The following is a 57,081-nucleotide window of genomic DNA, read 5'->3' as shown; positions in this document are numbered from 1 at the left end:
TAGCAATAGACCCGTTGGCGTTCCGTAGCGTGTCGAAACGATCCATGATCTTGTCGCAGGATGCTTCGCTCGGGGTCGGAACGGCTTCTTTCGGATCAACGACTTCACCTGCCTTGATCGCAGCCGCACGGCCGAACACCACAAGGTCGATAAGCGAGTTGGACCCAAGCCGGTTGGCGCCGTGAACCGATGCGCAGCCTGCTTCTCCCACAGCCATGAGACCTTGCTGAATACGGTTCGGATTGTCGCCATCCGCGTTCAGAACTTCACCCCAATAATTGGTCGGGATGCCACCCATGTTGTAGTGAACGGTTGGCAAGACCGGGATCGGGTCCTTGGTGACATCGACACCGGCAAAGATGCGCGCGGATTCCGAAATGCCCGGCAAACGTTCAGCCAGCAACGCCGGATCCAGATGATCCAGATGCAGGAAGATGTGATCGTTGTCCTTGCCAACACCGCGGCCTTCACGGATCTCCATCGTCATGCAGCGTGAAACAACGTCGCGCGACGCCAAGTCCTTGGCCGAAGGCGCATATCGCTCCATGAAGCGCTCACCTTCGGAGTTTACGAGATAACCGCCTTCACCGCGGGCGCCTTCCGTGATCAGGCAACCGGACCCGTAGATCCCTGTCGGGTGGAACTGCACAAATTCCATATCCTGAAGCGGCAGTCCCGCGCGTGCCACCATGCCGCCGCCGTCGCCGGTGCATGTATGGGCAGACGTTGCTGAGAAATAAGCGCGTCCGTAGCCGCCGGTCGCTAGCACGACCATCTTGGCTGAGAAGCGGTGCATGGTGCCGTCGTCGAGGTTCCATGCGATCACACCCTGGCAAACACCGTCCTCGGACATGATTAGGTCAAGCGCGAAATACTCGATGTAGAACTCGGCGTTGTTGCGCAGAGACTGGCCGTAAAGCGTGTGCAGGATGGCATGGCCGGTCCGGTCGGCAGCCGCACAGGTGCGCTGCACGGGAGGGCCTTCACCGTAATTCTGCATGTGCCCGCCAAACGGGCGCTGGTAGATACGCCCATCTTCGGTTCGCGAGAATGGCACGCCGTAGTGCTCAAGTTCATAGACCGCCTTGGGCGCTTCACGGGCAAGGTACTCCATGGCATCGGTGTCCCCGAGCCAGTCCGAACCCTTGACCGTGTCATACATATGCCATTCCCAGCAGTCCGGCGTCATGTTTGTCAATGACGCGGCGATGCCGCCCTGTGCGGCAACGGTATGCGAGCGTGTTGGGAAAACCTTGGTGATACAGGCGGTGCGAAGTCCCTGTTCAGCCATGCCGAGAGTTGCGCGCAGGCCTGCGCCACCGGCACCAACAACGACCACATCATATTTGTGGTCGATAAATTCATACGTGTTGGCCATTCGGGTCAGCCTCCAAAGCCAATTTTAAGAACTGCAAAAATGCAGCCGAAGCCGATAAAGGCGCAAAAGAAGATGTTTGCCATAAGCGCCAGGAACTTGACGCCTTCGCCATGCACATAGTCCTCGATGATGACCTGCATACCGAGTTTCATGTGATAGACGCCGGATAGGATCACCAGGAGGAGGATAATGGATACAAGCGGGTTCTTGAGCGTTTCGATCACATCGCCGTGGCTTGCACCCTGCATCGAAATCACCAGGATCACAAAGAATGAAATCAGAAACACGTTGGCGACAGCTGTCAGGCGCTGCTTCCAGAAATGGTCTGTGCCTTCCTTTGCCGATCCGAGTCCGCGAACCTTGTTCAAGGGTGTGCGCATATCTGTCATGACGCTCTCCTTTATCGAACGATGTAGCCGATGATCCAAAGGATCAGCGTGAGCGAGACAGAGCCAACTATGGTCGCCTTGGCGAGCCATTCACGGGCGTCCTTGCCAAAGCCAGCGCCCATATCCCACACAAAGTGCCGAAGGCCACCGAGCATGTGATGAACCAGCGCCCAGGTGAAACCGAACAGGATCAGGCGGCCAAGGATTGAGCCGTAAATCTCGTTGACGAAATCGAAATAGGTCGGCCCGGCTGCTGCAGCAATGAGCCACCATGCCAGAAGGATGGTGCCGAAATAGAGTGCTGCACCGGTGATACGATGCAGTATGGACATGACCATCGTCAGAATAGGCTTATAAATCTGAAGATGGGGCGATAGCGGGCGGTTGCCCCGCAGATCGGCGTTCGACATGGAATTCCTCTCCCGTACGACGCAAGAGCGACATGAGCTAAGAATGCGTCATCGGCCTTTTGGATACGCATCGCATTGGCAACTGAGCGACGCAGGCAAACGTGACATCCTTAGCTCATTTCACTCAAGTTTACGTTTACGCAAACGTAAGCAAATCAAAGCGTTGTCTAGAGGGGTTCTAGCGCCAACGCCTTCAAACGTCAAAATATCCTAAAGGCCAAAACGAGCCGAGACTACTTCTGAATCGTTTTAATTCACACGGTGACAAAAAGTGACCGACGAAAGAGATCAGGCGGGAACCGGATCTTTTGTGCGATGTCGGTTTGTGTCGTTTAAATGCGTCACCGCAATCAGGTGGAATACTCAGCCCGGATGGGGCACTCCGAAAACGGACCAACCCGTGCTGTGCGCAAAGGATTCCATGGCTTCCGTACCCAGTTTGGAATTGCCATAGCGGTTCAGCCCGGGTGACCAAACGGCAATTGCTGCACGCCCTGGAGAAATGACCAGAATGCCGCCTCCGACACCACTCTTGCCGGGCATTCCAACTCGAAAGGCAAAGTCGCCGGAGCCGTCATAGTGGCCGCAAGTCATCATGAGTGCATTGATTCGCCGGCGACGTTCGAAAGAGACAAGTGTCGGCATGGCGGGAGAATCGACCAGGAAACGTCCAGCGAGCGCCAGTTGGCGGCAGCTCATTTCCACCGCGCATTGATGGCAATAGGTGCCGAGAACCTTGTCGACGGGATTGCGCATGTTGCCATGGGACGCAAGATAGTGGGCCAGCGAAAAGTTTCGATGCCCTGTCGCAATTTCCGATTTGGCGACATCCTCATTGATGTGGATGCTGTCGTCGTCGGCAGCTGCGCGCATAAATCTCAAGAGTGCGGCCAGTGCTTCGCGTGGTGACGATCCGGACAGGTAGGTGTCTGTCGTCACCAGGGCTCCGGCATTGATAAACGGATTGCGCGGAATTCCGTCCTCCCGCTCGAGCAGCAAGATTGAATCGAACGACAGGCCGGAGGGTTCGCGGCCAACCCGGTTCCACAACTGATCGCCGACGTGCCCAAGCGCAAGGGCCAGTGCAAAAACCTTGGACACGGACTGAATCGAAAAGGGCGTGTCAGCATCGCCTGCACAGAACACGTCCCCGTTTGCCAGCGCGACGCTAATTCCAAATTGCTTGGGATCGATGTCCGCAAGTTCGGGAATATAGGTTGCCACGCTGCCCTTGTCGGGGTTGGAAGCTGCTGCTGTCGCGATGTCTGTCAAAAGATTTTGCATATCTGCCTTCCGCTTGAAGAGGCAGTTCTTCAGATTGGCGAGCCGGATGCAAGCGTTTGCGGAGAGGAACCGTCAAAATTGCCGGAAACTCAGACAAGGAGAGGTTCGCGGCCGGATGAACAGAAATTCCGTGAGCAAAAAGCCTGACAAAAAAGCACGCCAGAAATCGCAGGCCCATCAGTATTGAGGCAGCGTAACCATTCGGAAAGAGCAGTTAGTTCGTTTGATCGATACTGGAGTAACCTGGTTGCTTTGCTGCGAGCATCTTGAAGAGATGCAGCATGAAAATCGTGGCAAAAATCGGCGTCACCAGGTTTAGGATCGGCACCGCCAACAATCCGGCAATGACCAGACCACCAAGGAACACGGTTCCGCTCCGCGCTTTCCTGAATGCTTTTGCTTCGGCTGGAGGCATGAAGCGCATTGCTGCAAATTCGAAGAATTCCCGTCCCAGCAGATAGCCGTTCACCAGGAAAAACGCGATCAGATTGATGCCGGGAACCAGCAGCAGAAGCAGTGCAAATATGTTCCCCAGAATGACCACGCCAGTGAATTTGATGGTCTGGCCGATTGATTGTGCAAATGGCAGTGCACGGCCCGGACGGTCACCAGGGTAATCGTGCGCCTCGACAATGTCGGCAATGTCATCTTGAAAGAGGCCCGCAAAGAGTGCCGAGATCGGCGCAATCAGAAAGCCAAGCGCGAAGATTGCGCCAATGCCGGTCAGGATCGAAAGCGCTGTGTCCATCCATCCGTAGGGCAACTCGACAAAGTTGACGACCAGACCCTGGAGTGTGATCCAGACAACCAGCAGGACCCCAAGTGTAAACCCGAGCATTTTCCAGAAAATTGAGCGAAACGGAGGTTCAAAAACCTGAGACATTGCTCTGGAAGCGGCTTGGAACATGGGACCTGCAAAATCTTGTGAACGACTGCTTCGACATAAGTGCGGCGAAGATCCGGCGCAAGTGCATCTGAAGGGCCCTACCGAACCTGTTGCGTGTGGTTTTGAGTATCACAGGAGCCGATCGGACTTTGTGGAACGCTGCACGCTTTCTGCAAAATCAATGCGAAAAACCTCATTGAATGCGTCCAACCTTTCCCCGGATTGGATGGAAACCTGTTTGCGTTGATAAGGCATCCGATCTGGTCGGGCGCCGCCTTGCAGAGGGTTTCCGATAGTATGAATAGTTCAGACACAACCAATTCAGAACCTGCGAATAGTCCCAGGCCGCATTCAAACGGCGGTCTTGGCAAATCCAAATCATTTCTAAACTCACCTGCCGTCAAATTTGTTTTGATTGGCTTCGTAACGATGGTGCTTTTGGTACCCAGTGTCTTTGTCTGGGTACTCGTTGAAGAGCGCGCCGATCGGGCGCAAGAGGTCGCGCGTGATATTGCAAAATCCTGGGGTGGTACGCAGGAAGTGAACGGCCCTTATCTGGTTGTTCCCTACACCGAGACTTACCAGCAAGAGATTGACGACAAGAGCGTAACCAAGGTTGTGCAGCGCGCGGCTGTCCTGTTTCCAGAAGTATTGGAGATTGGCGGTGACATTGGAGTCGAGGACCGCAAAAAGTCGATCTATTCACTGCCGGTTTATCATGGGAGTTTGCAGTTGCGTGGTCGCTTTGCAGCGCGTCCCACCAATATGTTCCGCGCCATGCATGGGGGGACAATAAACGTTGCCTACAACCAGGCCGTTCTAACCATCGGTATCGGCGATGTCCGGGCGCTGAAAAGCGAAGTCAGCCTGAAGCTGAATGGAGTGCAGTCTTTGCCATTCGAGCCGGGCCTGGGCTCGCTCGCGATGAACCCGCAATACCGGGCGGGCCGTGCTCAAAACCCGTCAGGCATCAATGTTGCCATTCCGCACGCTACTTGGCGAGACGGGTTTACCTTCGACATTCCGTTGCAATTGAATGGCTCCAGGGCAATTTATGTTGCGCCTGCCGGGCAAACCACCAAGGTAGCTCTCAAGTCAGACTGGCCCCATCCTGGGTTCACGGGGGCATTCCTGCCCGAAACACGTGAGATCTCTGAAAATGGATTTGATGCAAATTGGACCATCCCCTATCTGGCTCGCGGCATTCCGAAAGTTCTGACTACCAATTCGGTGCCCCTTCAGGACAAGATGCTGGGTGTGAAATTCGTTGAACCTGTTGATTTTTATCAGACGATTTCCAGATCGCTCAAATATGCCATCGGTTTCATCAGCTTGACTTTTCTGGCGGTATTTGTGCTCGAGATGCGGTCCGGATGGCACTTCCATTGGATCCAGTATGGCCTGGTCGGACTGGCTTTGATCATCTTCTATGTGATGCTGCTCGCCTTCGCGGAACATGTCGGCTACGCGCTGGCCTATCTGATAGCGGCACTGGCGGCGACTTTCTTGAATGCTGCCTATGTTGGCACATCACTGCGCAGCAAGGTTGCCGGCATGGTAATGTTCCTGGTTTTGGCGAGCATTTTCGCTGTCTTGTACGCACTCATGCGCGAGCAGGACTACGCTTTGCTGATCGGATCCGTCATCGCGTTCGTTGCACTGGCAGTGACGATGTTCGTGACGCAACGTATCGATTGGTCGGGACAGCAAACATAGACCTGGTTGAAACGCCGTTGCCCTCGATAGAAAAGGGTATTTCAAAGGCACCCCGGGCGGGCCATATGGCTCGCCCGTTTGCTATTGCGGCCCTTTTGTCGATCGCGTTGGCAACACGGCGACCTGAACACCATTGATACCCATCCGACTTCGTCACGTGGCACTCACGGTCTTGTGCTGGGCGGGTCATGTGAGTTGAGTTGCCTCTCTCCTGCGTTACGTTACCTCTTTGTGGTAACCGATGGAGGATTACTGATGAAGCGCAAGCTGCCCCTTATTCTTGCCGCCTTGATGCTCGGCACCGCACACTATGCGCCTGCACAGGCTGGAACAGCCGTTTTCGCAGGTGGGTGTTTTTGGTGCGTTGAATCTGATCTTGAAAAGTTGCCTGGTGTACGAGACGTGGTGTCCGGTTATGCCGGTGGCAAGACACAGAACCCGACTTACAAGAATTATGAACGTGGTGGTCATCGCGAGGTCGTGAAAGTCGATTTTGACGAAAGCAAAATCAGCTACGCGGACCTTGTCGCGATCTTTTTGCGCACAGTCGATGTGACAGATGCTGGCGGTCAGTTCTGCGATCGGGGCTTTGGGTATTCAACGGCCATACACCCGCTGGACGATGCTCAGGCGAAACAAGCTAAACAGGAACTCGATAAAGCCAACAAGATCCTTGGCGGCAAGGTCGTGACGCCGATCGAAGGCGCCGCCGTCTTCTGGCCCGCAGAAGATTACCATCAGGCCTATTACAAGAGTGACGTTCGCACCCTGACGAGGTTTGGCTATGTCACGCGCGCGCAGGCCTACAAAGGCTATCGCAAGGCTTGTGGCCGCGATGCGCGAGTAAAGGCCGTGTGGGGGGATGAAGCCTTCAAAGGTATACCGAAAGCAGGGTCTTAAACGAACGGGCATCCCCAGCGCCCGAAATGTGTTGCGCATCACTGATTGAATGAAAATTCAACCTTAGGCTTTGTCTTGTTTGCCGTAGGGTAACTTTGCGCTACAATTTATTATGTGGGCTCACCCTTGGGAGGGCGCTGGTATGCTAAGTTTGTTTGGAAGTCGAACTGCAGCGGAGCCGGAATTCATTTCCGAACTGAGGGCCGTAGAAACGGAAGATCGCCTGCGTGCCGGCCTTGCCGGCTTGTTGGAAGAAACCGATCTGGAAATCAGAGACACCAACACTCCGACCGAGTTTACGGCCGAGGCGACCGTGGTCATCATGAAGGTCGTGCTGGCTGTTGTCGGGCGCGACTTCAACCAACTTTCTTTCGAAAACAGGTTCGTGACCGGTCTTTTCGGATTTCTGGTCGCACATAATCTCTGCCGTCGCACTCACGCCGATCTCGGTGTGGTTCTTGGCATCGCCGGTCTCGATCTGTTCACGCGTGAAGAAATCGACCAGATCTACAAGCTTGGCTCCTCTTACAGGCGTCTGCGACAGCATCGGCAGATGCACCTTGCCTTGCGGGAGATCATCGACGAATTTCTGACGCATCCGAACGACGAAACACTGGGCAACCTGACAGGTGTCTATCAGCTTTGTTTGCGTCCGGAAGCGTGATCAGGCAGCGGTTGTCGGTTGATCAGAAGCGGTAACCAACCCCGAGCTGGAAAATGTCGGCGTTACCTTCAGCCGTGAAACTCTGTGTCCCCGGGACGGTGTAACGCTGGTCGCTGAATTCGTAGTGTTTGTAATCGGCTCTCGCAAAGAGACCTTCGGTGATGCGCGCCTCAAGTCCCCCACCGAGAACATACCCGACCTGAGTGTTCTCGTCGCTGGCACCATCGCTCTTGCGCTCAATTTCGTAGTTGCCGAAGCCGATGCCGCCGGAAAGGTACGGCATGAATCGGCCGGCATCGTAGCCAATTCTAACGGTCGCACTTGAGAGCCAATTGGATTTCTGCCTGAAATTGCCCGAGCTCGAGTTGCCGCGAAAATTCGTGAACGCACCCTCGACGCCTGCACCAAACACGATGTTGTTGAACTGGTGATCGTATCCAAGTGATCCTCCGAAAAGCGCTGACCTGAAGAAGGCGTCCAATCCAAGACTATCGCTTCCCTGAAGAAAACCACCGCCGGCAAACAGAACGGCATTGAAACCGGTCCAGCCTGCGGGTTTCAGGCGTAGATTTTCCGGCGATCCGAATTGTGCAACAGGAAGAACCTCTGTCGGCATGTCTGCTGCTTGGGAAACCGAAACCCCGAATGACATGGCAATGACAGCAAGAGATGTGAAACGCATGGATAGACCCCTGAATACAACCTTTGAGGGTCTTATCGGGTGAAAACTATCAAGAATGCGTTAAGGTAAACGAAATCATACCCCGGCCTCGAACGCTTCCACCAGGTCAAGAAACGTATCGCCGTATTTTTCAATCTTGGATTGTCCGACACCGGAAACTGCGAGCAGAGCGTCTTTTGTCACCGGCCGCGCCGCAGCGATGCCTGCGAGCGTCGCGTCTGGAAAAACCACATAGGGGGGAACACTCTGATCACGCGCAATCTGGGTTCGGAGCCTGCGCAACCGCTCAAACAAGAGTTTGTCTTCGTGATCCAGCTCGTCTGCGATTGAAGCAGTTCGTGATGTGCGTGTTCTTTTCAAGCCAGCAGCGTTGCGGTCCTTACGCAAGGCCAGCGTTTCTTCGCCGCGCAAGACGTTGCGCGCCTTTTCGGTCAGGATCAGAGCGCCGAAATGGGCGTGGTCGACATCCACATAACCGGCTGCGACCAACTGACGGGCGATCGATTGCCAGGTCTTTTGCGGGACATCCTGACCGATTCCGAAAACGGTCAGAGAGTCGTGTCCGAAACGATTGGTCTTCTCGTTCGATTTTCCCATCAGAACATCGATCACATGACCAGTGCCGAAGCGTTGGCCGGTGCGGTAGATCGCAGACATGAGCTTTTGTGCAGCCTCGGTCCCATCCCAGGTTTCAACCGGCGACAGGCACGTGTCGCAGTTTCCGCAAGGATTTGGATAGGTCTCTCCGAAATGGGCCAGAAGCGCTTGCCGCCTGCAGCCAGCCGTTTCGCAAATGCCAAGCAGCGCATTCAGCTTGGCGTTCTCCGCCCTTTTCACCTCGTCTGGGGCATCTCCTTCGGCAATCATGCGTCGACGCTGCACAAGGTCCGCCATGCCATAGGCCATGAAGGCTTCAGAGGGCGCGCCATCGCGACCGGCACGCCCTGTTTCCTGGTAATAGGCTTCAACGGAAGACGGCAGATCGAGATGTGCGACATAACGAACATCGGGTTTGTCGATCCCCATGCCAAAGGCCACCGTTGCCACCAGGCAAAGTCCTTCTTCAAGAAGGAAAGCATCCTGATTTGCTGCGCGTTGCTCTGTCGGCAGACCCGCGTGGTAGGGAAGTGCTCTGATTCCCTTTGTGCTTAACCAGTCGGCAATGTCCTCAACCTTGGCCCGTGACAGACAATAGACGATGCCGCTTTCACCTGCATGTTTTTTCAGAAAATCCAGCAACTGTTGTCGCTGGTTGGTCCGTTCCACGATTTCGTAGCGGATGTTGGGCCTGTCAAAACTGGAAGAGAACACCTCGGCGTCCTCAAGCTGAAGCCGGGCCAGAATATCCTTTTGGGTGTGTGGGTCTGCGGTCGCGGTCAGGGCAACTCTTGGCACACCTGGGTAACGCTCACGGAGGCACGAAAGCGACAGGTATTCCGGCCGGAAATCGTGGCCCCATTGACTGACACAATGCGCTTCGTCGATTGCAAAGAGGGCAATTTCAAGCGTGTCGAGAAAACGGCGGAAACTCTCATTCCCAAGACGTTCGGGCGTTACATAAAGGAGATCTATGTTCCCGTGTCGGAGCTCCTCTCGCAACGCTTCCTGCTCGTCCGGTGAAAGTGTCGAATTGAGCGCCGCAGCCTTTACGCCAGCGGCCTGAAGCGCGCCGACCTGGTCTTTCATCAGCGCAATCAGCGGCGAAACGACGATGCCGACACCGCGACGGCAAAGTGCCGGGATCTGAAAGCAAAGAGACTTCCCGGCACCAGTCGGAAACAGCACGACAGCGTCGTTGCCGTCGCTCAGTGTTTCAATGACAGCCTGTTGTTTGCCACGGAAGCTGCTGTAGCCGAATACCTGCTGCAGCACCGCAAGCGGCTTTGGTTCGGGAAGAACCGGCGGCGCGACGGCGGGCTGAACGGGCAGGGCATCCTGCGCGGCGATCGCGGGCGAAACTGGCATGAGCGAGAAGGTTCCCTTTCTTCATCCGCACCATGTCTTATTCGCACAGTCAGGGCAATGAAGGGGAAATCGCACCTGTGGATGACCAGCTTTCCCGATCAGCCGGACACCCGAAAATCAGAATTCTGCGTTCGGATCTGTTGCAAGTGTTTCGGCACAGTGAACACGCATCTGCTCGGCGAGGTCGCTGAGATCGCCAGCCAGTCGTTCCGGCCGGATAGGTTTGCCGAAATGCACGTTGAACTTGGCATTCTTCTTGTTCAGCAGCTCATTGAAGACTGTCATGTCGCGCAATTCCGTCGACACTCTGGCCAGGAAATAAAAGAGGCCTGAATTACGCCCGCCCATATGCATTGGGATGATCGGCGCCTTGTTTTTTCGCGCCAGTGCCAACGCAGAAGTCATCCAGGGTCGTTCCGTCAACTTGCCTTGATGCCAATGGGCAAGGCGGCCGGATGGAAAGAGCACCACAACGCGTTCTTTTGCAAATGCGGATGAGGCAAGTTTCAGGGTTTCTTTAGACTTCGTCCTGCTTTTGAAATCAGCCCGCCATTCGACCGGAACAATCATGTCCGCCAGCCGTGGGTTAATGCGGATTGCGTCTCTGTTGGCGAAAATGGACAGATCGTCGCGGCAGGCCTTGATCGCATCGTAAAGAACAATGCCGTCGGCAATGCCGGTCGGATGGTTTGAAACAAGAACCACAGGTCCTTGAGCGGGAACGCGCTCCAGCCCAATAGTTGTGACATCAAGCTGAAGCAGGCCACTCAAGTGAGCAAAGCAGTCGACAGCTTCCATTTGAGCAATCTTGTCCGCCATGTCGACCGCGGATCTGTAGCGTAAAATCTTGTAGGCAAACGGTTTGATGATGGGCCACCAGGGGCTGGCCATCACAAGTTTTCCGCGTTCGGCGATAAGAGAATCAACTATATGTTGTTCTGAAAGCTGCTTTTGGAGCGCAGCCTCACGCCGAGCCGGCAAGGCGTTTGTCGTCTGGTCTGTCGTCCGCACACTGCACCTCTGCCCATCGGTAACCTGCTACGCGTCCCTGCATCGTTAGCGAAATAGAACCTATGGTGCAAACTCTCCTTGAAGAATTTACCGATCTAAATATCGCCTTGTCGCAATTCAACTCCACAAGGAGCTGGTGAATAGTCCCACGATCGTCAAGAAGGCTGCCGCCCATGCCAGCGATCGTGGTGTCGACCGATCCATCCAGTAGCAGAACACATAAATCAGTCTCAAAAGCACGAACAATACAGCCAGTCTGTCGATCCAATTAGGATCCGCGCCCTGGCTCATTGCGACAAAAACGGCAACGGCGAAAAATGGAAACGCTTCGAATCCATTCGCTTGAGCCGCCTGTGCACGTGCCCTGAATCCTTCGCGCCAATAGTCCGGATCTCGTGGCAGGGCGTTGTTGAAGTCCTTGTTCAGCTTGGCAGGAAAAGCAGACAGGATCGGCAAAATTGCGGCAATCAGGATGCACCAGAGTGCAATCGACATTTTTCGCTCCAATTCAAATTCAAGGACAAACCGTCGGCGCGACGCAGGTGATGACGATACCGATCACCGCCTAGGCACAGACGAATAGTCGAAATCGTGCATTTGTTCCAAAGATATCCTCATGAAAACGGTGGCGGACTTCTCCTGTCATAGTCTTTTCCAGAAGGAGGGATAGGAGCATGTCGCTGCTGGCGTATCATTTCTGTTGTTCTGAGAAGGGGTGACAATTTGTCGAACACCACCTTGCTTTTTCTGTGTCCGAACAATGTTTTGCGTGGCCCGCTCGCGGAAGCCTGCCTGTATTCGAGAGCAAAAGGTCTGATACGAGCCTTTTCCGCGGCCCCTGCACCATCTGGCCGACTGAGCAGACATGTCGAAACACTTCTGGCTGCCGAGGGTGTGGATGCCAAGGGTTAGACGCCAAAGCCGGTCGACATCTTTTTGCTGCCCTATGCGGTTGTTCCCGACGGGTTCATTTACCTGGCTGATCTGGCGCTGATCGATCAGCCACCACATTGGTAGGGGCTTGCAGCAAGTGCCCGATATTTCTTGAAGATCAGGACCGCAATCGACCGGTTGCTGGCACCACCCGAGATACCGTCTACGCCGACGGCACGGGACGTTGCCTGATTGCTGTCGCTGCCTTTTGTGGCAAAAGGGAACCCTGCTCTTTTGTGCATTTTTTTCGTGATTTTGGATTTTCGACAAATTGTGGGCTAAGAGATGCACCATATGGGGACGGAGATGAGGGATTGATTCGTCATGATGCGTGCGGGAAAGTTCGTTTTGATTGTTGGTCTGGTGGTTCTGACGGCCGCTTGCCAACGGTTTTCGGGCAACCGGAACTACGCGGCTCCGCTGCCGGCAACGCCGACGACGCCGGTCGGAACCGGGACACTTGATCCTCTTGATCCCAACGCACCTCCACCGGGTACAACCTTGACCGACCCGAACGCTGCTCCAACGGACCTTGCGAGCAATCCTGTTGCTGCACCGTCCGATGCGAAAGAGGTTGGCCGAACCGATCTTTTGGGCGGTTGGAAGCTGTCTTCCTCGGGTGACAGCTGCATGGCGTTTATGACGCTCACGACGTGGTCCGGCGGCTACCGGGCTAATACCAGAGGTTGTGCCACGCCAGCATTGTCCGGAATCTCGGCGTGGGATTTGAACGGCAATCAGGTGGTTTTGAAGGACGGTTCCGGGGCCATCGTCGCACAGCTTTATTCCAGCTCTCCCGGGCAGTTTAACGGTCAAACCTCCTCCGGATCAGCGATCTCATTGTTCCGTTAAAACACCTCCGTGTTTTTACTTTACAGTACGCGCTATGAGTGTATATTTGCATGGCTACCGGAAAGGCTGTGCGAATGTCCAAATACGAACCATTGCGCGAACACCTGGCTCGACTAGACGATGTTGTCTGGGCAGCCAAGCTGTATGAAGTCGAAGAAATCATCGGTTCATCATTGCCGAAAAGTGCCCGGGAACACAGAACGTGGTGGGCCAATTCGGGCGGCAGTCTTGTGCATCAAAATGCCTGGCTGGATGCCGGTTGGCGTGTAGAACGCACTGACCTCATGCGGGATGTCATTGTCTTTCGCCGTCTGCGCATCGGCGGAACTATTCTTGCCGGCAAGCCGGCACGCGCTGAAAGGCCGGGGCGCGACCCCCAACGTGCCGCCGAGAAGCGTCTGGCAAAGGAAATGGGTGCCCTCCGGCAACCGGCAACCGTCACGCTTCGTTCAGAGTGGACGCCGCTGGGCGATGTGCAGAGAACACCGTGTTCCAATGCGACCATTCCAAGAGGCGGCGGGGTTATGCGGTTTGCGGCAATGGACGGCGATGACGTTGTCACCGTTATTGTCGCAGCACTTGCCGTGCAGAAGACCTATCGCGGTCTCAGAATGCAGGTGAAGGGTGTTGAGGAGGCCAGTTCCGACAAGGACGGGCTGGAGCTTATCACGAAAGCCGGGTTCGATACGGCAGATCCGATTGAGTGCGATGTGGTCAAGTCTGGAAACGCGTGGCTGTTGACCGACGGTCGTGGTCGGAAAGCGAATTTGGATGACCAATCAGAGTGTTATCTTGTTGCTCAGCTTCTTTATCTGCAAGAAATGCAAAATGGCCGCAAGACCACACTGATCTTTCGATAGCGCACAATCCAGTCGGATTTTAAAATTTATCGGGGCTGCGTCCAGTTGATCTGGACGCAGCCTATTTCGTTGACGATCTATTTCGCCGCAATCATTGAGACTTCAACCATCACCGGCGCACCGGGTTTTGAACCGGGAAGAGCGCCCACTTCGACGGCAGCTCGTGCAGGCGGAATGTCTCCTTCTGACCAATAAGTGCCGTAGACCTGGTTGAACGCGCCATAATTGTCCATGTCGGTAATAAAGACGGTCGCCCTCACAACGTCGTTGAAGGTGTAGCCGGCCTCGTTCAAAACACCGCGTAGGTTCTCCATGACAATTTTAGTCTGGGCTTTGACGTCATTCTTTGCCGCGTCGGGAATTGCTCCTTCAACATAGGGAATCTGACCGGAGACAAACAGCATCCCGTTTGAGAGCTTGATCCCCGGCGAATAAGGCGCAATTGGCTTGTTCCCGGCAACATAGACAGGCGTGCGGCTGTCTTGCGCGATGGCGGCCGCGCTAAGGGTTGTCAAAGTCAATGCAGCTAGAGCAATTGTCTTGAATTTCTGATTCATTTTGTCCTCCTTCAAATGAGCGTCACTTGGCTGCTTCGATGATGAGATTGGCGACAAACTCCGGCTGGGACACCATGATGGAATGACTTGACGCAATCTCCCTGGACACGGCACCAATCTTTTTCGCGAACTCGCGTTGAAGCGCTGTCGGTGTCATGTGGTCCTCGCCGGCGATTGCGTAAAAGCTCGGCTTGTCTTTCCAAGCCGTGGTGCTGACCGGCTCTCCCAGTGCAGAGCTGTTCAGCAATCCCTGACTTGCTGCGATGAAATCGGTCTGATCCTTTGGCAGATCCTGTGCGAAGTATTTCGCAGCCGCCTCTTTCGAAAGAAAGAAATAGCCATGGTCATCTTTTTGAAGAGCGCCGATCCCGGGAGCGGGGAATTTTTCAAGCTCGGCGGCTTCACCCAGGGACTGTCCCTCACTCGGAGCGTAAGCGGCCACGTAGACTAGTGACTGGACCTTGTCATGTCCGCCCGCCTCGGTGATGACCATGCCACCCCAGGAGTGGCCGACGAGGACCACTGGACCTTCTGCACGATCAATCGCACGGTTTGTGAACGCAACGTCGCCGGCAAGCGATTCAAGCGGGTTTTGAACAGCGATCACGTCAAGACCTGCGGCTTCCAGAAGGGGCGTTACCTTGCTCCAGCTTGAGCCATCGGCGAATGCGCCGTGAACAAGAACAACTGAGTTGGCTTTCAGATCTGAGGCGATTGCCAGACCTGACGACCAGATCATGGCGCTTGCCATTGCGGCGCTGGCGAGGAAGTTTCGAATTGAGGTCATGATAGTTTCCTTCGAGAGAGGATAGACAAATAATTAGTGCACTATTTATTTGTAAGCTATATATCAGGTATAAAGTCAAGCGTTTTTCGAGGTGTTCGAAAATTGTGCTTGATTTCAGTCGGTTAGAGATGCCGGGTCTTGAAACAAATGTCGCACTGGTCTAAAAAATTGCGCACTATCCAATAGGACTCATCATGGAAAGCTGTACGACTGACGAGAAAGGCCTACTAAAAATAGAGGACCAACTTTGTTTTGCCCTCTATTCGACATCCAGAGCGATCACCAAGGAATATGCAGTTCTGCTCGAGACGATGGGCGTTACATATCCGCAGTATCTGGCGCTAATGGTCCTGTGGCAGAACGACGGGATTCTGGTACAGGACATTGCCAAGAGCCTTGAAGTGGATCAGGCAACTGCGACCCCATTGGTGAAGCGGCTTGAAAAGCTTGGTTTCGTAACCCGTCAGAGAAGTGCGGAAGACGAGCGACGTGTTCAGGTATTCTTGACCCAAAGCGGTAAGGATCTTTACAAAACAGCGCTTTCAGTGCCCCAAGGTCTGGGCTGCGCGATCGGCGTGGATGGGCAGCGGGCCGAAATGTTGATCAAAGAACTCAATGACATCAAAGCGTTCATTGCGCAGAACAATTTGCGCTGAACCAGAGACCGGTCCTCAATATTGGGGACTGGTCATTTTCATTTCTGCGATTTCACCGCCCAACAGATGAAGCCAGCACGTCCTCGATAAACGCGGTTTTTCCTGCAGAGTAATTGAGCCAAAAAGTGCCGGTTTTGTGATCTTCAGCCAGTCGCTCCTTGAGGGCCTCGTACTGCAGTGCGAGCGTTCGGTCGCCAATTAGCTTGTCCCGAAAGGCAACCCTGTCTGCTGCTGCTGCACACCCGGCGTTGCAAAGGCAAACGCGGTGGTTCATGAGCGTTCCGGACTGATCTGGGCAAACGGAAGCAAAGCGTTTGCCCGTTTGTCGGGTCAACTGCACTTCGTCATGCCGGAACCTGTTGCCGTGATCGACATAGCCGAACGAGACCAGGCGGCTGCGCAACTTGCTGAGGTCAGCTAGCGGCTTCAAAAGAATGTCGACATGCAATTTGGGTTTTGCCTTGAGTCCCGGAATGGATGTCGAACCAACATGCTCAAAGCCCGTAGCGTCGTCCGGGAGCACCTGGCGCAGATCGCAAATGATCTTTTCCGCTTCTTCCTGCCAGTCGGGATCGTGCTCGCGCAAAACAACAGGCATGTGCTGATAACCTTTGATTTCAATCGGTTGAATGAATTTTCCGGGACATGGCAAGACGCCCTAAGACAAATTCACGACTTGCATCTGCGGCAAATTGACCGTATTTCGCCCAAAGGTTTTGTGCAATCTGCACCTTGGATACTCACCGCCCCATGAATTCTCATGGAGGGAGCAGCACCCTTGAATATGGAACTGCCGGTCAACCGCGCCATGAGCGCTCGCTACGATGCTTTGATCGCGTCCGGTGAGATCACTGAAGATCCTGTCCAAAGGGAAGCAGTTTATCAGCTTGATCTTTTGAACACACGCCTCGCCGAAACCCGTCTGGCCTCAAAGAAGAGTTCACTTGGCTGGCTGTTTGCCAACAAGAAGAACCAGCTATGGGCAAAAGTCGAGGGCCTCTACATGTGGGGCGGGGTCGGCCGTGGCAAGACGATGCTGATGGATCTCTTCTATGAGGTCACGGTGATCCGAAGAAAGCGTCGGGTTCACTTCCACGAATTCATGACCGACGTGCATGAGCGCATTCATGCGCACCGACAGGCGCATAAGCGCGGCGAGGTTAAGGGAGATGACCCGATCCCTCCGGTTGCCGAACAGATTTCCGAAGAAACCCGATTGCTGCTATTCGACGAGTTTTCGGTCACCGATATTGCAGATGCCATGATCCTGGGGCGATTGTTTACGCAGCTGTTCGAGCGCGGCGTGGTGGTGGTCGCGACGTCCAATGTGGAGCCGTCACGTCTCTACATGGATGGTTTGAACCGGCAACTGTTTTTGCCGTTTATCGAAATGCTCAAGTCGCGTGTGGAAATTCTGCATCTTGATTCACCGACCGACTATCGGTTGGAGAAACTTGCCGGAGCACCGGTTTATGTCACGCCACTCGGCAGCGATGCAGATACCCAGATGGACGAAATTTTCAGTAAGCTCACGCATGGGATGAAGCCTCATTCCGAAGAATTGGAAAACAAGGGCCGCCTCATACCGGTGCCAGCGGTTGCCTCCGGTGCTGCGAGGTTTACGTTCGACGACCTTTGCATGCAGCCGCTTGGCGCGAGTGACTATCTCCGCATCGCCAATGCCTATAGCACCATTTTCTTGGACAATGTGCCGGTCTTGTCGCGTGCTCGGCGCAATGAAGCAAAGCGGTTTATCAACTTGATCGATACGCTTTACGACAACGGCATCAAGCTGGTCATTTCGGCTGAGGCCGAGCCGCAGGATCTCTATGTTGGAGAAGATGGCACGGAAGCTTTTGAATTTGACCGCACGGCCTCGCGCTTGATCGAAATGAGGTCCGAAGCGTACCTTGCGGGAGACAATCGGGAAATACACGCATAAGTCTGCATTCCCTATAGGAGAATTACGCAGACGGGAAGAAAAGAGAAATTTTGCTTCGCCTCGCGCAATATTCTTTTGGCGAACTTGCGCAGGGGCGGCAAAGAGAGTAGTGCCATCCTCAGTCATCAGAGGATGGCATAGAGTTCCATCTTACGTAAAGGGAAACTTTCGAAATGGCGCGGAACAAGATTGCCTTGATCGGCTCTGGTCAGATCGGCGGCACGCTCGCTCATCTGGCAGGATTGAAGGAACTGGGAGACATCGTTCTCTTCGACATCGCGGAAGGAGTTCCGCAGGGCAAAGCGCTCGACCTCGCCGAGTCTTCCCCGGTCGACCGCTTCGATGCCAAACTGGCCGGTGCCAACAGCTATGAAGCCATTGAAGGCTCCGACGTTGTTATCGTCACCGCGGGTGTCCCACGTAAGCCCGGCATGAGCCGCGACGATCTGCTTGAAATCAACCTTAAGGTTATGGAGCAAGTCGGCGCAGGTATTTCCAAATATGCGCCGAATGCGTTTGTCATCTGCATCACCAACCCGCTCGATGCGATGGTCTGGGCCCTGCAAAAATTCTCCGGCCTTCCGAAGAACAAGGTTGTCGGCATGGCTGGCGTGCTGGACAGTGCCCGGTTCCGCTATTTCCTTGCCGATGAGTTCAATGTTTCCGTCGAAGACGTCACGGCATTCGTTCTGGGTGGCCATGGCGACACGATGGTGCCGTTGATCCGCTATTCCACCGTTGCAGGCATCCCGCTGCCGGATCTGGTCAAGATGGGCTGGTGCACTGCTGAGCGGCTGGAAGAAATCGTTCAGCGCACACGCGACGGCGGTGCGGAGATCGTCGGTCTCTTGAAGACGGGATCTGCTTTCTATGCGCCGGCTTCTTCTGCCATTGCGATGGCGGAAAGCTACCTGAAGGACAAAAAGCGTGTTCTGCCTTGCGCAGCTGCGCTTGATGGTCAGTACGGTTTGAAAGACACCTACGTGGGTGTGCCGGTCGTGATCGGCGCAGATGGCGTTGAGCGTGTCATAGAAATCGACATGCAGGGCGAGGAAAAAGCAAACTTCGACAAATCCGTTGCTGCGGTCGACGGTCTGGTCGACGCTTGTAAGAAAATTCAGCCGGCGCTCGGCTAAGCGAGCGCCCGCTTTTAGGACTTAGCGACCGCTCTTTCGATCACTTGAAAGAGCGGTCCTCCGAAAACGGGGGAGACACATGAATATTCATGAATACCAGGCCAAGGAAGTGCTGAAGCAGTTCGGTGCACCGGTTGCAGAAGGCGTGGCCATTTTTTCAGCCGATGAGGCGGAAGCTGCGGCAAAGAAACTTCCCGGCCCGCTCTGGGTGGTCAAGACCCAGATCCACGCTGGTGGCCGCGGCAAGGGCAAATTCAAGGAATTGCCGGAAGACGCCAAAGGCGGAGTTCGCCTTGCTTTCTCACTGGATGAAGTAACGGCCCATGCCAAGGAAATGCTTGGCAACACGCTGGTGACAAAGCAGACCGGCCCTGCGGGCAAGGTCGTGAATCGCCTCTATATTGAAGACGGCGCTGATATCGAGCGTGAACTCTATCTCTCCATCCTGGTTGATCGCACGGTTGGCCGACCTGCATTCGTGGTTTCCACAGAAGGTGGAATGGATATCGAGGCGGTTGCCGAAGAAACGCCAGAAAAAATCATCACGCTGCCGATCGACCCTGAAACAGGTGTCACCAGTGCTGATGCGGGCCAGTTGTGCGATGCGCTTGAACTGACAGGTGCAGCGCGTGACGATGGCATGACGCTGTTCCCCATCCTGCACAAGGCCTTTGTCGAAAAAGACATGAGCCTTCTGGAAGTGAACCCGCTCATCGTCATGAAAGACGGACATCTGCGTGTCCTTGACGCCAAGGTCTCCTTCGACGGCAACGCGCTGTTCCGCCACGACGATATCATGGCGCTGCGCGACGAAACGGAAGAAGACGCCAAGGAAATCGAAGCGTCCAAGCATGACCTCGCCTATGTGGCGCTCGATGGTGACATCGGCTGTATGGTCAATGGTGCCGGGCTTGCCATGGCAACCATGGACATCATCAAGCTCTACGGTGCTGAACCCGCAAACTTCCTGGATGTTGGCGGGGGTGCGTCGAAAGAAAAAGTGACGGCAGCATTCAAGATCATCACGTCCGATCCGAACGTGAAGGGCATTCTGGTCAACATCTTCGGTGGCATCATGCGCTGCGACGTGATCGCGGAAGGTGTTGTTGCGGCCGTCAAGGAAGTCGGCTTGCAGGTTCCGCTCGTTGTGCGTCTGGAAGGCACCAATGTGGAGCTCGGCAAGAAAATCATCAATGAAAGCGGCCTGAACGTGATTGCCGCTGATGATCTCGACGACGCCGCCCAGAAAATCGTGAAAGCCGTCAAGGGGGGCGCGTAAATGTCGATCCTCGTCAATAAAGACACGAAAATCATCGTTCAGGGCCTGACCGGCAAGACCGGCACGTTCCATACGGAGCAGGCGCTTGAGTACTATGGCACCAGGATGGTTGCCGGCGTTCATCCCAAAAAGGGTGGCGAAACATGGGGCAGCGTTGAAAGCGCCGCTCAGTTGCCGATCTATGCTTCGGTCGGCGAAGCCAAGGACGCAACAGGTGCTGATGCATCGGTAATCTATGTTCCACCGGCAGGTGCCGGCGCCGCGATCATCGAGGCAATCGATGCGGAAATCCCGTTCATCGTCTGCATCACCGAGGGCATTCCAGTTGCTGACATGGTCAAGGTGAAGGCGAAACTGGACAAGTCCAATTCACGCCTGCTTGGGCCGAACTGCCCGGGCATCCTGACCCCGGAAGAGTGCAAGATCGGCATCATGCCCGGTTCCATCTTCAAGAAAGGTTCCGTTGGCGTCGTCTCTCGCTCTGGCACTTTGACCTATGAAGCCGTCTATCAGACATCAGTCGCAGGTCTTGGACAGACCACGGCTGTCGGCATCGGCGGCGACCCGGTCAAAGGCACCGAGTTCATCGACGTCCTGGAGATGTTCCTGGCTGACGATGAGACTCAATCCATCATCATGATCGGCGAAATCGGCGGCTCTGCCGAGGAAGAGGCTGCTCAGTTCCTGAAGGATGAGGCCAAGAAGGGCCGTTCGAAGCCGATGGCTGGGTTCATTGCAGGCCGCACGGCACCTCCTGGCCGGACGATGGGCCATGCCGGCGCCGTGATTTCCGGTGGTAAAGGTGGTGCGGAAGACAAGATCGATGCCATGGAAGCGGCTGGTATCAAGGTGTCTCCGTCCCCTGCAAAGCTTGGTGAGACACTTCTCGAAGTCTTGAAGAGCTAAAATCGCAGAATTATTTGCGGGTAGTGCACGGAAACGGTTTACGTTTCCTGTTGCATAGTGAAAGGATGGGTTGCGGCGCAAATTGTGTGCCGTAACACTTATTCGAGGGGCTGATGATTTCATCGGTCTTTGTAGGGAACCGGCCGCGGGTCTTATTTTCGGCCCGCCTAAACAAAAAGGGCGGAGCAAACCTCCGCTAAAGGACATGGCACGGCAGGAAGCGAACAACGTATTCGCACTGACGTCGTTGCTTTACGGCGCCAACGCAGCCTATATCGAAGACCTCTACGCACAGTACAAAACGGATCCGAATTCGGTGGACGCCGATTGGCGGGAATTCTTTGCGTCTTTCCAGGACGAAAAAGAAGCCGTTTTGAAAGAGGCACGCGGGGCGACCTGGAAACGCAAGGACTGGCCGCTTGAAGCAAATGGCGATCTCGTCAACGCTTTTGACGGCAACTGGGCACCGATTGAACAGAAGATCGGCGACAAGCTCAAAAAGAAAGCTGAAGCCAAGGGCGAACCGATTTCGGATGCCCAGGTGCACCAGGCAACCCGCGATTCCGTCCGTGCCCTGATGATGATCCGCGCATATCGCATGCGTGGTCACCTGCATGCAGATCTTGATCCGCTCGGGCTGAGCGGCAAGGGCGATCATGAGGAGCTGCATCCCTCATCCTACGGTTTCACGGAAGCCGATTGGGACCGACCGATCTTCATCGACCACGTTCTCGGACTGGAACACGCCACCATCCGCGAGATGCTCGACATCCTGAAGCGGACCTACTGTTCCACGCTCGGTGTCGAGTTCATGCATATTTCCGACCCGGCATCCAAAGCCTGGTTACAGGAGCGCATTGAAGGGCCGGACAAGCAGGTTGCGTTCACCTCTGAAGGCAAAAAGGCAATCCTGAACAAGCTCGTTGAGGCGGAAGGCTTCGAAAAGTTTCTCGATGTCAAATACACCGGCACGAAACGCTTTGGTCTTGATGGCGGTGAAGCGCTGATCCCCGCGCTGGAGCAGATCATCAAGCGTGGCGGGCAGATGGGCCTGAAGGAAATCGTCTTCGGCATGGCGCACCGTGGCCGCCTGAACGTGTTGTCCCAGGTGATGCGCAAACCGCACCGCGCCATTTTCCATGAATTCAAGGGCGGCTCCTACGCACCTGATGACGTGGAAGGTTCCGGCGATGTGAAATACCACCTTGGTGCGTCGTCCGACCGGACGTTCGACGGCAACAATGTCCATTTGTCGCTGACGGCCAACCCATCTCACCTTGAGATCGTCAATCCCGTTGTTCTGGGCAAGGCCCGCGCCAAGCAGGATCAGCTCGCCGCCGACGACAACGGTAATTTCATCGAAACCACTGAAGTTGATCGCGACACGGTTTTGCCGTTGCTGCTGCATGGCGATGCGGCGTTTGCCGGCCAGGGCGTTGTTGCCGAGTGTTTTGGTCTTTCAGCGCTGCGCGGTCACCGCACCGGCGGTTCGGTTCATGTGATCATCAACAACCAGATTGGTTTCACGACCAATCCGCGCTTCTCCAGGTCCTCTCCTTATCCGTCGGACATGGCCAAGGTTATCGAAGCGCCGATTTTCCACGTCAATGCGGACGATCCTGAAGCGGTCGTCTTTGCGGCCAAGATCGCAATCGAATATCGTCAGACGTTCCATCGTCCGGTGGTTATCGACATGATTTGCTATCGCCGCTTCGGCCACAACGAAGGTGACGAACCAGCGTTCACGCAGCCGATCATGTACCGCAAGATCCGCAAGCATGCGACGACACTTCAGCTTTATTCCGAGCGTCTGATCAGCGAAGGCCTGCTTTCACAGGAAGACGTCGATCAGATGAAGGCCGAGTGGCGCAAGCATCTGGACGAGGAATTCGACACCGGTCAGGCCTTCAAGCCCAACAAGGCCGATTGGCTCGACGGCAAGTGGGCCGGCATGAAGCGCGCGGGTGACGAAGATGACCCGCGCCGCGGTCAAACCGGACTGCCGCTTGAGGAACTGAAGGACATGGGACGGGCGCTTGCCCATGTTCCGGACGGCTTCAACATCCACCGGACCATCGCCCGCTTCATGAACCATCGTGAGCGCATGATCGAGACCGGTGAAGGCATCGATTGGGCAACCGCTGAAGCGCTTGCATTCGCGTCGCTTCTGAAGGAAGGGCACCCGATCCGCCTTTCAGGTCAGGACTGCGAGCGCGGAACGTTTTCTCAGCGTCATTCTGTCCTTTATGATCAGGAAAACGAAAGTCGCTATATCCCGCTCAACCATATTTCGCCAGATCAGCAGCGCTACGAAGTCATCAACTCGATGCTCTCCGAAGAAGCTGTTCTTGGGTTTGAATATGGGTATTCGCTCACCGAGCCGCGTGCACTGACCATGTGGGAAGCGCAATTCGGCGACTTTGCCAACGGCGCCCAGGTCTTGTTCGACCAGTTCATTTCGTCAGGCGAACGCAAATGGCTTCGCATGTCGGGTCTGGTCTGCCTGCTGCCGCACGGTTATGAGGGCCAAGGGCCGGAACACTCATCAGCTCGTCTTGAGCGTTATTTGCAGCTCTGTGCGGAAGACAACATGCAGGTGGCGAACTGTTCGACACCGGCAAACTACTTCCACATTCTGCGCCGCCAGCTTCGCCGTGACATTCGTAAACCGCTGATCCTGATGACGCCGAAATCACTTCTGCGCCACAAGAAAGCCGTTTCGAAGATCGAAGAGCTCGGCCCGGATTCAACGTTCCACCGTCTGCTTTGGGACGATTGGGGTCCGAACCTCAACGCCGAAAGCAAGCTGGTCGCAGATGACAAGATCCGTCGTGTCGTGATGTGTTCCGGAAAGGTCTACTACGATCTGTTTGAAGAGCGTGAGAAGCGCGGCATCAATGATGTCTATCTCATGCGAATTGAGCAGCTGTATCCGTTCCCGAAGAAGGCGCTCATGCTCGAGTTGGCGCGCTTCCCGCAGGCCGAAATGGTCTGGTGTCAGGAAGAGCCCAAAAATATGGGCAGCTGGTTCTTTGTGGAATCCTACATTGAGTGGGTGCTCGGCCAGATCGATGCCAAACACAAGCGTCCACGCTATGCAGGCCGGGCGGCAATGGCTTCGACGGCAACCGGCCTGATGTCGGCCCATCTGGCACAGCTGCAGGCATTCCTCGAAGAGGCACTAGGAAACTAAACGTATCCCGTTCGGGAGGGCCCTCGGGCCCTCTTCTCAAGACTGGCCAGGTAATTTTAAGAGAAGGCGACCATGGCAACCGAAATTCGCGTGCCCACGCTGGGTGAATCCGTTTCTGAAGCAACAATTGCACAATGGTTCAAGAAACCGGGGGATGCCGTCAGTCAGGACGAGCCACTGGTGGAACTGGAAACCGACAAGGTCACGGTTGAGGTTCCTGCTCCCGCGGCAGGTACGCTGGAAAGCATCGTGGTCAACGAAGGTGATACGGTTGAAGTTGGAGCCCTTCTCGGCCAGATCGCCGAAGGCGCTGTTGCTGCAGCTGCGGCTCCAGCCAAGGCAGAAAGCGCTCCGGCTGCTAAATCCTCGGGCGCTGCCGAACTGGTGGACGTGGTTGCACCAAGTGCTGGCGAATCCGTGACGGAAGCCGAGGTTGGAGAGTGGAGCGTCAAGGTCGGTGACACGGTCAAGGCCGATGACACGCTCGTCGAACTTGAAACAGACAAGGCTGCTCAGGAAGTGCCGGCTCCTGTTGGAGGCACCGTTGTCAAGATTGCCGCTGAAACCGGCGCGACCATTCAGCCCGGCATACTTCTTTGCCAGATCGACCCGTCCGGCGCTGGTGCCGCTGCAGCGCCGGCAGCTGCTTCGGCTGCAGCGACTTCAGCTCCTGCAGCGGTTTCCGGAACATCCATGCCGGCAGCACCTTCTGCTCAGAAAATGATGGCGGAAAACAACCTTTCCGGTGATCAGGTTGCCGGGTCCGGCAAGCGTGGTCAGGTCCTGAAAGAGGATGTCATCAACGCGATCGCGTCCGGTGCAACGGCTGCAGCTTCGGCTCCGGCGGCGGCTGCCATCCCGCGTGGCCCAGTTGCCGCTCAGGATGAAACGCGCGAAGAGCGGGTGCGCATGACCAAGCTGCGCCAGACGATCGCGCGCCGTCTGAAGGATGCTCAAAACACTGCTGCCATGCTGACCACTTACAATGAGGTGGACATGGGGCCGGTGATGGAGCTGCGGAAGCAGTACAAGGACCTTTTCGAAAAGAAACACGGCGTCAAGCTCGGCTTCATGGGCTTCTTCACCAAGGCAGTCACGCATGCGCTGAAGGAAATCCCGGCCGTTAACGCCGAGATCGACGGCACCGACATCATTTACAAGAACTTCTGCCACATCGGTGTTGCAGTCGGCACAGACAAGGGTCTTGTGGTGCCGGTGGTGCGTGACGCCGACGAAATGTCCATTGCCGAGATCGAAAAGGAAATCGGCAATCTTGGTCGCAAGGCCCGGGACGGCAAACTCGGCATGGCAGACATGTCCGGTGGCACCTTCACCATCTCCAATGGTGGCGTGTATGGTTCGCTTATGTCGTCTCCGATCCTGAATGCTCCCCAGTCGGGCATTTTGGGCATGCACAAGATTCAGGAGCGGCCGATGGCCGTCAACGGTCAGGTGGTGATCCGCCCGATGATGTATCTGGCTTTGTCCTATGATCACCGCATCGTCGACGGCAAGGAAGCCGTGACCTTCCTGGTCCGCGTCAAGGAAAGCCTGGAAGACCCGCAGCGTCTGGTTCTGGATCTGTAATCCGGACCAGCCGACCCCATAGAAAAGGGACCGCATCATGAGTCTGGAGTTCTTGATAACCGCCCTGATCGTGGTGCTGGTTCCCGGAACAGGGGTTGTTTACACCGTGGCCGTTGGCCTCGGTAAGGGGCGGCAGGCTTCCATAGCCGCCGCTCTTGGGTGCACCTTCGGAATTGTTCCGGCCATTCTGGCGTCCGTTGTCGGCCTTGCGGCTTTGATGCACACCAGTGCGTTGGTGTTTACGGCCGTCAAATATGCAGGCGTCGCCTATCTGCTCTATCTGGCCTGGCAAACACTGAAAGATAGCGGACCAATGGATTTGAGGGCCGACAAAAGCAACGCCAAGAGCTTTGCCGCTACGGCCTGGACGGGCTTCCTGATCAACATCCTCAATCCGAAGCTGACGGTCTTCTTTCTTGCATTCCTGCCGCAATTCGTCAGTCCGGCTGCAAGCAATCCGACCCTGGAGATGCTTTTGCACGGGGCTGTCTTTATGGCGATGACATTCTTGGTTTTTGTTGTTTACGGCATGTTTGCATCGCTCATCGGCGAACGGATCTTGCGCAGCGACAGGGTGCTTGTGTGGATGCGCCGGACAGTTGCTGCAACATTTGCAGGCTTTGGTTTGCGACTGGCCTTGGCCGAACGTTAATTCTGATAAGGAGGCGACTGATGGGCATAAGGACACCGAAGGCTTCACTGCTGCCACTCATTAGAAAGCTTGCCGCCGCCTTGATTGTGGCGGTCATGGCGCTCACCTCGTTGCCGTGGCTTTCCAATCCGGCCCCCGCTGCGCCCAAGGCAGTCTTCGCGCCGCAGATTGAAGGCACCTATTCAGTTCAGGGCACCAATCCGAGCGGCGCTGCTTATCAGGGCCGGGCAACGATAACGGTGAAGGACAATACGGCCTATATCCGCTGGGAAATCGCTGGCGACACGTTCCACGGCCAGGGGCCTGTCAAAGGAAACCAGCTCGTCGTTGACTGGGGTGAGGCCGACCCCGTGATCTATCAAATCAACCCCGACGGTTCACTCTTTGGCACTTGGGCCAAAGGGCGAGCGACGGACAATTTGCGTCCGATTAAATAGCACCAGGGGTCTCAGTCGGAGACAAGATGACCGATCAAGTTCTTATCGTCACAGGCGGCAGCCGAGGCATTGGCGCCAGTGTTTGCCGCAAGGCCAGCGTTTTTGGCCACACCGTGATCGTGAATTATGCAGGCAACAAGACGGCTGCGGATGCCGTGGTTGCTGACATTGAAGCGGCTGGTGGAAAGGCCGTTGCAGTTCAGGCTGATGTGTCGCGGGAGGCTGATATTCTTGCTCTCTTCAACGCAGCGGATGAACTCGGGCAGCTGACCGGACTTGTCAACAATGCGGGTGTCGTCGATTTTTCTCAACGGGTCGATGAAATGACAGCCGAACGTCTGACCAGAATGTTCTCCATCAACGTGGTCGGCTCGTTCCTTTGTGCACGCGAAGCGATCAAGCGAATGTCGACGCGGCACGGCGGCAGCGGTGGCGGTATCGTGAACCTCGGTTCGGCGGGCTCCAAGCTCGGATCTCCGTCCCAATATGTCGACTATGCTTCCTCAAAAGGCGCGATCGACACAATGACGGTTGGCCTGGCTCTGGAAGTCGCAGATGAAGGCATCCGCGTAAACGCTGTTCGGCCTGGCATTATCGATACGGAATTGCACGCGTCTGGCGGCTTGCCGGACCGCGTTGCGCAGCTGCAGTCGAAGCTTCCGATGAAACGTGCCGGATCTGCGGACGAAGTGGCAGAAGCCATCATCTGGCTGCTTTCAGAAAGTTCCAGCTACACGACCGGCGCCATTCTCGACGTCTCCGGTGGCCGGTCGATCCTCCCATGAATTTGAAATCCAACCAGAAGTGAAAGAGGCAAAGGCGACCAAAATGTCCCAATATGATCTCGTCGTCATCGGAACTGGCCCAGGCGGCTATGTGTGCGCAATCAAGGCTGCACAGCTTGGCCTGAAGACGGCCGTCGTTGAAAAACGGGCGACCCTCGGTGGCACTTGCCTCAACATCGGCTGCATTCCGTCCAAAGCGCTGCTTTATGCATCGGAAATGTTTGATGAAGCCGGGCATGGGTTCGAAAAGATAGGCATCAAGGTGGGCAAGCCGAAACTCGACCTGCCGTCGATGATGAAACACAAGTCTGACGTGGTGGACGCCAATGTCAGCGGCATTTCGTTCCTCATGAAGAAGAACAAGATCGACGTACACACCGGTACGGGCAAGATCCTGGGCCAGGGGAAAGTTGAAGTCACGGCCGACGATGGTGCTGTCTCCGTGGTTGAAACGAAAAACATCGTTATTGCCACCGGTTCCGACGTTATGCCTTTGCCAGGTGTCGAGATCGACGAGAAACAGGTCGTCTCCTCGACCGGAGCTCTGGAACTGGAGAAGGTTCCAGGCAAGATGGTCGTCGTCGGGGGCGGTGTGATTGGGCTGGAACTCGGTTCGGTCTGGAACCGTCTCGGGTCCGAAGTCACCGTCGTTGAGTTCATGGACAAGATCCTTGGCCCGATGGACGGAGACGTGTCGAAGAACTTTCAGCGCATGCTGAAAAAGCAGGGCATGGCGTTCAAGCTTTCTTCCAAAGTCACTGGCGTTGAGAAGAAAGGCAAAGGCCTTGCCGTTACGGTGGAGCCGGCAAAAGGCGGCGACGCGGAAACCATTGAAGCGGACATCGTCCTCGTTGCTATCGGTCGCCGTCCTTACTCGCAAGGACTTGGTCTGGACACCGCTGGCGTTGCGATCGACGAACGTGGCCGGGTTCAGATCGATGCGCACTACAAGACCAATGTCGATGGCATTTATGCCATTGGTGACGTTGTCGCCGGCCCCATGTTGGCTCACAAGGCCGAAGACGAAGGTGTGGCCGTTGCTGAGATCCTGGCGGGCCAGGCAGGCCACGTGAACTACGATGTCATTCCAGGTGTCGTCTACACCCAGCCGGAAGTGGCTTCTGTCGGCAAGACCGAAGAAGAGCTGAAGGCCGACGGCGTAGAGTACAAGACCGGCAAATTCGCTTTCACGGCCAATGGCCGCGCACGGGCCATGAACCAGACGGATGGCTTTGCCAAGGTTTTGGCTGACGCCAAAACAGACCGTGTTCTTGGTGTTCACATCGTCGGCTTCGGCGCTGGTGAGATGATCCATGAAGCAGCTGTTCTTATGGAGTTTGGCGGCTCATCGGAAGATCTTGCCAGAACATGCCATGCTCATCCGACCATGTCTGAAGCGGTCAAGGAGGCGGCTCTCGGTGCGTTTGCCAAGCCAATACATTCTTAAAAGAACCGTCGATTTTTCGGCCAAGCAGAGCGCCGGTACAGAATAGCGGTTAGAAGCCGGGGGCTCTTGTGTGACAAGAGCTCCCGGTTTTTTGTTGAAGCAGTCAGGTGATCTTTGACGCTGAACGAGCCTGAAAACGGATCAAATGACAAAGCAGGCATGCTGGTTTTCATGGCCGCGCTGGGACTGCCTTTGCTTTGCGGATTGGTTTTCTTTTGGCCCGACCGCAGCATTGCCAATGTGGATGACCTTTTTTTTGTACCCTGGGCAATGGAATTTGCCGAGAGTGGGCGCCACTGGAACAGTCTGCTCGCGGTCCAGTTTCCCGGCCTTGAGAACTACCATTTGCAGCCAAGGCTGCATCTGATCTTCGCCGGGCTGTTCTTTTCTGTGGTTGGCACCGATACGACCGCGCTGCTTGCATTTGAGTTTCTGTGCTTTGCGCTGACCAACCTGGTTTTCGTGATTGTCTGCTTGCGATTGGATTTGCGCCTTGCCGCTATGTTCACACCGCTCCTTTTTGCGCCATTGTATGTCGTTACCGGCTTTCGTCTGGAACTGACGGGTGCCTTGTTCTTCGTGTCAGGCCTGTGCGTGTCTCTTCCATTGCTGTGCGCAGCGGCTTCCCGCACCAGGGACAACGCAGGACCGGGCGCTGTGGTGAGCATCTTCAGCAAGTTTCTTTTCGGCATTGCGCCTCTTGCAGCGCCGTCGCTCTTTGCCTGGAGCCTTGGTGCTATCGCTGTGATCGAGATCTGGCGACTGGCAATGCGTCAGGCAGGATTGTTGCGAATTGTTTGTGAAGGTTTTGCTGCCCTCTTGCTGGCGCTCGCGGTATTTGCATTGTCAATTGATTTTGAATTTGCCGAGTTTCTTGAGCAGTTCACCTTCCACGCAAGCCGCTCAACGGGTGGTGGTTTCAACGACGAGGCAATTCTTCGCGCGGTCCTGTTCGCTGGCGCTTCAACGCTCGTCTTTCGCCATAACCGTGCCGCTGCTGCAATTTGCGCTGCTCTCGCGGCAGGTCAGTTTTTGGCGGCCTTTCTTCACGACAAAGCCCTGATCCGGAACCTTGCGGCTTCAATGGTTTTTCTGATCGCGCTGGATGCGGTGGTCGGGTCGAGGTGGCTCAAGGCGAAGGCAACTCTCTTCGCCATCCTTTTTCTGGCTCTGTCGGCCAATTTCTTCAGCTTTTACATTCTCTCGGATCGAGTGGAAAATTCCGAAGCGGTGACAGCTGCCTATGAGAAGGATTTGTCAGATGGTAAGCGCGTGTTTGTCGATGAAACTATGGCTCAGCACTACCTGAACCAAAATACCCGCGGTGCGCTCGCCTGGACGTGGGGTGGAACCTTTCCCAAAGGGCGTCCGACAAGCCTTCTCGACCTGAAGAAAGGCGATGCCTGGTATGTGAGCGAATACACGATTTCAGGGTATCTCAAGGGCCGGCATGATGTTGCTGAGAAGGTGTGGCCGGATCCGGACTATCGGCGCGTCCTGCAGTTTTCCTGTGTGTTGGGTCGGCAGTCCTGCAATCTTCCCGTTGAACGGTGGCGGATTTTGCGACTGGAAAGACTGGAAGATGGCGTGTCGGTCAAAGTCTTTGGTGACGAAACAACGTCGCGAATACTCCCTTCACCTCAGTGAGCATCCTTGCAAAGCCCGTGATCCGCAAATGCTCTGAGAACGTTGCACTCTGTAACGGTGTGACCACCTTTGCAGCTGTCTGCAATACGGCTTAGCTCGGTTTCAAGTCTCTGCAAGTGGGCGATGCGTTGCCGGACAGCCTTGAGCTGATCCACCGCGATCAGGTCCGCTTCAGCACAAGGTTTGTCGGGGTGTTGGCTGAGTTCGATAAGATCCCGAACTGCTTGCATCGACAACCCCAGGTCTCGGCAGTGCCGGATGAAACGCAGTCTTTCAAGGTCCGAGTGACGATAACGGCGCTGGTTGCCTTCGGTCCGCAAGGGCGCTTCCAGCAACCCCTCTTTTTCATAGTACCGGATCGTTGGGACTTTTACTCCGGTTTCGCGGGACAACTCTCCGATTGAAAAATCCATCAAAAACCTCTTGAAGCTCTAGTCGCTATAGCAATTAGAAAGGGCCAAAGTCGAGAATTCAAGTGCTCGATTCGACAAGGAGTGAACCATGGGTGCGTGCTGCGGCACTTCAAATCAACGCTTTGACGGCATGTCGCAAGACTATCGCCGTCGCCTCTGGTTGGTGATTGCGCTCAACGGCGGGATGTTTGTCGTGGAAATGGCAGCAGGTCAGGCAGCTGGATCAAAAGCTCTTCAGGCCGATGCGCTGGATTTCTTTGGCGATGCCGTGACCTATGGCATTTCACTCGCTGTGATTGGCGCTTCCTTGAGGACACGCGCGCTCGCGGCCCTCTTCAAGGGAGGCAGCCTTTTTCTTATGGGTATTTGGGTTGCGGCGACAACGCTTTATCAGGTGTTTGTTCTTGGCGTTCCACAGGCCGCGGTGATGGGGTCGATCGGCTTTCTTGCTTTGGCAGTCAACCTTTTCAGCGTGCTGTTGCTGGTGCGTTACAAGGATGGGGATGCAAATGTAAGGTCCGTGTGGCTTTGCTCGCGAAACGATGCAATCGGCAATGTGGCCGTCATGGTGGCGGCTCTCGGTGTTTGGGGCACGACAACCGCCTGGCCTGACCTGATCGTGGCAGGTTTGATGGCGGGTCTGTTCCTGAGCTCGGCAGTCCAGATTTTCGTGCAGGCTATCCGGGAGTATCGTCAGGACAGTGCGCAATCCCACCAGGCCGTGTAGGGAATTCTGGTGTCTGCCGGAAAGCGTTGTTCAAGCAGTTCTCGATGACAAGAGAGCTGTCAGGACGTGGTTTTGGCATCGCCAAGGTGGACCAAAGTAATTTCCGGCGGCACGCCGAAGCGCACCGGCAGGATTGAACAACCAAGACCGCCGGACACGACCAAGTGTCTTGGGTTCGTTTTGAGGCTCAAATGGCGCATCAGGGTTGTTCCTTCGGTCTCCACGATATGACCATAGATGTGGTTCGTCCCGTGTTTCTTGGGGAATGCGGGCTTATAACCCATGACATTGATCTGTCCGCCATGCGTGTGACCACTGACGGTCAGGCTCACACGAGAAGGCACCTTTCGGATAATGTCGGGCTCATGTGCCATGAGTAGCACGGGCGCATCGTCATTCACCTGGGCAAGGGTTCCTGGCAGATCATCCAGTCCACGCCAGTGTTTCTGCTTTCGCTTGCGGCTGGGAAAAAGGGCAAGCTGGTCATCAAGTCCAGCCAGCCAGAAGGCTTTGCCATCCTTGGTAAGGCGTTCGGCGCGATTTTGGTAAAGCGGAATTCCGGCGTTGAGAAGGGCCTGACCGTACTTGGTCGGGCCGATTCCGATCAGTTGGGCTTCGTGGTCATCCCACCAGTCGTGATTTCCAAGGATGGCATGCGTGCCGAGCGGCGCATCCAGGTCACCGAAAATATCTGCCCACGCCTGTGGTGGGATCGAATCATACTGCCATTTGTGGCTCGCCACGTAGTCTCCCAGCATCAAGATGATATCCGGTTTAAGCGCGTTGGTGCGGCCAACAACGAACTTCAGCCGTTCCAGGTTCATCCAGGGGTCACAAATATGAGGGTCGGCTATCAAAGCCGCAGTGAGCCGGAGATTTTTGGGCCAGCGGGGCGGCGTCAGCCGGTACTCCTTGATCGTCAGGCGAAAGGGTTCAACTCCAATCGCATAGGCGGGAGCCGAAATCGCTCCAAGGACGGCGCATCCAAGCCCCTTTAAGAACAGTCGTCTTGAAATCATGAAATCTTGCACCCCAAAACTTGGTTGCTGCAGCAAATAAGAGTGGTGGTGCACTCGCTTCGCGGCGCCTTGAGGGCCGTTTTCAGCAGAATATGTGCAAAGCCCATGCAAAAAAGTCCCGCTGCAAAGCAGCGGGACATGATTGGAGCTCTTTTGAGGAGCCGGTTCACTCGGCTGGTTTGTCGCCTGGAACCGGTAGAACGATTGCTTCTTCTAGTGTTTCATCACTCAGATCATTGGTCGCGATGGAAACATCTGTGTCAACTTCGGGTATGACGGTCGTGTCAGCGACGGTCATGTTTTTCGACTTTGCAGTTTTTCCCCAGGAGCAGGCACTTGCAGGAACAATTGCAAATGCCGTCAGGGCTAGGGCCGCAACACCGGTGCTTAATAGACGCATGCTCTGCCTCCGTCTTCAGGCCGCGTTCGAAAGACGCAGCATAACGTTGCGTAAGATAAATCGAGGATCTGGCAAGGAAAAAACGGGAGCCGATTGTTTTTGACCGCGCAAAACAGTTTCATTTGCGCCTGAGATTATAGGTGACTTCGCGCCGAGGTTCCGACAAGTCATTGACGATGTTCACAACATGGGTGTCGAGAAGATCGCCGAATGCTTTCAAGGTGATCTGCTTGCTGCTGAGGAAACCGACGAGCAAAACCTCGACTGCGCCATCTGAACGCAATTCCGCTTTGGTCCAACCCCATTTGCAGTCTCGCGGGATGCAGGACGTAAAGGCCCGGACACGCACGTTCACCTGTTCATTCTCGCAACGGCTTTCCACTTCGATGCGCGAGATTTGTTTGGGTTCGGCATCCGGATTGAGCCAGGCGCCGTCTTCCGGTATCGGGCAGTAGATCCGCTGCGCAAGTGACGGCGCTGCGGACAACATCAGTAAGGCGATTGCAAGCATCACCATGCGCATGTCTGTTCTCCCACGTGTCTTCGGTGAAAAAACGTCGAGTGGTTGACTTCAACCTAACCGATTACCATCGCGCCTGCTAGATTCGCATTTGCAAAGTGATAAGGTCGTTAAGAATCTCATCAGTCAAAACAGAGAGTTAGTATGCACTCACTCCACAGTGAGCAATTTCTGCTTCGCCCACCCGAGGTGCAGGACCTTGGGGTATATCGAACCTTTTTTGCCGATGCCGAAGCATCGCGTTTTTATGGCGGACCACTTCGCGATGATCAATCCTGGAGGGCGCTTGCCGGGCATGTTGGACACTGGCACCTGCGCGGGTATGGGCTTTGGATGATTGTGCCTAGACAAGGCGGAGCTGCGATCGGTGGCTGCGGGTTTGTCTGGCCGGATGGCTGGCCCCGGCGTGAGCTGACCTGGTGGCTCTTGCCCGAAGCGAGAGGGACTGGAACAGCCGTCGAAGTATCAAGAGCGGCGATCAAGCACGCCTATGACAGCTATGGCTGGTCTTTGGTGGAAACGCATATGGATGATGCCAATGAAGCTGCCCGCAAACTTGTTCAAAAGCTGGGTGGTAAGGTGATCGCGCGGGAAGTATTTCCCGATGACAAAACACGCTCGGTGTATGAATTGCCAAGACTGGAATGACCTCTCAGGAACACGCAAAACTCACCTTCTCGGATGCGCCTTGTCGTAAGCTTTCAGAAGATGCGCGCCGTCGATTTCCGTATAGATTTGCGTAGAAGCAAGGCTGGCATGTCCGAGCAGCTCCTGGATGGTTCTGAGATCACCGCCTCCGGCCAGCAGATGAGTAGCAAAGGAATGGCGCAAGGCGTGAGGCGTCGCGCTGTCCGGAAGACCGAGTGCACCGCGCAAGCGCTGCATGGCCAGCTGGATCATACGCGGATTGAGTGGTCCGCCGCGTGCACCCAGAAAAAGCGGTCCTTTTGCGCTGACCGCATACGGACAGAGTTTCAGATACTGCTCGATGGCTTCGCCGACTGCAGGCAGGATTGGCACGATCCGTTCCTTGCCACCCTTTCCGATGATCCGCATCGTTTTCGTTTCACGTTTTGGCGCCGCGTCACCCGTCAATGACAGCGCTTCGGAAATGCGCAGTCCGCAGCCATAAAGAAGTGTCAGTACGGCTGCATTTCGCGCTTCTATCCATGCCTCTGCTTCCATCCCGAAATCGCCGCTGGTGATATCGACGGCATCTTTCGAGGAAACGGGTTTGGGCAAGGATCGAGCCTGGCGAGGCGGACGCACTGCCGAAGAAGCTGCAGCATTGACCTCGCCGCGCCGTTCCAAAAACCTCAGAAAGGATCGAATGCCTGCAAGTCCACGTGCCAGAGAACGGCTTTGCACACCCTGACGGCGTCGGCTCGCGAGAAAACTGCGAAAATCAACCGGGCGTAAGGCCGCAATGTCTTTCAGGGACGGCGCTCCACCCAAGTGCATAGTCAAGAACCTCAGAAACTGGCGCAAGTCCCGCTCATAGGCCAGAAGTGTCTTGTCCGAAAGGCGCCGTTCGTCCGACAGGTGGTCCAGCCAAAGACCCAACCGATGATTGAGATCAGGCTGGGCCGTGGTCAGCAAGGCATCTTGTTCGGCAGACATCGTGGGCATGGCACTCGATTACACTCAAAGAACGCAACTGTTCCGTTAACAAGGGAATTGTTTTTGACGCAAAGCGCAGGCGGCGACGACTTTACCGTCACTTAAGCAAGGGTTGCTAAAACGCTTGTTGAATTTCGCAAGGAGTTGCCTCGGTGGACGTATTGGCAGATTTTGCCCAACGGCTGCAGGAACTGTTTCTGTTTCTGGTCAACAACCGTCTTGAAAGCCTGTCGTTTGCGGCAACTATCGCTTTTCTCTTTGTGATTTTGTTGGTCGATCTGCATCGGCGTGGATACAGGTTCTCCTGGCCGCGGCGGCTACTGAAAAGTGTTGGTGCCAACATAGCGTTCTGGTGGGTAAGCTTGCTGTTTGCACCTGCGGTGCTTCTGCTGACCTACCCGGTTAAGCAGTTTTATGACGCAATTGGCCTGCCCGGAATCGACGAGAGCTTTTGGCAGGGTGTGCCGGCATGGCTGCTCGTTCCGTTGGCGATCGTCTGCTACGATTTCGCCAACTACTGGAACCACCGGCTCATGCATCACAGGTGGTTCTGGCCAGTCCACGCCATTCACCATTCCGACCCGGATATGAATGCGCTTACGGCCTATCGGATTCATTTTCTTGAGTCTGTTATCATGGCCCTGTCTTACATCCTGCTGCTCAGCTGGTTGGGTTTCCCGACAGGTTCCATGGGAATGGGGGCCGTTCTGCTGACGCTTCACAGCATGTATGTCCATCTCAATGTCGACTGGGACCACGGACCGTTTAAATATGTGATCGCGTCACCGCGCATGCACCAATGGCACCATGCAGATTTGCCGGAAGCCTATGGCAAAAACCTGGCAAACATCTTTCCGGTTTTCGATCTTGTCTTTGGAACATACTACGTTCCTGGCCCTTGCCACGAACCGTTGGGTGCGAAAGGCGTTCCGGAAAACGATGTCGTGAAACTGATCCTTTATCCGTTTGCCGTGTGGGGTAAGTTGGCTCTGAAGCTGTTTCGCCCTTCACGCAAAGCTCAAACGTCGGTTCCGGATGACCTGGCAAAAACAGAAACGCACCGGACCGTTGAGCCCGATGCGTCCACTGCAACGCCGTAACGTTTCTTGTTTGCTTAAAGGATACTCTGTCCGGTCTTCGCCCAATCGGCGAGGAAAGCTTCAAGACCCTTGTCGGTCAAAGGGTGTTTGACGAGGCTTTTCAGCGTTGCCGGGGGAACGGTCGCAACATCGGCACCGATGATGGCACAATCCTTGACGTGGTTCGGCGTGCGAATGGAGGCTGCCAGGATTTCCGTCTCGTAACCGTAGTTGTCATAGATCACTCGGATTTCCCTGATCAGCTCCAGGCCGTCGGCATGAATGTCATCAAGGCGACCAATGAACGGTGAAATGTAGGTCGCACCGGCTTTCGCGGCCAGAAGCGCCTGGTTCGCGGAAAAGCACAGCGTGACGTTGGTCTTCGTGCCTTCTTCCGTCAGCTTCTTGCACGCTTTCAGGCCGTCGAAAGTCAACGGCAGTTTGATGACCACATTATTTGCGATCGCGCGCAGCACGTTGGCTTCTTTGATCATGGTGTCGAAGTCGGTTGCAGCAACTTCGGCTGAAACGTCGCCTTCTGTAATCGAGCAGATTTCTGCGATCACTTCCTTGAAATCACGGCCGGATTTCGCAATCAGCGACGGGTTGGTTGTCACACCGTCCAATAGACCGGTGGACTCCAGCTCCTTGATTTCAGCGACGTCGGCAGTGTCGACAAAGAATTTCATGAATTCGTACTCCTTGTGAGGCGCCCGTTCGGTCGCCGGATGTCTTATCCCGGTAGCGGGGCAAAACGTTTGCGTGGTCAGCTGCGCTCTCTTTACCCTAGGATGATGACAAGAAGAACCCCTGATTCTTCGGTGGATGATTTTTTTGCGGTACGTACCTCAAGGCGAACGGAGCTTGCGCTTGAGCGAGACGGCGGCATTGTTTTTTCAAATTCGAGGTGTTGCCACATGTACCGGACAAGCTGGCAAGCGACGGTGAGGACCTGATACTCCGTGCTGTTTGACGACTCAGAGCTGCCTGAAGCGATTGCCAGTGTCTTGGTGCCCGTTGCGGTGCCGGTTGCCTATACTTACAAGGTGCCGCCAGGCGAAACCGTAGTGCCCGGCACAATCGTCAAGGTACCTCTTGGTCCGCGTGAGGTGATCGGTGCTGTCTGGGACGATCAGCCGGACGCAGCAATTAATCCCAAAAAGCTGAAATCCATTACCAGGGTCTACGACAAGACCCCGCCGCTTGATGAGGATCTAAGGCGTTTCGTCGACTGGGTAGCCTCTTGGACACTCGGCGCGCCCGGCATGGTGTTGCGTATGGTGCTTAGATCGGAGGAAGCCTTGGAACCGGAAGCGCCCGTTCCAGGTGTCCGCCGCATCGACGGTGCTGAACCGGACCGAATGACCGCAGCTCGCGGGCGCGTCCTTGCAACGATGGAAGACGGTTTTGCGTGGACGAAAAGCGGTTTGTCCCACGCTGCCGGGGTTTCGCCATCGGTCATCGACGGGTTGATAAATCAGGACGTTTTGGAAGTGGTCATGATGCCGGCGGCGTTGCCGCTCCCCAAACCACAGATCGATTATTCGCAAAAACCGCTGACCTCTTCTCAACAAGCCGCGGCAGAAGGCTTGATCCGCGGCTTCTCCAAACAAGGCGGCAGTGTCGCGTTGATTGACGGTGTAACCGGATCGGGAAAGACGGAAGTCTATTTCGAGGCGATTGCAGAAGCTTTGCGGCGGGACCGGCAAGTGTTGGTGTTGCTGCCGGAAATTGCATTGACCGAACAATTCCTGCGTCGGTTTGAACAACGGTTCGGCGTTTATCCGGCAGAGTGGCATTCGGAAGTTACACCGCGCAAACGAGCCCGTGTCTGGCGCGGGGCAGCTTCCGGTGATGTCAGGGTCGTCATCGGTGCTCGCTCGTCACTGTTCCTGCCATTCAAGGAACTCGGCCTGATCATTGTCGATGAGGAGCACGACGCGGCTTTCAAACAAGATGACCGGGTTCCCTACAGTGCCAGGGACATGGCAGTCGTCAGGGGGCACATTTCGAAGTTTCCCGTCGTACTGGCCTCCGCGACGCCATCGGTTGAGAGTATCGTCAACGCGGAGCAGGGACGGTACGACCTTTATGAGTTGCCTGAACGGGCGTCCGGGGCTTCGCTGCCGGACCTGCAGGCAATCGATATGCGACTGGATGGTCCGGAGCGCGGTCGCTGGCTTGCGCCCGCTCTTGTAAACGGCATTCGCGAAACCTTCGGCAGTGGTGATCAGTCGCTTCTGTTCCTGAATCGGCGCGGCTATGCGCCCCTGACGCTCTGCAGAACATGCGGCCATCGTTTCCAGTGCGCTCATTGCAGCGCTTGGCTGGTGGAGCACCGGTTTCAAAAGAAGCTCGTCTGCCATCATTGCGGTCACTCCGAGCCGGTTCCGCAATCCTGTCCGTCCTGTCACAGCAGTGACAGTCTGGTGGCATGCGGGCCTGGAGTAGAGCGAATTGCCGAAGAGGTTTCGGATCTCTTTCCCCAGGCGCGCACGCTGGTGCTCTCGTCCGATATCGCTGGCGGCCCGGAGCGCTTGAAACGGGAAATGAAGATCGTCGAAGAGGGCGGTGCCGACATCGTTATCGGCACGCAACTTGTCGCCAAGGGACATAATTTTCCAAAGATGAAACTGGTCGGCGTTATCGATGCCGATCTGGGTCTCGCCCACGGGGATCCGAGAGCTGCGGAAAAAACATTTCAGCTGCTTGCGCAGGTGACCGGCCGCGCAGGCCGGGTAACTGGCGGTGGAAAGGGCTTTCTTCAGACCTACAATGCCGACCATCCCGTGATCAAGGCGCTGTTGTCGAGCGACAAACATGCCTTTTATCAGGCGGAAATCGAAGCAAGGCGGTCGGCCGGATTGCCTCCGTTTGGAAGGTTGGCAGCGCTCATTGTGTCAGGGCCAGACAAGTCATTCGCTGAAGCGTACGCCAGAGCGCTGGCGCGGTCAGCGCCAAACGATCAGGCTGTGACATTGCTCGGCCCGGCCGAAGCAGCTCTTGCGATGGTGCGTGGAAGATACCGGTTTCGATTGCTGGCAATGGCGCCGCGTCAATTTGACCTACAGACCTATTTAAGACGCTGGCTCGGGCAGGGCCCGAAACCGACAAAGGGGCTGCGCGTACAGGTGGACATCGATCCGCAGCACTTTCTTTAATGGGCAGACACAACGATCAGCTCAATCGAAACTGAGTGCGAGCAGTTGCTTCAGGATCGGGGCACTCTCGACCTGTGCCAGTTCGGCGTCGATTGCCTCATGAACGGTGCGCCAGACAGGCAAGGCGTCGATCAATAACATTCTGCCGGCATCGCTAAGCAACAGTCTGCGGCTTCTCCGGTCCGCAGGGTCCGGTTCTATCGTCAATAGGTCACGGCGCACCAAAGGCTTGAGATTTGCGGTCAGCGTGGTGCGATCCATGACCAGCAACGTGGCAACTTCCCCCAGTCTTGGTGCGACGGGCCGGTTCAGCGCCATGAGCAGGGAGAATTGCCCGTTTGTAAGCTGGAACGGTCGCAATGCTTCATCAAACCGGCGGCCCACGTGACGCGCCGCGCGCTGCAGATGAAGGCACAGACAGCGGTCGCGGACTTCATGTGTTGTCGAGAGTGGCAGATCCGGGTGCATCGCATATGATTACGTTGATATCAACATAATCATATGCGATGCTTGCATCCGTTTCCAGCCAGGAGGGCAAGTGAATGACCTATGTTCAGGGGTTTTTGTTGCCGGTGAAGACGGCACGAAAAGCAGATTACAAGGAAATCGCGGAAAAATCGTGGGTTCTCTTCAAGGAATACGGGGCGCTGAGTTGCTGCGAGGCTTGGGGTACGGCGGTGCCGGACGGAAAAGTCACCTCTTTTCCAATGGCGGTCAAAAAGGAGGACGACGAGACCGTGGTGTTTTCCTGGATTGTCTGGCCAGACCAAAAAACGGCCGACGCCTGTATGGCCACGATGGAATCGGACCCTCGTTGGGAGGAGGTCATGCCGAATGCGAATGAGATCATGGGTATGAAGCGCATGATCTTCGGCGGGTTCGAGCCTCTTGTCAGCTACTGAGCCTGTTGCGATCAGATCCACGGAGATGCCGCGAGGCAGCAAGTCGCGCGGCGCATAAAAAATCGCTGCTGCCGCAAAACCGTCTAAAGGTTTAGACGGGGGCGGAGACATTGATCTTCATGGCTTTTTAGGCCTGCCTATCAAAAAACCCCTATGAATCGTCAAAAACAGTCTTTTGGCGAAGTTGCACACTGGGAAACCCTGTGCTAATTGAGGCGCGGCTTTGGGGGAACGGTTTAACCGTCATACCTTCTGACCTCGAAATCATTCATTTTTTCAATACCTTGCGAACGCTGGCCGTTTTGCGGGTCTGGAAAAAGTCAGAGAGCACGGACCTGGTGACTGACAACGTATCTCTCGTATCCGGCGTGGCACAGCGTTATGCATCCGCCCTTCTCGACCTTGCAGAGGGCGAAGGCGTAACGTCTGACGTGGAACGGGATCTTACTGCTTTCGAAGGCATGCTTGCCGAAAGTGAAGATCTCGACCGTCTCGTGAAGAGCCCGGCATTCAGTGCTGAGGAGCAGCTTGCAGCGCTCACTGCACTTCTCGAAAAAGCAGGCATTTCCGGCCTCGCTGCAAATTTTGTGAAGCTGGCCGCCCGTAACCGGCGCCTCTTCGTTCTTCCCGGCATGATCAAGGCATTCCGCGCACTGCTCGCAGACAAGCGAGGCGAGGAAACGGCTGAGGTAACCTCCGCAGCCCCATTGTCCGACGAACATGTCGCCGCCCTGAAGGAAGCTTTGTCTTCCTCCACGGGCAAATCCGTAAACGTCGTAGCGAATGTTGATCCTGCTCTGATCGGTGGCCTTGTGGTCAAGGTCGGCTCACGCATGATCGATACCTCGCTGCGTACCAAGCTCAATTCACTCAAGTTCGCGATGAAAGAGGTCGGCTGATGGATATTCGGGCCGCGGAAATCTCCGCAATCCTCAAGGACCAGATCAAGAGCTTTGGCCAGGAAGCCGAAGTTTCTGAAGTTGGTCAGGTGCTCTCCGTCGGTGACGGTATCGCCCGTGTTTATGGTCTGGACAAAGTTCAGGCTGGTGAAATGGTCGAATTCCCAGGTGGCATTAAGGGCATGGCTCTTAACCTGGAATCCGACAACGTCGGTGTCGTTATTTTCGGTTCTGACCGTGACATTAAAGAAGGTGACACCGTCAAACGGACCGGCGCCATCGTGGAAGTCCCGGTTGGCAAAGGCCTGCTTGGCCGCGTTGTCGACCCGCTCGGCAACCCGCTTGACGGCAAAGGCCCGATCGAAGCGACCGAACGTCGCCGTGTGGACGTTAAGGCACCTGGTATTCTGCCGCGTAAATCCGTTCACGAGCCGATGTCGACCGGCCTGAAGGCAATTGACGCCTTGATCCCGGTTGGCCGTGGTCAGCGTGAGCTTGTCATTGGCGACCGTCAGACCGGCAAGACAGCTATCATTCTCGACACGTTCCTGAACCAGAAGCCACTGCACGCTTCTGACGATGAAGACGCCAAACTCTACTGCATCTACGTTGCGGTTGGTCAGAAGCGCTCCACCGTTGCTCAGTTCGTGAAGACCCTGGAAGACGCCGGCGCTTTGGAATATTCCATCGTTATCGCCGCGACCGCTTCCGATGCAGCACCGCTGCAGTTCCTTGCACCGTTCTCCGGTTGCGCCATGGGCGAGTACTTCCGCGACAACTCCATGCACGCCGTGATCGGATATGACGATCTGACCAAACAGGCTGTGGCCTACCGTCAGATGTCTCTGCTTTTGCGCCGCCCGCCGGGACGTGAAGCGTTCCCAGGTGACGTTTTCTACCTTCACTCCCGTTTGCTGGAGCGTTCGGCAAAGCTCAATGAAGAGCATGGCCGCGGCTCCCTGACGGCGCTCCCGGTCATTGAGACCCAGGGCAACGACGTGTCCGCGTTTATTCCGACCAACGTGATTTCGATCACCGACGGTCAGATCTTCCTGGAAACCGACCTTTTCTATCAGGGTATCCGCCCGGCCGTGAACGTCGGTCTGTCGGTCTCCCGCGTTGGCTCTTCAGCGCAGATCAAGGCGATGAAACAGGTTGCCGGCCCGATTAAGGGTGAACTTGCTCAGTACCGCGAAATGGCGGCATTTGCGCAGTTCGGCTCCGATCTCGATGCCACAACGCAGCGCCTGCTGAACCGCGGTGCGCGCCTGACCGAACTTCTGAAGCAGCCGCAGTTCTCGCCGCTGAAAACGGAAGAGCAGGTTGCCGTGATCTACGCTGGCGTGAACGGCTATCTCGATACGCATCCGGTCGACCGGGTGAAAGACTTCGAAGAAGGCTTGCTCTTGTTCCTGCGTGGTGAACACCAGGACCTGCTGGACGCCATCTGGGAAAAGAAGGCTCTCGACGACGATCTGACCGGTAAGCTGAAAGCTGCCGTCGACGCGTTCGCCAAGAACTTCGCTTAAGACCACACGCCGGGATAAGGAGCAGGGGCGGCCATGCCGAGCCTGAAGGACTTACGAAACCGCATCGCTTCCGTGAAGGCGACGCAGAAAATCACCAAGGCCATGCAAATGGTGGCCGCGGCGAAGCTGCGTCGTGCTCAGGAAGCTGCGGAGGCTGCACGCCCCTATGCGGAACGCATGGACGCCGTGCTGGCCAACCTCGCGGTGGCTTTTGAGGGCCGCGACGACGCTCCGAAGCTGATGTCCGGTACGGGCAGCGATCAGGTGCATCTCCTGGTCGTCGCTACGGCTGAACGTGGGCTGTGCGGGGGCTTCAACACCAATATCGCCAAGCTCGCACGTGAAAAGGCACGCAGCCTGATCGCCGACGGCAAGACGGTCAAAATCCTTTGCGTTGGCAAGAAGGGTTATGACGCGTTGAAGCGCGAGCTTGGGCAGTACGTTATCAAAACCGTGGATCTGCGCAGTGTGAAACATGTTGGTTTCACAGATGCTGACGAAATCGGTCGCGAAATTCTCGGCATGTTCGAAAATGGCGAATTCGATGTCTGCACGCTTTTCTATGCCACGTTCAAATCGGTGATTGCCCAGGAGCCGACTGCCCAGCAGTTGATCCCGGCAAGCTTTGAAACCGAAGAAGATACGGGCAATAACGGCGCGCAGCCGGTTTACGAATACGAGCCTGACGAAGGCGAGATCCTTGCGGATCTTCTGCCGCGTAACATCTCCGTGCAGGTTTTCAGGGCTCTTCTGGAAAACGCTGCGTCTGAGCAGGGTGCTCGTATGTCCGCAATGGACAATGCGACCCGAAACGCTGGTGAAATGATCGACAAGCTGACGATCAGCTACAACCGCCAGCGCCAGGCTCAGATTACGACGGAATTGATTGAAATTATCTCGGGCGCTGAAGCGCTCTAACGGGATCGATACGAGGATTAGGGATATGGCTGACAAAAAAGTCGGACGGGTCACCCAGGTCATCGGCGCCGTTGTCGACGTCAAGTTCGATGACCATCTGCCGTTGATCCTGAACGCTCTTGAAGTTGACAACCAGGGCACACGCCTGGTGCTTGAAGTTGCGCAGCATCTTGGTGAGAACACGGTTCGCACCATCGCGATGGACTCCACCGAGGGCTTGGTTCGCGGTCAGGAAGTGATCGACACGGACGCCGCTATCATGGTTCCGGTTGGTGACGGCACGCTGGGCCGCATCATGAACGTGATTGGTGAGCCTGTCGATGACGCTGGTGAAATCAAGCACGAAACCAAGCGCGGCATTCACCAGGAAGCTCCGGAATTCATCGAGCAATCCACTGAAGCTGAAATCCTGGTTACGGGCATCAAGGTCGTTGACCTGCTGGCGCCTTACGCGAAGGGTGGTAAGATCGGCCTGTTCGGTGGTGCCGGCGTTGGTAAAACCGTTCTGATCATGGAATTGATCAACAACATCGCTAAGGCGCACGGTGGTTACTCCGTGTTCGCCGGTGTTGGTGAGCGTACCCGTGAAGGCAACGACCTTTATTGGGAAATGATTGAATCCAACGTGAACAAGGAAGGCGGCGGAGAAGGCTCCAAAGCGGCACTTGTTTATGGTCAGATGAACGAACCTCCCGGAGCCCGCGCTCGTGTTGCTTTGACCGGTCTGACGGTTGCTGAACACTTCCGCGATGAAGGTCAGGACGTTCTGTTCTTCGTCGACAACATCTTCCGCTTCACGCAGGCTGGTTCCGAAGTGTCCGCGCTTTTGGGTCGTATCCCGTCCGCTGTGGGCTATCAGCCGACTTTGGCCACGGACATGGGCTCGATGCAGGAACGCATCACCACCACGACCAAAGGCTCGATCACGTCCGTGCAGGCCGTTTACGTCCCGGCCGATGACTTGACTGACCCGGCACCGGCTTCGACCTTCGCCCACTTGGATGCGACCACGGTTCTTAACCGTGCCATCGCTGAGAAAGGTATCTACCCGGCTGTGGATCCGCTGGATTCCTCGTCCCGTATGCTGGATGCCCGTATCATCGGTGAAGAGCACTACAACACCGCATATTCGGTTCAGGTCACTCTGCAGCGCTACAAGGCACTTCAGGACATCATCGCCATCCTCGGAATGGACGAGCTGTCTGAAGAAGATAAGCTTACAGTGGCTCGCGCACGTAAGATCGAGCGCTTCCTATCGCAGCCGTTCTTCGTGGCCGAGGTCTTCACCGGTTCTCCAGGCAAGCTTGTTGCTCTGGAAGACACGATCAAAGGCTTCAAAGGCCTGGTTGAAGGTGAGTATGACCACCTGCCGGAAGCAGCGTTCTACATGGTCGGTTCCATTGACGAAGCGATCGAGAAAGCTCAGCGTCTGGCTGCCGAAGCCGCTTAAGGCTCCAATATCTCTGGACACCGTACACGGTGTCCGGTTCTTAGCTGATGGCTTGCCCATCTGAAATTTGACTGACAAGGAAGACGCCAAATGGCCGAACTTTTCCAGTTTGAGTTGGTCTCGCCGGAGCGCCAGCTCCTCTCCGAACAGGTGTCTGAAGTTGTTGTTCCAGGCACAGAGGGCGAGTTTGGCGTTCTGAAAGACCACGCCCTGTTCATGTCGACAATCACGCCCGGCATTTTGAAAGTGCGCCGGGACGGCGACAGCTGGGACGAATACTTCGTGCGTGGCGGTTTTGCCGATGTTGCAGCCGGTGGCCTGACAGTTTTGGCTGAACAGGCTGTGCCTGTGGGCGAAATCAGCCGGGAGCAGCTTGATCAGGCGATCAAAAACGCTGAAGAAGACGTTGCTGACGCCAAGGATGATGCAACCAAACAGCGTGCTGAAAACACCCTGGCACAGTTGAAGGATGTGGTTGAAGCCTTGAACAAGGCTTGAGGCCACCCTCTAACGGGTAATTCGATTGATAGCGCGGTCCGGCAACGGGCCGCGCTTTTTCATGGAAACTGTCTTAGTTGACAGTTGCGTCGGTCAGATTGCCGTCGAAAAACCGAAAGCCATTTCGGCCGTTCTTCTTGACTTCGTAAAGAGCGATGTCTGCCTGCTTGATGATCGGACTTACATCTTCGGTTTCGCCGAAGATTGGCGAAATGCCGACGCTCACACCAATGGAGACCGTGTGTCCAAGTGCCGTAAACGGCTGTTCGATGTTACTCACAATGCGCGCAGCAATTTCAGCCGTATGTTCTCCGGTACAATTGAGAATAATGGCGAATTCGTCACCGCCGAGCCGCGCAATAAGGTCGGTTGAGCGGACACACGCCTTCATTCGTTCGGCGACCTGTTTGAGAATTTCATCTCCGACATCGTGACCGTACGTGTCATTGACTGGTTTGAAACGGTCCAGGTCCAGTAAGAGCAGATCGCCCGTGTGCTCTGAAAGAATGGCGCGGTCGAGAGCTTCATCGAGTGTCTTGTTGAACAGTGTTCTGTTGGCAAGACCGGTGAGCATATCGTGATGTGCCGCGTATTCGATTTTTTCAGCAGCCAGTTCTTGCGACGTGATGTCCTCATGGGTGCCAATCCAACCACCGCCCGGCATCGGGGCATGAACGGCACTGACCACCCTGCCACTCGGGTGTTTGAATTTGGAACGGACGACATCACCGGCGGACAGTTGGATCATCAGATCCATGACATGAGCTTTGACATCTCCATCAAACTCGCCGCGTGCCTTTTCGGCCTCAATCAGCTCGACGAGGCTTGCACCCTTGCGAACTTCACCTTCCGGTTTGCCGAAAATCTCGAGATACTGTTGGTTCCAAAGAGACAAACGTCCGGTCTTGTCAAAAACGCTGACGCCCTGACGCATATTGGCAAGAATAGCTTCAAGTTCGTCACCGCGCAGATGCGCCTGGCGTTCGCTTTCCGCAATCTTCTCTTCCATGCGCCGCCGTTCGGAGATGTCGAAGAAATTGTAGATGAAGCCGCCACTTGGCAGCGGCGTGCTCCTGATGTCGAGATAGCGACCGTCTGACGTCGACCGTTCAAATGCGTGGGGCTGATCAGGTGGGTACGCCTTGAACCTTTCCAGTGCAAGAACTTCCGGGTCGCCAGGGCCATAGTCCCCGCGTTGAGCATTGAACTTGTAATAGTCGAGCAAGTGCAGCTTCTGTTCCAGGAGATCGCGAGGAACCTGCAATGTTTCGATCAATTCGTCATTGTAGAAGGCCAGCTGATGGCCTGCGTCGAAATAGGCAAAGCCGCCAGGCACATTGTCAAAAATGATTTGAAGCTGATCAGCCTGCGCTTTCGTTTCCGTAATGTCGGCCATCGAAACGACAACGCCCTTCAGGCCGAATTCTTCGGAAGGGTCGATTGATCTCGCGTTTACTCGCAACCAGATGCTGGTCTCGCTATCGTGAGGCGTGATGCTCGCAATCAGGTCCGTAACGAAATCGGGATCATCCACGGCAAGAACGAACGGGTCGCAATGCTGACCATTGAGGCTGCACTGTATGTTGACGTCCAGGTCCTGAACCGCCATTCCGACCAATTCATCTGCTCGGTACCCTACCATGGCGGCAGCTGCCGGATTGCAGACCTGAATGATGCCGTTTGAATCAAACAACAAGATGCCTTCGGACACAGCAGCCAGGGTGGCACGATTGACGGCCTCCGAGATCTTGAGTGACTGTTCAGTCCGCTTGCGCTCCGTGATATCGAAGATACTTGTTACGAGGCCGCCACTGGGTGTCGGGTTTCCTCGAATTTCAAGCGTCGTATCGTCTGGCCCGGCGCGCTCGTAAACGTGTGGCTCGGGATTGTCGAAAACTGAAAAGCGTTCCTTGATGAGCTGATCGGGGTCTCCCGGTCCAAAATCTCCGCGGCGAGCCAGGAAACCGGCCACTTCCTGGAGCGATGCTTTTGTGTCAATAAACTCTTCCGGCAGCTTCAACAGCTGCTGAAAATAATCATTGTTGGCGGCAAGGCGACGGTTTTCATCGTAGTAGACAAGTCCGCCGTGAATGTTGTCGAAGACGACCTGAAGCGTTTCAGCCTGGAGTTTTGTCTCGGTAATGTCCGCGAGCGAAACAACGGTGAGATCCAATCCGGCTCCGCCAGCGCTCGCCGTGGCATTTGCATCAATCCGAAGCCAGACTGATGAAGACACACCTGAACGGTTCATCTTGACGATGTGGTTGTTGACTTCGTGCGGCAGTTTTGCGGCTCTGGTCAGAACGTCATCGTCCGCCTTGCCGTCTTCTGTTTGAAACCGGATATTTGCAATAAGATCCTGGACATTTTGGCCCGCTGCAGTTTTTGCGGTGAGGCCGAGCATTTTTGCTGCGGCCGGATTGAGTGACTGGATCCGTCCGGTTGCGCTCAGAACCAGGATACCCTCGCGAAGGGTTTCCAGTGTCGTACGCTGCACGGCTTCGGAGCTACGGACAGCTTTTTCGGACATAAGCCGTTCGGTGATGTCCTGGAATGCTCCAACCAATCTGCAAACGCGGCCGTTTTCGAAAATGGGTCGTCCGGCAGCCCGGACCCAGAGTTCGTTGCCCTTTGCGGTTATGAAAGGCAGTTCGACATCCCAGCCGATACCTTCTTCAATGCCACGGGCAACCGCATCACTTATGATTTCACGTCCATCGGGTGCATAGAAAGAAAGCGCGGTATCGACGCTGGGAACAAAATCGGCGTCAACCTCGTGCAGCTCCCGGGTTTTGTCTGTCCAGATCAATTGGTTGGTGTCGAGATCCAGTTCCCAACCGCCGACACCGGAGACAGTCGCAATTTCTTCAAGGAGTTCGCTTTCCTGTGTGGCGAGCCGGCTCTCCGCTTCGGCCTTGTCGAGGGCATCCTGCACCTGCAGTTCCGCCCTGTGCGACTTGATCAAGCCCTCTACAATTTTTCCGAATCGTTTGAGTTGCGCCAACTGTGCGTCGCTCGGCGACCTTGGCTCGCGGTCGATGACACACAAGGTGCCCAACCTGTTCTTACCATCGATGGATATCGGACAGCCGGCGTAAAAACGAATGAACGGGTCACCTGTGACCAAAGGATTGTCGCGAAAGCGAGCGTCTTTTCGGGCATCTGGAATGACGAACAGGTCGTCGGAAAGGATCGCATGCTGGCAAAAGGATACATCTCGCGATGTGCTGTCGGCGTCGAGACCGCATTTGGCTTTGAACCACTGCTGGTCTTTATCAACAATGGATATCAGCGATATTGGGCACTCAAATACCGTGGCGATAGCCTCAACGACAGCATCAAACTCCGGCAATCTTTCAGAATGCAGGATCTGCAAGGCATGAAGTGCCTTGAGCCGATCGGATTCGTTTGGCGGTTGCGAGACTTCCATACAGGACTCGCCCTTTTTCGATTGGTCTGCCTGGATCGAATATAGACCATTATTACGTACACGAGCATTCGCAATAAAAGATTAATGTTTACAACTTTAAGAAAACTGTCTCTGAAAACTTTAGTATTCGCGTAATCTCAACGAAATTAAAAGGTGTTGGAAATAATTAAATACAGAATATAAGTAGAATTTACATCGTATCTAAATTTTTAATAGCGCAGAACTATCAAGGTTGACCCTATGGTTGTATTGGGTTTCTTTGTTGTCAGATCAAGCTTGGATCGCCCAGAGATATCTTGCGATCAGACAATAAAAAACCCGGCCATAGAGACCGGGTCTAAAGGTACGTGGGAGACCCACGAAAGAACTGCTATTGTTTCTGAGCAGCTTGAATTCAGTTAGGCCGCACGGCGGAAGGACAGGCTCATACCGCCACCACCTGACCGGTTGCGACGACGCTCTTCCGGCGGGATGTAGACGATTGCGCTGTGTTCTGAGCAATAAGAAACGCCCGCTTCAACGCGGTTATTGCACGGGAAGATGTAGTTACCAGCATCGCCTTCTGCCCATTTACAGCAGCCCGGACGCGGGAGAGACAAGTCAGCCATGTCGTTTTCCTTTATTCTCGCCAAGCAACAAAAGCGCTCGACCATCCTCGGGAGGAGAGGATCCGAACAGCTCTTGTTAGAAATCGGATTTATAGGCGCTTCGGACCTCAACTCAGTCCAACCCTCCATGGGCACCCTTCAGCAAGCGCAGGCATTACATAAGCGGCATGTCACAAAAATGCAATAGTATACCTGGCATTGCGGACTTGCGCTGAGTGCATACCGGGTTAATCATTGGTAAGAATGTGCTCTGCGCTAGCTTTCTGGAAGGACGCCACCGGCCTTTTTCAGCGCCTCTGGAGTATCCAGGTCCAGTCGGGCAGCAGCGCCGATTTCCACTTCGGCCACAAAGCCCGGGTTTTCCGCAATCAGGTGCCGTGCACCGACATCACCGCTCAAGGACTTCAGTGCAGAGAAATAGCGCCTGTCCCAAAGCACGGGATTTCCGCGCTTTCCTTCTGCTGTTGCCGTGATGATCAGGTTGTTCTTCTTCGCACCATATGTGGCAATGAGAGTGTTCAGAACCTTTGCATCAATCCGTGGCATGTCTCCGAGGAGAATAATCACGGCATCTGTGTCAGCCTCCAGAGCATCCATTCCGACACGGATCGAACCGGCCATGCCGTCAGCAAAGTCCGGATTGTGAACCACTGTTACAGGCAAATCGGCAATAGGTGCTGAGACTTCGTCGGCACGATGGCCTGTCACCAGAACAGTCTGGCTCAGACCTGAATTGGTCGCAGCTTCGGCTGCATACCGTACGAGAGCTTTTCCATCCAGTTCGGCAAGCAGTTTGTTGGGTCCGCGCATGCGCGACGATTTTCCGGCGGCAAGTATGATTGCCGCGACCTTGGGGGCGTCGCTTGTGCGTCTCGCCTCGCGCGGCTGTGGTCTTGTCCCGATTTCCATCAGCAAGCCTCCAACGCCCATCGCCGTGATATCTTCAGGCCTCACCTCCAGGCCCGCGATCAATCGGTCAAGCACCCAGTCAAACCCGTTTTCTTTCGGGCTGCGGGCGCATCCTGGAGCCCCAAGCACAGGCTTGCCATCATACTCCCCAAGCATGAGCAAGTTGCCGGGATCAACCGGCATTCCAAGATGTTTCACCTTGCCTCCGGCTAGGTCCAGCCCGGCGGGCAGAACATCATACCGGTCAACCACGGCCGAAGCTCCGAAGAGAACCAGAAAATCGGCTCCCTTGTCTGCCAGAGCCTTGATAGCGGCTGCAACTTCCGGCTCGGAATGGGGCACGCGAATTTCGTCCAGGATGTTGCTTTGGCTTGGTCTCAGGCGTTGTTCCAGAACTCGCCTCGTCTTGTCCATCGTTGCCGATTTGAGGTGAGGCAGCTCCGTTGCAACAAGACCGACCTTGTGCGATTTGAACGGGCAGATACGAACAGCCATGTGTATCGCCTCAATTGCCGCCTCCACCTGGGCTCCCGGAACGGCGAAAGAAATGATTTTCGCTGTCGCGACCATGCGGCCGTCTGCGACCTTGGTGTGATTGGCGAGCGTTGCGAATGTGATTGCCGGGTCGATCCTGTTGGCGTTGGTAACCGCCTGTTCGTCGATCACCAGAATACCGTCCTGCTCGGCATTTAGGTTCATGCGGCCTGTCGCGGCAGTATCAACGACGATGCCTTTGCCTTTGGCAGCAAGTCCAAGTCGCGTTGCGGCCTCGTCTTCTCCGATATCGCCGTCTTCAAGACGGGCAACGACAACGCTGTTTTCACCTGCCGCGGATAGCTCGTTGCAGTCTTGCAGGGTAAGCACATGACCCTTTTTCAGGGTGCGCTCGCCCAATCGGGTCTTGTGGGCCAGAATGCAGCCGGTTGCTTCGTCGACAGGGCACGGCCCGAATTTCATCTGGCGGTCTCCGGAGCCTTGCGCAAGGCAAGAATGATGGAACCGAGCACGGCAACCGCGATCTCCTGAGGGGAGGCCGCACCGATATCAAGCCCGATGGGCGCATCAATGCGATCGAAATGGAGATCAGTAAGCCCTGCCTCCTTGAACCTCTCAAGGCGTTTGCCATGTGTCTTTCTGCTTCCGAGGGCACCTACATAAAAACATTCGGTTTTCAGGGCTTCGATCAAAGGAAAATCATCTATCTTCGGGTCATGAGTGACAGCAGCTACGGCGGTGTAGGCATCAAGGGGCGTCTCTTTGAGAACAGTTTCCGGCCAGTCTGCCTTCAGCGAACTGCCGGGAAAACGATCCTCAGTTGCAAACGCGGTCCTCGGGTCAATCACGGTAACGTCCAGTCCGGCCATTTCAGCCATTGGAACAAGGGCCTGACTGATATGAACGGCACCGATGATGACGAGGCGAGGGGCCGGAACGGAAACCGTCAGAAAAAAGTCGCCGTCGTCTGTTTCCACGGTTCCTGATTTGCCGGACCGAAACCTGCGTTCAAGGTCATCGGCAAGCGGATCACTTGATAGTTTCCCATCCCTGTGCACCAGCCGCTGTGTGCCATCCGACATGCGGGTAACAAGGATCGCCGCATTGCGGTTCTCTCGGTCTCTGTTCAGCTCTTGAAGAAGAGAAAGATCCATGGTGTCACGCGCGGTCCGTTGCCAGTTTGAGGCCCAGTCCAACCAGCAGCGATCCACCTAACCAGCGTGTCAGGTCCTGAATTTTGGAAGATTTGGTCAAACGTTTTTTCACTTCACTCGCAAACAGGACCGTCACGATGTCCGCAGACGTGAATGCGCAATTGACGAACGTGCCGAGGATCAGAAACTGAACCCAGATCGGAAAGCCGGCGTCCGGGCTGACGAACTGTGGAAGAAAGGCGATAAAGAAAATCGCCACCTTGGGATTGAAGACCTCAACCAGGATGCTGTCGACAAAAGCCCGGCGAATTGTTTTTTGAGGCAGGTCAGGCGTTGATCCGGCAACCATTCGGGTACGGATCATCTGTACACCCAAGAATACCAGATAAATGCCTCCCACGATCTTCAACGCAAAATAGAGCGTCGGAACGACGGTGAAAATCGCTGAAAGGCCGAAAGCTGCGGCAAAAACATGCACGTAGCAGCCCAGATGTATGCCCAAGGCTGCCATGAAGCCAGCTTTTTTGCCTCGGGCTATCGTTTGGGCAGCAGTGTAAAGCAATGCAGGCCCGGGCATATAGGCAAACAGGGCGGTGGCTGCGGCAAAAGCGAGAAGGGTTTCAATATTAAGCACGGCAAGTCCAGAAGTCAGTTTACAGGTTCAACATAAACTCGAATACGTCCCCCGCAGGAAAGTCCAACCTGCCAGGCGGTTTCGTCGGCAACACCGAATTCAAGCGTGGTTGGGCGGCCGGTGTCGATCACATCGATAGCCTCTGCAACGACGGCACCTTCCACGCAACCCCCGGAGACCGATCCCTCGAAATTGCCGTCAGCGTCGATCACCAGATGTGAGCCGACCGGACGTGGAGCTGAACCCCAGGTTTCTATCACTGTGGCCAGGGCTACGGGTCGACCTGAGTTTCGCCAAGCCTCGGCGGTTTTCAATACGTCGGGTATCGAGGAAGTTTCGGTGGTCATGAAGAGCGCTCCTTCGTGAGCCCGGTTCGGTCGCAGGAGTTCTCAATATAGGCTTTTCTGACGGCTAAGAAAGTGCGCTTAAGTCCAAGTCGACGTCGCGTTGTGCGAGCGGTCTTGACCGGTCACGGGCCTAAAAGAAAAACGGCGCCGGAAGGCCCGGCGCCGATCAAGTTGTGTGGGACAATGTTATTGGGCTTTTATTCAGCAGCGACCCGCAAGGCCGGTGCAGCGCTCAGGACAGCGCCATCGACATGGGCTTCAAAGGTCTCGAAATTGTCGACAAACATCTGGACGAGTTTCGATGCCTGTATGTCATAAGCATCCTTGTCGGCCCATGTTTCCCGCGGCGTGAGCATTTTTGTCTCGACGCCGGAGACCGCAACAGGGACTTCGAAACCGAAATTGGGATCCGTTCGGAATTCTGCACCATTCAAACTGCCGGAAAGAGCGGCCTGCAACAAAGTGCGTGTGGCCTTGATCGGCATGCGATGGCCGGTTCCGTGAGCACCACCGGTCCAGCCTGTGTTGACCAGCCAGCAATCCACATTGTGCTTGGCGATCAGCTCTTTCAGAAGGTTGCCGTATTCTGACGGATGGCGTGGCAGGAAAGGTGCTCCGAAACAGGTCGAGAATGTTGCTTGGGGTTCGGTGACGCCTTTTTCGGTTCCTGCGACTTTTGCCGTGTACCCGGACAGGAAGTGATACATGGCCTGAGCCGGTGTCAGTCGCGCAATCGGCGGCATCACGCCAAACGCATCTGCTGTCAGCATGATGATGGTTTTTGGCATCGGCGCGCAGCCCGTATCGCTTGCATTCGAAATGAAGTGGATCGGGTAGGCAGCTCGTGTGTTCTCGGTTTTTGACCCGTCGTCGAAATCCGGGACCCGCGCAGCATCCAGGACGACGTTTTCAAGGACTGTACCGAAACGCTGTGTCGTGGAAAAAATCTCTGGCTCGGCTTCCCTGGAGAGCTTGATAGTCTTGGCATAACAGCCGCCTTCGAAGTTGAAGACGCCGCTTTCGCTCCATCCATGTTCGTCGTCGCCGATCAGTGTACGGCTGGGATCGGCAGAGAGCGTCGTTTTGCCAGTGCCGGACAAGCCGAAGAAGACCGCTGTATCGCCTTGCGCGCCGACATTTGCCGAGCAGTGCATTGACATGATGCCCTTTGCCGGCAGCAGGTGATTGAGCATCGTGAAGACCGACTTCTTCATTTCACCGGCATAGGACGTCCCCCCGATCAGAACGATCTTGCGGGTAAGATCACAGGCGATAACCGTTTCCGAACGACAGCCGTGTTTGTCGGGATCGGCCTTGAAACTTGGCAGATCGACAATCGTCATCTCAGGGTCGAAGCCATCGAGGTCGCTGAGTTCAGGGCGCAGCAACAGGTTGCGAATGAAGAGCGAATGCCAGGCATATTCGGTAAAGACCCGTACCGGCAGACGATGGGTCGCGTCTGCGCCGCCATAAAGGTCCTGGGCGAAGAGCTCCCTTCCTTCCGCGTGCTGAAGAAAATCCGACAGAAGCTGATCGAACTGCGCCTTGGATATTTGCGCATTGTTGTCCCACCAGACGGTATCTCTGGTGCTTTCGTCTTTCACGACGAATTTGTCTTTCGGGGAGCGGCCAGTGTGAATGCCAGTTTCCGCGACAATTGCGCCGCCGGCCGCGAGCCGGGTTTCACCACGAGAAAGAGAATACTCATAAAGTGCAGGCTCATTCTGGTTCCAATAGAGCGCCTTCAGGCCCTTAAAACCAAAAATATCGCAACCTTTGGAAGGATTCCTGACACCGACTTCTTTCATGTTCCCGCAGTCCTCGTGATGTGGGCGTGTTTGTCGCTGCCGGACAAGCAAAAATGTTGACAGATCCGGCGCTGAGGGCTGCGAACGTAGTGGAATGCCCAAGGGGCAGCAAGACCACCAAAAGTGCTATGTCATTGTTTAATCGATTAAAATCCCGCGTTTATTTTCCGATGTTTAATTTGGATCGCGAATAAAAAACCGAAACCTTCGGAATGTTCGAATTGGCGAAAAAATCGAAAGAAAACGCGCAAGACTCGCGTATCCGCCTGGTCGAATCTGAGGCCGTGCTCATTGCTTGGTCGCGTCAAACGCCTTTATTGATCTTACGGTCCGCGACATCTTGAATTTTCTCGGCGCGCACTCCATCAATGCTTTCCGTAGGGGCGATTTTCAGATTTTCAACGCATCTCTTCATGCGGTTTGCCTTAATTTATGCGCATTTAGCAGGCCAAACGCTGTGTGATACACTAAAGCTTGCCATCGGTGCGTAGCCGGAAATGGAAACACAAAGCATGCCGACAATTGCCTTGGTCGATGACGACCGTAATATTTTGACCTCAGTCTCAATTGCACTGGAGGCGGAAGGGTATCGCGTCCAGTCTTACACCGATGGAACATCGGCTTTGGACGGATTGCAGACCGATCCGCCGGAGCTGGCGATCTTCGATATCAAGATGCCGCGCATGGACGGGATGGAATTGCTTCGCCGTCTTCGTCAGAACTCCGATTTGCCGGTAATCTTCCTGACATCGAAAGATGATGAGATCGACGAATTGTTCGGTCTGAAGATGGGTGCAGACGATTTCATCCGCAAACCGTTTTCGCAGCGTCTGCTGGTCGAGCGTGTGCGCGCGGTGTTGCGCCGGGCTCAGCCAAAGGATGCCTCTGCCCCGCGTGACGACGCCGACAAACTGCTGGAACGTGGCCAGCTTGTGATGGACCAGGAACGGCACACCTGCACCTGGAACAACAAGCCGGTCACTCTCACTGTTACGGAATTCCTGATCCTGTCCGCCTTGGCGCAGCGCCCGGGTGTCGTTAAAAGCCGAAACGCGTTGATGGATGCAGCCTATGATGATCAGGTCTATGTCGACGACCGGACCATCGACAGCCACATCAAACGTCTCCGGAAAAAGTTCAAGGTTGTTGACGACGACTTCGACATGATCGAAACACTTTATGGTGTTGGCTACCGGTTCCGGGAAGCCTGACTGGACCGCAAGCGTCCAAATACCTTAGAGCGAGCCTGAATGGCGGTTGAAAGCGAGAGCGTCGAAGACGGCACGGTAACCGAACCTGCAAACGGTTCGGAGCGCTCGCGCTTGCGCCGTCTCGGCAACAAGCGCATTCGCAGGCGCCTTCTCAATCAGCTGGGCCGGATCTTCGGAACCTACGTGCTGTCGTCATTGACGCGGCGGATCATCGCGATCAACCTTGTTGGTCTGCTGGCGCTCGTAATCGGCATTTTGTACCTCAATCAGTTTCGCGCCGGACTGATTGATGCCCGTGTTCAGAGCCTGCTCACTCAAGGTGAAATCATTGCCGGTGCGATTGCAGCTTCGGCCACGGTCGATACCGGCACGATCACGGTTGACCCTGAACGCCTTTTACAGCTGCAGG

At 55.4% G+C, this 57,081-nt stretch carries 56 protein-coding genes (2 of these 56 running past the window's edge); 29 read left to right on the top strand and 27 right to left on the bottom strand.

Translation table 11 applies throughout. The features are described from left to right. The 5 genes from sdhA to K1718_RS26730 form a co-directional block, all read right to left on the bottom strand. Nucleotides 1–1,378: the 5' portion of a succinate dehydrogenase flavoprotein subunit gene (gene sdhA, locus K1718_RS26750; RefSeq protein ID WP_152503974.1), read on the bottom strand. The gene continues 449 nt to the left of window position 1, outside the view; only the first 1,378 of its 1,827 coding nucleotides appear in the window; the start codon lies at nt 1,376–1,378; its stop codon lies off the left edge, out of view. A 5-nt stretch (nt 1,379–1,383) separates the two neighbouring features. Then, on the bottom strand, nt 1,384–1,767 hold the full coding sequence (gene sdhD / locus K1718_RS26745) for a succinate dehydrogenase, hydrophobic membrane anchor protein (protein WP_152503973.1): 384 nt from the start codon (nt 1,765–1,767) through the stop codon (nt 1,384–1,386). A gap of 11 nt (nt 1,768–1,778) precedes the next feature. Further along, nucleotides 1,779–2,177 (bottom strand): succinate dehydrogenase, cytochrome b556 subunit, encoded by a 399-nt coding sequence (sdhC, locus tag K1718_RS26740; protein ID WP_152503972.1) that lies wholly within the window; start codon nt 2,175–2,177, stop codon nt 1,779–1,781. Nucleotides 2,178–2,540: 363 nt separating this feature from the next. Beyond that, nucleotides 2,541–3,461 carry a glutaminase gene (locus K1718_RS26735; RefSeq protein WP_152503971.1) on the bottom strand — a complete coding sequence of 307 codons (921 nt, stop codon included), beginning with the start codon at nt 3,459–3,461 and terminating at the stop codon, nt 2,541–2,543. A gap of 214 nt (nt 3,462–3,675) precedes the next feature. After that, nucleotides 3,676–4,368, bottom strand: coding sequence for a sulfate transporter family protein (locus K1718_RS26730; RefSeq protein WP_152503970.1), 693 nt, complete (start codon nt 4,366–4,368; stop codon nt 3,676–3,678). Between the two features lie 408 nt (nt 4,369–4,776). Here K1718_RS26730 and creD point away from each other — a divergent pair, with 408 nt between their 5' ends. The 3 genes from creD to K1718_RS26715 all read left to right on the top strand — a co-directional run bounded on the left by creD (nt 4,777) and on the right by K1718_RS26715 (nt 7,627). Continuing rightward, a complete protein-coding gene (gene creD / locus K1718_RS26725; RefSeq protein ID WP_285806047.1) occupies nt 4,777–6,063 on the top strand; it encodes a cell envelope integrity protein CreD in 1,287 nt (428 codons plus the stop codon). Nucleotides 6,064–6,354: 291 nt separating this feature from the next. Next, nucleotides 6,355–6,963 (top strand): peptide-methionine (S)-S-oxide reductase MsrA, encoded by a 609-nt coding sequence (gene msrA / locus K1718_RS26720; protein WP_371419599.1) that lies wholly within the window; start codon nt 6,355–6,357, stop codon nt 6,961–6,963. A gap of 142 nt (nt 6,964–7,105) precedes the next feature. Further along, entirely contained in the window at nt 7,106–7,627 is a 522-nt protein-coding gene (locus tag K1718_RS26715) for a hypothetical protein (protein ID WP_152503967.1), read from the top strand. A gap of 22 nt (nt 7,628–7,649) precedes the next feature. Here K1718_RS26715 and K1718_RS26710 read toward each other — a convergent pair whose 3' ends face one another. The 5 genes from K1718_RS26710 to K1718_RS26690 all read right to left on the bottom strand — a co-directional run bounded on the left by K1718_RS26710 (nt 7,650) and on the right by K1718_RS26690 (nt 12,460). Further along, complete coding sequence (locus tag K1718_RS26710; RefSeq protein WP_265680230.1) at nt 7,650–8,309, bottom strand: outer membrane protein; 660 nt, start codon at nt 8,307–8,309, stop codon at nt 7,650–7,652. 75 nt (nt 8,310–8,384) lie between these two features. After that, the gene (recQ, locus tag K1718_RS26705; protein WP_265680232.1) at nt 8,385–10,274 is read right to left on the bottom strand and encodes a DNA helicase RecQ; all 1,890 of its coding nucleotides are present in this window, start codon (nt 10,272–10,274) and stop codon (nt 8,385–8,387) included. A gap of 117 nt (nt 10,275–10,391) precedes the next feature. Then, nucleotides 10,392–11,285: a 1-acyl-sn-glycerol-3-phosphate acyltransferase gene (locus tag K1718_RS26700; protein WP_265680233.1), complete on the bottom strand. Its 894-nt coding sequence runs from the start codon at nt 11,283–11,285 to the stop codon at nt 10,392–10,394. Between the two features lie 117 nt (nt 11,286–11,402). After that, nucleotides 11,403–11,780: an MAPEG family protein gene (locus K1718_RS26695; protein WP_265680234.1), complete on the bottom strand. Its 378-nt coding sequence runs from the start codon at nt 11,778–11,780 to the stop codon at nt 11,403–11,405. 503 nt (nt 11,781–12,283) lie between these two features. Then, a complete protein-coding gene (locus K1718_RS26690) occupies nt 12,284–12,460 on the bottom strand; it encodes a hypothetical protein (protein WP_265680235.1) in 177 nt (58 codons plus the stop codon). An 82-nt stretch (nt 12,461–12,542) separates the two neighbouring features. Here K1718_RS26690 and K1718_RS26685 point away from each other — a divergent pair, with 82 nt between their 5' ends. Both K1718_RS26685 and K1718_RS26680 read left to right on the top strand, forming a co-directional pair. After that, nucleotides 12,543–13,070: a protease inhibitor Inh/omp19 family protein gene (locus K1718_RS26685; protein ID WP_265680236.1), complete on the top strand. Its 528-nt coding sequence runs from the start codon at nt 12,543–12,545 to the stop codon at nt 13,068–13,070. Between the two features lie 74 nt (nt 13,071–13,144). Next, on the top strand, nt 13,145–13,930 hold the full coding sequence (locus K1718_RS26680) for a DUF7662 domain-containing protein (protein ID WP_152503961.1): 786 nt from the start codon (nt 13,145–13,147) through the stop codon (nt 13,928–13,930). A 77-nt stretch (nt 13,931–14,007) separates the two neighbouring features. Here the strand turns inward: K1718_RS26680 and K1718_RS26675 are convergent, their stop codons facing one another. Both K1718_RS26675 and K1718_RS26670 read right to left on the bottom strand, forming a co-directional pair. Then, nucleotides 14,008–14,487 (bottom strand): RidA family protein, encoded by a 480-nt coding sequence (locus tag K1718_RS26675; protein ID WP_265680238.1) that lies wholly within the window; start codon nt 14,485–14,487, stop codon nt 14,008–14,010. A gap of 22 nt (nt 14,488–14,509) precedes the next feature. Next, on the bottom strand, nt 14,510–15,274 hold the full coding sequence (locus K1718_RS26670) for an alpha/beta fold hydrolase (protein WP_265680239.1): 765 nt from the start codon (nt 15,272–15,274) through the stop codon (nt 14,510–14,512). 194 nt (nt 15,275–15,468) lie between these two features. Here K1718_RS26670 and K1718_RS26665 point away from each other — a divergent pair, with 194 nt between their 5' ends. Next, nucleotides 15,469–15,930, top strand: coding sequence for a MarR family winged helix-turn-helix transcriptional regulator (locus tag K1718_RS26665; RefSeq protein WP_152503958.1), 462 nt, complete (start codon nt 15,469–15,471; stop codon nt 15,928–15,930). 52 nt (nt 15,931–15,982) lie between these two features. Here the strand turns inward: K1718_RS26665 and K1718_RS26660 are convergent, their stop codons facing one another. Beyond that, nucleotides 15,983–16,528 carry a GrpB family protein gene (locus K1718_RS26660; RefSeq protein ID WP_265680240.1) on the bottom strand — a complete coding sequence of 182 codons (546 nt, stop codon included), beginning with the start codon at nt 16,526–16,528 and terminating at the stop codon, nt 15,983–15,985. A gap of 186 nt (nt 16,529–16,714) precedes the next feature. On the opposite strand from K1718_RS26660, the gene zapE reads away from it, so the two are divergent. The 11 genes from zapE to K1718_RS26605 all read left to right on the top strand — a co-directional run bounded on the left by zapE (nt 16,715) and on the right by K1718_RS26605 (nt 30,941). Then, nucleotides 16,715–17,872, top strand: coding sequence for a cell division protein ZapE (gene zapE, locus K1718_RS26655; protein WP_265682460.1), 1,158 nt, complete (start codon nt 16,715–16,717; stop codon nt 17,870–17,872). A gap of 173 nt (nt 17,873–18,045) precedes the next feature. Next, nucleotides 18,046–19,008, top strand: a complete 963-nt coding sequence (gene mdh, locus K1718_RS26650) for a malate dehydrogenase (protein ID WP_152503956.1) — start codon at nt 18,046–18,048, stop codon at nt 19,006–19,008. Between the two features lie 79 nt (nt 19,009–19,087). Next, nucleotides 19,088–20,287: an ADP-forming succinate--CoA ligase subunit beta gene (gene sucC, locus K1718_RS26645; RefSeq protein ID WP_152503955.1), complete on the top strand. Its 1,200-nt coding sequence runs from the start codon at nt 19,088–19,090 to the stop codon at nt 20,285–20,287. Then, nucleotides 20,288–21,193: a succinate--CoA ligase subunit alpha gene (gene sucD, locus K1718_RS26640; RefSeq protein ID WP_265680241.1), complete on the top strand. Its 906-nt coding sequence runs from the start codon at nt 20,288–20,290 to the stop codon at nt 21,191–21,193. Between the two features lie 205 nt (nt 21,194–21,398). After that, nucleotides 21,399–24,386 carry a 2-oxoglutarate dehydrogenase E1 component gene (locus K1718_RS26635; protein ID WP_152503953.1) on the top strand — a complete coding sequence of 996 codons (2,988 nt, stop codon included), beginning with the start codon at nt 21,399–21,401 and terminating at the stop codon, nt 24,384–24,386. A 72-nt stretch (nt 24,387–24,458) separates the two neighbouring features. Further along, complete coding sequence (odhB, locus tag K1718_RS26630) at nt 24,459–25,973, top strand: 2-oxoglutarate dehydrogenase complex dihydrolipoyllysine-residue succinyltransferase (RefSeq protein ID WP_152503952.1); 1,515 nt, start codon at nt 24,459–24,461, stop codon at nt 25,971–25,973. 37 nt (nt 25,974–26,010) lie between these two features. After that, nucleotides 26,011–26,625: a LysE family translocator gene (locus K1718_RS26625; protein ID WP_265680242.1), complete on the top strand. Its 615-nt coding sequence runs from the start codon at nt 26,011–26,013 to the stop codon at nt 26,623–26,625. 20 nt (nt 26,626–26,645) lie between these two features. Beyond that, nucleotides 26,646–27,062, top strand: a complete 417-nt coding sequence (gene lfb1, locus K1718_RS26620; RefSeq protein ID WP_152503950.1) for an LIC10280 family protein — start codon at nt 26,646–26,648, stop codon at nt 27,060–27,062. A gap of 26 nt (nt 27,063–27,088) precedes the next feature. Continuing rightward, the gene (locus tag K1718_RS26615) at nt 27,089–27,847 is read left to right on the top strand and encodes an SDR family oxidoreductase (protein ID WP_265680243.1); all 759 of its coding nucleotides are present in this window, start codon (nt 27,089–27,091) and stop codon (nt 27,845–27,847) included. A gap of 43 nt (nt 27,848–27,890) precedes the next feature. Continuing rightward, nucleotides 27,891–29,294: a dihydrolipoyl dehydrogenase gene (lpdA, locus tag K1718_RS26610; protein ID WP_152503948.1), complete on the top strand. Its 1,404-nt coding sequence runs from the start codon at nt 27,891–27,893 to the stop codon at nt 29,292–29,294. Nucleotides 29,295–29,408: 114 nt separating this feature from the next. Then, complete coding sequence (locus tag K1718_RS26605) at nt 29,409–30,941, top strand: hypothetical protein (protein WP_265680244.1); 1,533 nt, start codon at nt 29,409–29,411, stop codon at nt 30,939–30,941. Here the strand turns inward: K1718_RS26605 and K1718_RS26600 are convergent. After that, on the bottom strand, nt 30,935–31,354 hold the full coding sequence (locus tag K1718_RS26600; protein ID WP_265680245.1) for a MerR family transcriptional regulator: 420 nt from the start codon (nt 31,352–31,354) through the stop codon (nt 30,935–30,937). The genes K1718_RS26605 and K1718_RS26600 overlap by 7 nt on opposite strands. An 88-nt stretch (nt 31,355–31,442) precedes the next feature. On the opposite strand from K1718_RS26600, the gene K1718_RS26595 reads away from it, so the two are divergent. After that, nucleotides 31,443–32,081: a cation efflux transmembrane domain-containing protein gene (locus K1718_RS26595; RefSeq protein WP_152503945.1), complete on the top strand. Its 639-nt coding sequence runs from the start codon at nt 31,443–31,445 to the stop codon at nt 32,079–32,081. A gap of 59 nt (nt 32,082–32,140) precedes the next feature. Here K1718_RS26595 and K1718_RS26590 read toward each other — a convergent pair whose 3' ends face one another. The 3 genes from K1718_RS26590 to K1718_RS26580 form a co-directional block, all read right to left on the bottom strand. Further along, nucleotides 32,141–33,100: a metallophosphoesterase gene (locus tag K1718_RS26590; RefSeq protein ID WP_265680246.1), complete on the bottom strand. Its 960-nt coding sequence runs from the start codon at nt 33,098–33,100 to the stop codon at nt 32,141–32,143. 166 nt (nt 33,101–33,266) lie between these two features. Continuing rightward, entirely contained in the window at nt 33,267–33,500 is a 234-nt protein-coding gene (locus K1718_RS26585) for a hypothetical protein (RefSeq protein WP_152503943.1), read from the bottom strand. A gap of 118 nt (nt 33,501–33,618) precedes the next feature. Then, nucleotides 33,619–34,023: a serine/threonine protein kinase gene (locus tag K1718_RS26580; protein WP_265680247.1), complete on the bottom strand. Its 405-nt coding sequence runs from the start codon at nt 34,021–34,023 to the stop codon at nt 33,619–33,621. 141 nt (nt 34,024–34,164) lie between these two features. Here K1718_RS26580 and K1718_RS26575 point away from each other — a divergent pair, with 141 nt between their 5' ends. Continuing rightward, nucleotides 34,165–34,668, top strand: a complete 504-nt coding sequence (locus tag K1718_RS26575; protein WP_152503941.1) for a GNAT family N-acetyltransferase — start codon at nt 34,165–34,167, stop codon at nt 34,666–34,668. Between the two features lie 21 nt (nt 34,669–34,689). Here the strand turns inward: K1718_RS26575 and K1718_RS26570 are convergent, their stop codons facing one another. Then, nucleotides 34,690–35,640 (bottom strand): tyrosine recombinase XerC, encoded by a 951-nt coding sequence (locus K1718_RS26570; protein WP_418068149.1) that lies wholly within the window; start codon nt 35,638–35,640, stop codon nt 34,690–34,692. 152 nt (nt 35,641–35,792) lie between these two features. On the opposite strand from K1718_RS26570, the gene K1718_RS26565 reads away from it, so the two are divergent. Further along, entirely contained in the window at nt 35,793–36,740 is a 948-nt protein-coding gene (locus tag K1718_RS26565) for a sterol desaturase family protein (protein WP_265680249.1), read from the top strand. 14 nt (nt 36,741–36,754) lie between these two features. On the opposite strand, the gene fsa is transcribed toward K1718_RS26565, so the two are convergent. Next, nucleotides 36,755–37,408, bottom strand: coding sequence for a fructose-6-phosphate aldolase (gene fsa, locus K1718_RS26560; RefSeq protein WP_152503938.1), 654 nt, complete (start codon nt 37,406–37,408; stop codon nt 36,755–36,757). Nucleotides 37,409–37,681: 273 nt separating this feature from the next. Between fsa and K1718_RS26555 the strand changes: the two genes are divergently transcribed. Next, entirely contained in the window at nt 37,682–39,880 is a 2,199-nt protein-coding gene (locus tag K1718_RS26555; RefSeq protein WP_265680250.1) for a primosomal protein N', read from the top strand. A gap of 21 nt (nt 39,881–39,901) precedes the next feature. Here the strand turns inward: K1718_RS26555 and K1718_RS26550 are convergent, their stop codons facing one another. Then, entirely contained in the window at nt 39,902–40,348 is a 447-nt protein-coding gene (locus tag K1718_RS26550; RefSeq protein ID WP_265680251.1) for a MarR family winged helix-turn-helix transcriptional regulator, read from the bottom strand. Nucleotides 40,349–40,422: 74 nt separating this feature from the next. Between K1718_RS26550 and K1718_RS26545 the strand changes: the two genes are divergently transcribed. The 6 genes from K1718_RS26545 to K1718_RS26520 all read left to right on the top strand — a co-directional run bounded on the left by K1718_RS26545 (nt 40,423) and on the right by K1718_RS26520 (nt 46,076). Continuing rightward, on the top strand, nt 40,423–40,782 hold the full coding sequence (locus tag K1718_RS26545; protein WP_152503935.1) for a DUF1428 domain-containing protein: 360 nt from the start codon (nt 40,423–40,425) through the stop codon (nt 40,780–40,782). A gap of 338 nt (nt 40,783–41,120) precedes the next feature. Next, nucleotides 41,121–41,681, top strand: coding sequence for a F0F1 ATP synthase subunit delta (locus K1718_RS26540; RefSeq protein WP_152503934.1), 561 nt, complete (start codon nt 41,121–41,123; stop codon nt 41,679–41,681). Then, nucleotides 41,681–43,210, top strand: a complete 1,530-nt coding sequence (atpA, locus tag K1718_RS26535; protein WP_152503933.1) for a F0F1 ATP synthase subunit alpha — start codon at nt 41,681–41,683, stop codon at nt 43,208–43,210. The genes K1718_RS26540 and atpA overlap by 1 nt, the downstream gene beginning before the upstream one ends. A gap of 33 nt (nt 43,211–43,243) precedes the next feature. Further along, on the top strand, nt 43,244–44,128 hold the full coding sequence (locus K1718_RS26530; protein ID WP_265680252.1) for a F0F1 ATP synthase subunit gamma: 885 nt from the start codon (nt 43,244–43,246) through the stop codon (nt 44,126–44,128). A 25-nt stretch (nt 44,129–44,153) separates the two neighbouring features. After that, nucleotides 44,154–45,578 carry a F0F1 ATP synthase subunit beta gene (atpD, locus tag K1718_RS26525; protein ID WP_152503931.1) on the top strand — a complete coding sequence of 475 codons (1,425 nt, stop codon included), beginning with the start codon at nt 44,154–44,156 and terminating at the stop codon, nt 45,576–45,578. A 90-nt stretch (nt 45,579–45,668) separates the two neighbouring features. Next, entirely contained in the window at nt 45,669–46,076 is a 408-nt protein-coding gene (locus K1718_RS26520) for a F0F1 ATP synthase subunit epsilon (protein WP_152503930.1), read from the top strand. Nucleotides 46,077–46,149: 73 nt separating this feature from the next. On the opposite strand, the gene K1718_RS26515 is transcribed toward K1718_RS26520, so the two are convergent. The 7 genes from K1718_RS26515 to K1718_RS26485 form a co-directional block, all read right to left on the bottom strand. Continuing rightward, nucleotides 46,150–49,506: a PAS-domain containing protein gene (locus tag K1718_RS26515; protein ID WP_265680253.1), complete on the bottom strand. Its 3,357-nt coding sequence runs from the start codon at nt 49,504–49,506 to the stop codon at nt 46,150–46,152. Between the two features lie 398 nt (nt 49,507–49,904). Then, nucleotides 49,905–50,114 (bottom strand): hypothetical protein, encoded by a 210-nt coding sequence (locus K1718_RS26510; RefSeq protein ID WP_152503928.1) that lies wholly within the window; start codon nt 50,112–50,114, stop codon nt 49,905–49,907. Nucleotides 50,115–50,369: 255 nt separating this feature from the next. Next, complete coding sequence (locus K1718_RS26505; RefSeq protein ID WP_265680254.1) at nt 50,370–51,980, bottom strand: molybdopterin-binding/glycosyltransferase family 2 protein; 1,611 nt, start codon at nt 51,978–51,980, stop codon at nt 50,370–50,372. Further along, nucleotides 51,977–52,672, bottom strand: a complete 696-nt coding sequence (locus K1718_RS26500) for an XdhC family protein (RefSeq protein WP_265680255.1) — start codon at nt 52,670–52,672, stop codon at nt 51,977–51,979. Before K1718_RS26500 ends, K1718_RS26505 begins: the two co-directional genes overlap by 4 nt. Nucleotides 52,673–52,676: 4 nt before the next feature. Next, nucleotides 52,677–53,306 carry a LysE family translocator gene (locus K1718_RS26495; protein ID WP_265680256.1) on the bottom strand — a complete coding sequence of 210 codons (630 nt, stop codon included), beginning with the start codon at nt 53,304–53,306 and terminating at the stop codon, nt 52,677–52,679. A gap of 14 nt (nt 53,307–53,320) precedes the next feature. Beyond that, a complete protein-coding gene (locus K1718_RS26490) occupies nt 53,321–53,653 on the bottom strand; it encodes an XdhC family protein (protein ID WP_152503925.1) in 333 nt (110 codons plus the stop codon). Between the two features lie 197 nt (nt 53,654–53,850). Continuing rightward, complete coding sequence (locus tag K1718_RS26485; RefSeq protein ID WP_265680257.1) at nt 53,851–55,461, bottom strand: phosphoenolpyruvate carboxykinase; 1,611 nt, start codon at nt 55,459–55,461, stop codon at nt 53,851–53,853. Between the two features lie 512 nt (nt 55,462–55,973). Here K1718_RS26485 and K1718_RS26480 point away from each other — a divergent pair. Both K1718_RS26480 and K1718_RS26475 read left to right on the top strand, forming a co-directional pair. Then, nucleotides 55,974–56,672, top strand: coding sequence for a response regulator transcription factor (locus K1718_RS26480; RefSeq protein ID WP_152503923.1), 699 nt, complete (start codon nt 55,974–55,976; stop codon nt 56,670–56,672). 39 nt (nt 56,673–56,711) lie between these two features. Beyond that, nucleotides 56,712–57,081, top strand: the 5' portion of a protein-coding gene (locus tag K1718_RS26475; RefSeq protein ID WP_265680258.1) for a sensor histidine kinase. The gene runs 1,451 nt beyond the window's last position; only the first 370 of its 1,821 coding nucleotides appear in the window; the start codon lies at nt 56,712–56,714; its stop codon lies beyond the right edge, outside the window.

Origin of the sequence: Roseibium porphyridii (assembly GCF_026191725.2) — a bacterium.
Classification (GTDB): Bacteria; Pseudomonadota; Alphaproteobacteria; order Rhizobiales; family Stappiaceae; genus Roseibium; species Roseibium porphyridii.
This window is presented reverse-complemented; position numbering and strand designations above follow the sequence as displayed.

Coding starts and splice junctions, on each gene's coding strand:
- K1718_RS26500 (WP_265680255.1), bottom strand. CDS start 52,672: ATGGATCTTTCTCTTCTTCAAGAGCTGAACAGAGACCGAGAGAACCGC.
- K1718_RS26520 (WP_152503930.1), top strand. CDS start 45,669: ATGGCCGAACTTTTCCAGTTTGAGTTGGTCTCGCCGGAGCGCCAGCTC.
- sucD (WP_265680241.1), top strand. CDS start 20,288: ATGTCGATCCTCGTCAATAAAGACACGAAAATCATCGTTCAGGGCCTG.
- zapE (WP_265682460.1), top strand. CDS start 16,715: ATGGAACTGCCGGTCAACCGCGCCATGAGCGCTCGCTACGATGCTTTG.
- K1718_RS26580 (WP_265680247.1), bottom strand. CDS start 34,023: ATGCGCATGGTGATGCTTGCAATCGCCTTACTGATGTTGTCCGCAGCG.
- K1718_RS26515 (WP_265680253.1), bottom strand. CDS start 49,506: ATGGAAGTCTCGCAACCGCCAAACGAATCCGATCGGCTCAAGGCACTT.
- sucC (WP_152503955.1), top strand. CDS start 19,088: ATGAATATTCATGAATACCAGGCCAAGGAAGTGCTGAAGCAGTTCGGT.
- fsa (WP_152503938.1), bottom strand. CDS start 37,408: ATGAAATTCTTTGTCGACACTGCCGACGTCGCTGAAATCAAGGAGCTG.
- odhB (WP_152503952.1), top strand. CDS start 24,459: ATGGCAACCGAAATTCGCGTGCCCACGCTGGGTGAATCCGTTTCTGAA.
- K1718_RS26635 (WP_152503953.1), top strand. CDS start 21,399: ATGGCACGGCAGGAAGCGAACAACGTATTCGCACTGACGTCGTTGCTT.
- K1718_RS26550 (WP_265680251.1), bottom strand. CDS start 40,348: ATGCACCCGGATCTGCCACTCTCGACAACACATGAAGTCCGCGACCGC.
- K1718_RS26690 (WP_265680235.1), bottom strand. CDS start 12,460: ATGCACAAAAGAGCAGGGTTCCCTTTTGCCACAAAAGGCAGCGACAGC.
- K1718_RS26675 (WP_265680238.1), bottom strand. CDS start 14,487: ATGAATCAGAAATTCAAGACAATTGCTCTAGCTGCATTGACTTTGACA.
- atpD (WP_152503931.1), top strand. CDS start 44,154: ATGGCTGACAAAAAAGTCGGACGGGTCACCCAGGTCATCGGCGCCGTT.
- creD (WP_285806047.1), top strand. CDS start 4,777: ATGGTGCTTTTGGTACCCAGTGTCTTTGTCTGGGTACTCGTTGAAGAG.
- K1718_RS26680 (WP_152503961.1), top strand. CDS start 13,145: ATGTCCAAATACGAACCATTGCGCGAACACCTGGCTCGACTAGACGAT.
- K1718_RS26485 (WP_265680257.1), bottom strand. CDS start 55,461: ATGAAAGAAGTCGGTGTCAGGAATCCTTCCAAAGGTTGCGATATTTTT.
- K1718_RS26615 (WP_265680243.1), top strand. CDS start 27,089: ATGACCGATCAAGTTCTTATCGTCACAGGCGGCAGCCGAGGCATTGGC.
- K1718_RS26600 (WP_265680245.1), bottom strand. CDS start 31,354: ATGGATTTTTCAATCGGAGAGTTGTCCCGCGAAACCGGAGTAAAAGTC.
- msrA (WP_371419599.1), top strand. CDS start 6,355: ATGCTCGGCACCGCACACTATGCGCCTGCACAGGCTGGAACAGCCGTT.
- K1718_RS26480 (WP_152503923.1), top strand. CDS start 55,974: ATGCCGACAATTGCCTTGGTCGATGACGACCGTAATATTTTGACCTCA.
- K1718_RS26695 (WP_265680234.1), bottom strand. CDS start 11,780: ATGTCGATTGCACTCTGGTGCATCCTGATTGCCGCAATTTTGCCGATC.
- K1718_RS26670 (WP_265680239.1), bottom strand. CDS start 15,274: ATGACCTCAATTCGAAACTTCCTCGCCAGCGCCGCAATGGCAAGCGCC.
- K1718_RS26590 (WP_265680246.1), bottom strand. CDS start 33,100: ATGATTTCAAGACGACTGTTCTTAAAGGGGCTTGGATGCGCCGTCCTT.
- atpA (WP_152503933.1), top strand. CDS start 41,681: ATGGATATTCGGGCCGCGGAAATCTCCGCAATCCTCAAGGACCAGATC.
- K1718_RS26530 (WP_265680252.1), top strand. CDS start 43,244: ATGCCGAGCCTGAAGGACTTACGAAACCGCATCGCTTCCGTGAAGGCG.
- K1718_RS26730 (WP_152503970.1), bottom strand. CDS start 4,368: ATGTTCCAAGCCGCTTCCAGAGCAATGTCTCAGGTTTTTGAACCTCCG.
- mdh (WP_152503956.1), top strand. CDS start 18,046: ATGGCGCGGAACAAGATTGCCTTGATCGGCTCTGGTCAGATCGGCGGC.
- K1718_RS26575 (WP_152503941.1), top strand. CDS start 34,165: ATGCACTCACTCCACAGTGAGCAATTTCTGCTTCGCCCACCCGAGGTG.
- lpdA (WP_152503948.1), top strand. CDS start 27,891: ATGTCCCAATATGATCTCGTCGTCATCGGAACTGGCCCAGGCGGCTAT.
- lfb1 (WP_152503950.1), top strand. CDS start 26,646: ATGGGCATAAGGACACCGAAGGCTTCACTGCTGCCACTCATTAGAAAG.
- sdhD (WP_152503973.1), bottom strand. CDS start 1,767: ATGACAGATATGCGCACACCCTTGAACAAGGTTCGCGGACTCGGATCG.
- K1718_RS26570 (WP_418068149.1), bottom strand. CDS start 35,640: ATGTCTGCCGAACAAGATGCCTTGCTGACCACGGCCCAGCCTGATCTC.
- K1718_RS26510 (WP_152503928.1), bottom strand. CDS start 50,114: ATGGCTGACTTGTCTCTCCCGCGTCCGGGCTGCTGTAAATGGGCAGAA.
- K1718_RS26585 (WP_152503943.1), bottom strand. CDS start 33,500: ATGCGTCTATTAAGCACCGGTGTTGCGGCCCTAGCCCTGACGGCATTT.
- K1718_RS26505 (WP_265680254.1), bottom strand. CDS start 51,980: ATGAAATTCGGGCCGTGCCCTGTCGACGAAGCAACCGGCTGCATTCTG.
- K1718_RS26715 (WP_152503967.1), top strand. CDS start 7,106: ATGCTAAGTTTGTTTGGAAGTCGAACTGCAGCGGAGCCGGAATTCATT.
- K1718_RS26545 (WP_152503935.1), top strand. CDS start 40,423: ATGACCTATGTTCAGGGGTTTTTGTTGCCGGTGAAGACGGCACGAAAA.
- K1718_RS26595 (WP_152503945.1), top strand. CDS start 31,443: ATGGGTGCGTGCTGCGGCACTTCAAATCAACGCTTTGACGGCATGTCG.
- recQ (WP_265680232.1), bottom strand. CDS start 10,274: ATGCCAGTTTCGCCCGCGATCGCCGCGCAGGATGCCCTGCCCGTTCAG.
- K1718_RS26735 (WP_152503971.1), bottom strand. CDS start 3,461: ATGCAAAATCTTTTGACAGACATCGCGACAGCAGCAGCTTCCAACCCC.
- K1718_RS26665 (WP_152503958.1), top strand. CDS start 15,469: ATGGAAAGCTGTACGACTGACGAGAAAGGCCTACTAAAAATAGAGGAC.
- K1718_RS26660 (WP_265680240.1), bottom strand. CDS start 16,528: ATGCCTGTTGTTTTGCGCGAGCACGATCCCGACTGGCAGGAAGAAGCG.
- sdhC (WP_152503972.1), bottom strand. CDS start 2,177: ATGTCGAACGCCGATCTGCGGGGCAACCGCCCGCTATCGCCCCATCTT.
- K1718_RS26625 (WP_265680242.1), top strand. CDS start 26,011: ATGAGTCTGGAGTTCTTGATAACCGCCCTGATCGTGGTGCTGGTTCCC.
- K1718_RS26490 (WP_152503925.1), bottom strand. CDS start 53,653: ATGACCACCGAAACTTCCTCGATACCCGACGTATTGAAAACCGCCGAG.
- K1718_RS26710 (WP_265680230.1), bottom strand. CDS start 8,309: ATGCGTTTCACATCTCTTGCTGTCATTGCCATGTCATTCGGGGTTTCG.
- K1718_RS26685 (WP_265680236.1), top strand. CDS start 12,543: ATGATGCGTGCGGGAAAGTTCGTTTTGATTGTTGGTCTGGTGGTTCTG.